The organism is Vibrio sp. 378 (assembly GCF_033339435.1).
In genome coordinates, this window is sequence record NZ_JAWOUO010000001.1 from 459227 (window position 1) to 516897 (window position 57671).

The window sequence follows — 57671 nt, forward strand, 5'->3', positions numbered from 1 at the left end:
GTTACGGTCTCATCCCAAGGAGTAGGGGAGTTTGGTGTTTCACTGACCTGAAGTTGGTTTAATAAGTGAAAAGCTTGTTCAACACGTTTCATCAACAAGTAATCAGGCTTAACTACTTCCTCTACTGCGTCTGATGCGGAGTCTGCCGCTGCCACGAGTTTCGGGTCTAGCTTTGAAATCAGAGCATTTTTTTCACCAACGGGTGAAAATTGTGTGTTGGCATAGACCTGCTTCAGTACGGTTGTCATTGGTGAAGAAGGGCCCGAGATTAAGTCTATCGCGTTCGTTAGGTCGCCGACATTGTCATAGTTCTGGACTTTTAGTTCACTCAGCGCATTGCGCCAATTACTGATGTAGTCGTCAGTATATTTTTTACGTACTTCCTCTTTGAAGGCTTCTTGTTCTTCACTAGTAGGAATAACGTGTTGTGACAGACCTAAAACCCAGTTGTCACTGATGACTTGTTGTGACATTAGGTCCACGCGTGGTCGATAAAAAGTGCTAAAACCAGTGGAGGTATAGATCTTATCTACGATCAAGCGTTCACTATCGATTGGTGTGTTGAATACATTGCTAAACTCAAAACCCACAGCTCGTTGCAGATCTAGGGTTCCTAAATCAATCGAATTTGCTTCGTTTAAAATGCCTGCATAAACGAGATCAACATTCGAATTTGCTAGCAATGAGCGACGTGTTGCGCGAACAAGATCCATATTGATATCAATTGGCTCAAACTGCGTGCGAAAGTAAGCGTCCAAATAGCGCATCGCCTGATTGACGACGTCACTTTGGTTGCTCAAGTCGTTCATCATTTGGAGAGTTTGATGACGCAAAAAACGGATATCACGCTTTGTTGGATCGTTTAGCATTAGATACCCCTTCAATAGAGGTAAAGCGCGTGTAAAAGTGTTTTGATTTTGCGTCAGTTGTAGACGGTAACCTTTCTCAATGAGAGGTATCAACTGTTGAGCAACGTCCTTAAGTAATGCTTCGTAAGCGATGCGAGTGCTTTGATCCAAACGGCTAATGTTGAGTGGTAATATCTCTTCATCCAAAGCCTTAGAACCTTTAAGCCACGCCCCATAAGAAGGCTCTATTGCTTTCGTCGCCTTCGCTAAAAGCTCATTGAATCTTGCATCTTGCTCCACTTGCGATTTGTCATCGATACTCAAGAGTTGATTCATCACATGTAAGTTACTGTCTAATGTCGTGAAAAAGAAGTAACTGCCCCCAGTAAGCAGGATAATAGAGCCGAGTATTGCCAAACGGCTTTGTCTCTGAATTAGACGAAGATACGTCTTGTTTTCGCCCGCAAAGTCGCTTTCCGGCAATATTTGTGAATCAATCAGAAAGCGAGAGAAATAAGGCGTTTCTGTTAACTGAGTATGCTCTGACGCGATAATAGGTAAGTTGAAGTAATTACTACAACTTTTTGCAAGTAAATTGTACTTGCGACCGCCTTGCAGACTCGAACTAAAGAAAATCTCACGGATGTCTAGTGAATAGACACCGTTGTTAACATCACATAGACGCTCAAGCACATAGCTGACCTCAGACTGACATAGCTCAAACTGCTTAGGAAAAGCGAGTATTGCTTGTTTCTCATCAATGTCCGTTGAATTAGCGGATGCATCTAGCGCATTACTTTCAAGCACTCTCACTAGATTTCGATAGCTATCGCGGTAGTACTCTGCAAATACACCTTTGGCTTCTTTTAGTGGGATAGAGAGGAACTCAACACGTGTCTTGAGAGAGCTAAAGTGCATGTATTCTTTAAAGCCATCTAACTTGTCTAGCTTTGACATAATCAAATAGATTGGCAATGCCGAAGACGTTTTAGAGTTGATGCTACTCAAGCGCGCCAATAACGACGAAATGGTGTACTCTTTTTGCTCTGGCTCAGAGACGATCATGAACTCGAAATCGGTGAAGAATAGACAGCCTGAAAATGGCTTTCGAGGTCGATGATGAATAACTTCTTCAATGAACGTATTCCATAAAGAAGCATCACTGCTTGATACTTCCTGGAACACTAAGCGTTGGTCTGGTTTGATGTATACAGCGCTGTCAGATTCGTACCATTCAAAAAAGTCATTCTTAGCGGTTCTAGTGCGATCCATCGGTTTGATTGCACTAGAATTAAATAAAAATTGACGTCGCCCTGACCCTTTATTACCAAGCATCAGGTAAATTGGTTTCTTGCCTGAGTTAGCAAGAAGAGGCTGGATAACCATAGAAAGTGCTTCTTCCTCGGTTTCCAAATGTTGAGCTTTAGCGTTGTTCTTTTTCTTCAACCATAATGTGAATTGAAAAATGACGTAAACAATGGCGATAGCACCAAGGGTCAGCCAAAGATAAAGTTGATCGATTTCGTCAAGAAAAAGCAGATAAATAGTGGTGATAATTGCAGCCACTAAAAACATTAATATGGTAGAAATCACCACTGGATTTCTAAACAGTTTTTGTTTGAACATAAGCCTAAAACTTCTTTAATTGTATTGTTATTTATTGTCAGTTTTTTCAGCTTGTAGCTGACTCAATTTATATAGGTAGATGTTCAGTAAAAGGGTTGCGCGGTCAATTTCCTTTTGCTGTGAATACTTTTCAGCGTATTCAATACGACCTAAAAGCGGGAATAACGAGTTACTGTATTCGTACGCCTTTTCAGAGTTCTTATCTACATTCTGTCTAGCTACGTTGGCAAACACCGTTCTTGCGTCTGAGAATCGCTTATAAACATCCATAAACTGGTCTTCTAAATGGGCGCTCTGTGTCAAAAAGTTTTGACGTAGCTGCTGTGCAGAAGACGAATCCGGATAGATCGCGATTAATTCATTGGTCAAGCTATCGAGCTCGCTGACGTTACTTACTTTTGCCGAGTCTAAAAACCAGTTATTCATCATAATATCGACACGATTAATCGCCTGCGTTTTCAATGACTGAGCATATTTTTTATTTTCGTAATCTAACGAGGCGACCAAATTTACAAGTTCATTAAGTGAAGCTTGATTAATTTTTTGTTCCAATGTTCGATAACGTTGTTGCTCGTACATGAAATGTGAACATATCGCAGTAACAATCAAACCAATAACGAAGTAGATCATAAATCGACCAGACTTTGCCGGTGATGCTTTCTCTTGGCTATTTAGGTTGGGTGATGACACCGGTACCGGAGAGGGAGACACATTCACTTTAATTTCAGGTGCCTTCTGCGTTGCTGCAGGAGCGCTAGTGTTGGCTTGTTTTTTCTCGCGTAACTCAGCCGCAATTTGTTGTTCTTTTATCTGCTCAATCCATTGATTCAAAATACGGCGAATGCGACCTAGTGACGGCGCTTCAATACCGTAATGAAGACGAAGCTCTTCCTCAATCCTCAAGCATAATTGATGTGCTGCCTCTATCAATGGAAGCTCTTCTGGTAACGCCCGATGCTTATTAATTCGTTTTTCAGTATGCTCTACCATCCATTCAATAGCGCTCATTCGTGCCTTTGACTTTGAATGCTCTGGATACGCGTTGAACCAATATACGACACATACATCAAGTATTGAGTTTAACCCTTCGACAAGGCCTCTTAAGCCGTCGTTATAGGTTGATGCAACGGTAAAGTAACAGCAACAACGTAGGTCTTTCGCTTGGGTACTCAAGATCTTTTTTGAGAGTGTTTGAACCGTTTTCCACGAGACTCTCCCTGTGACTTTATTCAGGTTGTTTATTTGACGTTTAATTTCGTCAAAATCCTCAGAACCATTAGGATTAGAGCCGCTTGGGTTATTTTCATCGATTGGTCTTCGAGCGAAGTCGGTAAAAAACATAAGGAAAGTTCCAACTGATCATATAGAAGTATTAAGTTATATAGGATTTCACTACTGTTATATTAAATTATAAGCAGTGCACATCTGCCGCAATTCTATAGACAAAATAAGCGGATTAGATAATAAAAATTCATTAAAAGAAATTAAATTACTTTTAGTGTGATCTTTGTTCATAATATTAATATCAATAGTTAAGTCTATTTATAAGAAGGAACTTATATATGAAGATGAGAACGTTGATTAAAAAGTAACTAAATTGTTATCGGAGATTACGTTTTGTTCAATTAGCAATCAAATTCTGTTACTTCTATTTAAATAGAAAGATTTACTGTCTCGTCACTTAATCTGTAGTCGGTTCTTTAGTTTTTGTTTGTAGGTAAAACAACCAACCTGATAGTTGAAATGTATTAAATTATAGGTGTTTTTTTAGGCTTATTGAAAAAGAGAATATAATTGATATCTTTCGCCTCTAAGTAGAATATCGGTTTTCCTAGAGGGACGAAATGCTAAAACCAAGTCAAATTGGGCTGATTTCAGCCATGTGTCTATTTTCTTCTGTTGCAATGGCAAAAGGGGAGCGATATGGACTCTCTACCAGTATGTTGACTATCGATAGCATTAAATACGATGAAGGTAAAAGTGGTGAGCAGGATACGCTTAGGTTCGGCTTGGTTCATACTCGTCCTATTGATGAAAACAATAACCGTTGGCGTTGGTGGTTAGGGCTAAACTATCTAGCAGAAGATATTGAAGCGCCAGCAAACGGCTTATATCAAGAAGCGACGAACTATGAACTTCGTGTTGTTCCTCAATATGCGTTGACTTCTTGGAGTGTTTTCACGCCATACGTTGGTGCGGGCTTGTCTGTCGGTTACTCGCAATATTCTAATCGCTGGCAAGTAGACCAAGAGGGCTATCGTTATGAGAGTGTTGAAGACATCGACCAGTTTGAGTTAGGTGCGGTTGTGACCCTTGGTACTGCTATAAAGTTAGGCAGTAATCCTGACGCCCATATACAAATTATCCCGCAGGCCTCTTATATCCTTCCGGTTGTAAATGATGGAATTGGTGGGCTTGAACTATCAGTTTCTTTGCTCTTTTGAGGTTCGTAAATGTACTCAAATCAGCTAGTTTTATTTATCTCAAAGTGTCCAGAGGAATACACCGGTGCAAAGCATATTGAAATGCCTGAAAGTGGTGGTTCGATAGGTCGTTCCCCAAGCTGTAGCGTGTCTTTAGCCGATCACAACCGCTTTATCTCGGGCACTCATTGTTTGCTCAGCGTGTATGGAGATACCTACTATATAAGTGACGTATCAACTAACGGCACAATGGTAAATGGGAATAAAATACTAAAAAATCAACCCGTTGCGATAGTTGATGGCGACATCATTTCTTTAGGGCAATATGAGATTGGTGTTTCTCTTGAGCACGTTACCTCAACACTAGACATCGCCGCTGATATTGCTCCTGAGCGAGTATCTAGCGATCCTCTGGTTAGTCTAGGAGATGCTGTTGTCGAAGAGGAAGAAAAAGTCGGTGCCTTAGAAGATTTGTTTATGGAGACTAAACAGGATGACATTGATTGTCATGATCCTGTTGCTCACCTTAACTTTTCGATGCAGCGAGATGACGATTACTTAATTCGTGATAATGAGCGTACAGAATCTGAACAACCTAGAACCGTGGAAAGCACGCGTCAGGTGGTCGATGACAGTTTCAGTATATATTCCGAATTTGATCAACCAAGCCTAATCCCTGAAGACTGGATGGCTGCGGAAACCAAGAGTAACGCATCAGTCAATGACGCATTAGCGCCAGAAAGCGGTAAGCCACATAGAGCCGATATTGCCTCAGCTGAGGTGATGCAACCTGGCACAGTAGCCCCAGATAGCGCGATTCAAAGACAACATCGTACGCCTAATGTAACTGAGATGGTCATAGAGCAGGCTAATACAGGGTCAAAATGGGAAGAGATGACCCAATCTTTTACGCCTTCTCCTAACACTAATCAGCAACTTCAAATACCTACGGCACAGCATGCGATAAACACCACGACGAAAGCACAAGTCGATACTGATGCGGCCGTTTGCTCTCAAGATATAGCGCAAGCGTTTTTTGATGGTTTGGGTATTCGAAATCCAGAGTTGATGACAAACGAGGCGCAGTTATTCAAGCAAATGGGCACTTGCTTGCGTTTATGTATTGATAACCTACAGAAAGAGTTGCACGAAGTGGAATCGTTAAAAGATGAGCAGAGTGCGAGTGAGGCTAACTCGAACATCGCAGAGCTAATGCTTACTTTGAATAGTCAGCAATTACTGGCTCCAAATGAACTGGTTGAACAAATGCTCGATGAGCTGAACGACCACCAAGTTATGTTTAACAAAGCACTGAATGAGCTCATTTTAGAACAGTCAGAAACGAACGATCCCGTAGCATTTGCTAACAGGGTCGCTAGCCAGTCTTTGTTCTCAACTAAGTCAAAGCTGTGGGCCGAATACCTAGATTTCTACACTAATAATCGTCGCCTGCTTAATGAAACATCCTTAAAAGGGCTGATTAAGAAAAACTATAACAAAGTGATTAAGGGAAACCATGCGTAGTATCGCCGTATTACTCGGATTTGCCATGTTGTCCGGTTGTTCCATGTGGGATCAATTTAAAGAGTCCACTGGTATCACACCAGAAACTTCGTCGATTGAATTGGTTATTGAGGCATCACCTGTACTCAATATGAGAAATGGGGGCCAGTCATCTCCAGTTATTCTCCGTCTTCACGAATTAAGTTCGCCAGTATTGTTCCGAAGCTTAGATTTCTTTGCCTTGTTTGAGAGCGATAAAGCGTCGTTGGGTGATGAGTACATCAAACGTTACGAATATCAAATACAGCCAGGTGGAAAAGTTCATGAAATGCTAACTCTAGACCCTGACACTCGTGCCGTCGGTTTTTCAGTGGCTTTTCGTGATATTGATGGTTCGTCTTGGCGAAAAGTGGAAGTTATTGAAGAGAAGAGCGAGTACTACATCAAGCTCAAGTTAGAGGGCAGTGAGTTAATTTCTGATAACACTCGCGGCATTGAACAGGTTTACTTTTAAGGGATAGAAACATGTCTTTATACAATCCAGTTGTTTGGCAAGATGGAATGTTCATGAAGCCGCAGCATTTTCAACAACTCGATCGTTCGCAAAGTAAACTATCGAGCCTACTGAGTGCCAATGCATCGCCTTTGCATTGGGGAATTAAACGTTTAGAAATCAACTCTCAGTTACTAGCACTGGGTAAAATCGGTATTACTCGTGCTGAAGGTATTTTACAAGACCGGACACCATTTGAGCTTCCGTTGCTTGCTGAGCTGCCTGAAGTGAAAGATGTAGATCCTTCGATTGCCGATAAAGTCGTTTATTTGTGCTGTCCGTTACCATCGGAACGTTCTGAGTTATTTGGTACCAAAAAAGACGGTGCGCGCTATACGATGGAATCTCAAGAAGCGGTTGACGCTTGTTATGATTCGGAAGACATGGCAAATATCGTCGTCGGTAAGCTTAACTTTTGCTTAATGTACGATCATGAAGATAAGAGTGCTTACACGTCTATTCCGATCTTAAAGATCTCAGAAGTGAAGCCTGATGGCAGCGTGATCTTAGATGATAGTTTCATTCCTACCTGCATCGATATTCATGCGTCGACAGTACTGAGTAAATTTGCGACCGAGTTTGCTTCTATGTTGAAGCATCGCGCGGAATCGATAGTTCAGCGATTAGGGGTGGTGGATCAACAAGGCGTATCATCGGTTTCTGACTTTATGCTATTGCAAGCGCTCAACCGATACGAACCCTTGTTTTGGCATTTCGCAAGCACAGAAGCTGTGCATCCTGAGTCTTTGTATCGAATTCTTCTTCAGGCAGAGGGTGAGCTTTCGACGCTGTGCTCAACGACACGCCGACCTATTGAGTTTACGAAGTACAATCATGGTGATCTTACTAGCTGTCTTTCTCGCGTCCTAGACAGTGCGAAAATGACATTGAGCGTGATGTCTGAGCAAAGAGCAATTCCACTGACCTTAAAAGATCAGAACTATGGCATCAGAACGGCAGCAATCCCTGACAATAAGATCATTGATACGACAACCTTTATCCTCGCGGTTAAAGCCGACGTGACCTTGGATGTTCTGCATACCCAGTTTGTCAGCCAAACGAAGATCGGTTCTATCGATAACATACGTGACTTGATTAACCTTCAACTGCCTGGGATTGAGATCAAACCAATGCCAGTTGTGCCACGCGCGCTGCCGTATCACGCTGGCTACACCTATTTCGAGCTCGATAAAACGGGCGAAGAGTGGATGGCATTGAAGAACACTGCTGCGATTGCGATTCACGTTGCGGGCGATTTCGCTAACTTATCATTGCAACTTTGGGCCGTTCGTCTATGAGTTACGCAGAAACCGACGTCACCGTAGTCTTATTCCAACCAGAGCCTGGCAAACCAATGGAGGTAATGCCAGCGCCTGACTTATCGAGAAACATCGCAGTACAAGATCTATCTATCGACAACATGGGTATTAACCCGCTAGTGGACCAGTTCTCATGGTTGATCGCCAGTCTGTCTTGTATGTCTTCGATCCCTTGGCTTGATGACCCGATGCCATTTCGTGAACAAGTGGCACGTGAGATTCGAAAAGGTGAACGAAAACTTAATGAAATGGAGCTCGATCGTGCTTCGGTTCTTGTTATTCGTTACTGCTTGTGTGCGGCGATTGATGAATCTGTTTGTCGACAAGAGTGGGGGGCAAATAGTCACTGGAGCCAGAACAGCTTACTGTCTGAGTTCCACAACGAAACATCTGGTGGTGACAAGTTTTTCGTTATTCTCGACCGCTTAAAAGCCGACCCTCGCAAATACCGTCACGTTATAGAGTTTCTCTATTTATTGCTTCAACTTGGTTTCCAAGGCAAGTACGGCCGTGAAGAGCGTGGCAACGAAAAGTTAGCGGAAATTGGCAGCACCATTTATCGATTAGTGCGAGATGACCGCCTAGCAGAACAAGAAAAAGTTTCTTTAATCAACCTTAAAGCTAAATATCTAAAGAAGCCGTTGAAAAGGGTAATTTCACCCAAGCTGATCTTGAGTCTTAGTGCGATGACGTTTGCGCTTATGTATGCGGCAACCTACATCGTCATAGACTTAAAATTTCAGCAACTGCTTGAAATGTATAGATAACCAGAGATCTAAAATGAGATCTTCTGCCAGTTTTAGGGCTTATTGTGAATATCACTGGTCTTTTAGTGAAATTCACTAGTTATTTAGAGAGATTGCAGTTTGCGATCTCTTTTATCATTCAATCAATAAAATTCAAATGGATTGGTTATGGGCGTAACAGTTGGTGCGAATGGACTTTCGATAGTTCATAAAGGCTCAGGTGGTGAAGCGAATGCAACGCTCCCAGATGTTTGTTTAACTAAGGTCGGCAAGCCAGTCGTCCCTATCCCTTATGGCAACAATGCTAAATCAGCAGACCTTGCTGGTGGGACTACGACAGTCTCTATGGATGGCGGTAACAGTGTCGCAATCAAGGGCAGTACGTTCTCAAAAAGTACCGGCGATGCGGGCGGTGACAGAAAAGGCGTTTCCTCTGGCACGATAGAAGCTGAAGCAAAATTCATTTCAGCCTCACCAACGGTTAAATTTGAAGGTAAGGGCGTATGTCGCCTGTCCGATCAAATGACCATGAACAAAGCCAACACCATGTGTTTGGGTGGGGCACAAAACCCATCGGTTTCTGTTACGGAAGAGCAGGAAGGGACGTATACGCTGGATATAGAATGCAAATATCCAAATGGGCTCCCTTACTCTAATGCACAATTTTCTTTAGTCGAACCTTCAGGTGCTGTCATTGGGAGTGGAGTGCTGGACTCTAGCGGAAAAGCATCTGTTAATGGTCTCGCTCTAAAAGAATGCAAGTTAGTGCTCAGCGAAACTCAAGACTCTTATACGCCGAACCAATCTTTAGCTGAAAATATTGTGACGGAAACTTACCCTGATCCGAATGATTTTTGTACGTTTGTCGCAGGCCGCCGCTCGCCATTTTGGGAAGATCGTGTTGGGGTTGCTAATGACTGGGGGATATTGATGTCCCCATCCTTCAGTGATGATGACTTTAAAGACATTGTGTTAGAGCAAAGCCGTATATCGTCTCCTTATGCGATTAGTCAAAATCACTCTAAAGATTTTTCTGATGCTTATGTTTCGGCACTTTATCACATCCAAACTGATACTACTGCGCTAGAGAAATATGAACCTTTAGTTGAACTGCTCTTGGAGCAAGTGCACGAAAATGGCGATATATTGAGAGTCTTATATCAAGCTGATGTGTTTGAGCCTCCCTATGAATTATTAGCGAAGCTTCGCTTTTTAGGGACTGGAAATACTGTGAAGTATTTGCAGTTTGTTTTATGGACGTTGATAAACAATCAAATCTGTTCATACATCGATGAGCTAAACAGTGAAATCATCGGTCGTTTAGATTTCATACAAAGCCAAGCTTCTGCAAGATCGTTGAGTTCTGTTGAAGAGGGTATAAACGGTTATAAAAAAGCACTTAACCACTTCAAAAAAGCACTTCCTGACGTCATTAGCCAAATTTTCGAAACCAAAAATGACACCCTAATTTCTATATCGGCAATGGCCCTTAGGAGTACCGTTAACATAGCGAGCCAATCTAGCTTTGCTACTAATTTAGGTAGGGTTAATGCGGTGGTGTACACGAAGTCAAACAACTTGAACCGCCCATCATTTGTCACTTTTGACGATAACTTTTCTGACTAGGACATTTAAATCATGGATGCAGTTTTTCCGATAGCGCAACGAGAAGGTGACGCTTACTACACGCTCAGTGATTTTACGAAATTGTTTGATCAAGCTAAGAGCGGTCGTTATTTAATAGGACAAGGGTACGGTTGGCATAGTGGCATTCACTTAACATCAAAAATGTTACCGTGGGGGAAAGGGCTCAGACCTATTCAAGCGATGCTTGATGGAAAAATAGTGGCATTTCGCATAAATCCTGATTACCTAACATCAACGTACCAAGAGCAAGAGTTTAAGTATAGTAATAACTTTGTGCTTATCGAGCATGAGGCTGTAAACCCCGAAGATAATGAAGATGTATTTAAGTTCTATACACTTTATATGCACCTTGCGCCACCTTCAGATATTGGCGCCAATTCATCTATAACCACGCGTTACCGTTTACAAGAAGCGAGAAATGTACGCACTTTCAAACATAGTGATGTGCCTACTAATTCTGGTGAAGAAAAACAGTCGATGTCTAAAGGAACATTACTTGAATACCTGTATGCAGAAGAGAAGGAGACCCATCCATACCAGATCGACAAAAATACCTACAAAATGATAAAGTGCCGTGTGGTAGAGAATGGTAAATCGGCAAGTGGTAGCGAAAAAGCACTGTTAAACAAGATTGTTTGGTTTGCTTCGGGTCTCAATAGTGACTTTGACATTTTAGAAGATTCCTCTGCTGTCCTATCAGAACCAGTTTCAGAACCTAAATGGATGTCGGACAAGGCGGCAATGATTAGGGACGGTAGTGTGGTTTCTTTACTCCCACTCCTATTTAGAGAGGGGATAAAGGTTTCAGCTGGGGAAGATATCGGTTACATGGGACTGCATGAGTACAGTAACGATGCAATTGGAACTAAGAAAGAAGATAATCGTGTGCATATCGAGATGTTCTCTTTTGAGGAGCCGCCCGAATTTTTCAAAAAACAGATTTCTCCCAAAAATGCGGAAGAAAATCCACTTGTTGTTCTCGATGGGGCCGATAGTAGCGGTGCCGTTGATATGAGTAATTCGTTTATTCAGCAATTACTTGAATCTGTGACAGAAGATCAAGTAACGGACTTCTCCTCGTTCACTGCTCGCGATGCCAAAGTATACTTAGACGGTAAGCGTAAACACTTTCAGCGATTTATTGTGAAACATCCTACAGATTGGCATACAGAGTCGTCACAAAGTCTTTATGAATCAATCCATCAGACCGCAAAGGAAGCTCTAGATATTAAGTGCTCCGCTGGTTTTGTGACTATAGAGGACTACCGTAACTCCCCATGGCGCGATCAAGTGATGGATAGCTTTGATCTTTTCTCGCAATTCGAACTGGAAAGAGCAGATAAGTTCTCATGGATGCAAGATTTACAAGGTGATTTGCAACTAAGCGATGATAAGAGCCTTTGGCATTATTGGCCTTTTGTTAATTCTTTTGTTTCGGGTTACTACGTGACTCAAAAGCAAATGAATCTGATGTTTCCAGATTCTTCCCTCAGTAAAAGAGAAGAAGTGCGTGACTTATTTAATAAATATGCTAGTAGCTTTGAAATAAATACCAATGAACGAGCAGCACAATTTTTTGCTCAGATAAGAGCTGAAGTTGGTTCGAAACTAGAAGGTAATGAAGAGGACTTATGGTATTCTGTCGATAGGTTAAAAGAAATGTTTAAGCGTTACTTCAATAAATACCCTGAAGAAGCAGTTAGTCTTGGCTATATACGAATTGATGAAAGTGAATACAAAGCACTTTCACAGGCGGATAAGAAAAAGTATGTGAGAAGAAGAAGCTATTATTATAGCCAGCTTCCTCAGGAAGATGAGATAGCGAAACGTGTTTATTCTTGTGACTCACCAGATGGCCATTTTGTACTCGTCAAGGGAGGGGACGTTTCTGGATTGAGGTATAAGGGGAAGGGGTTTATACAGTTAACTTGGAAATATAACTATGACGCTGTTCAAACTAGATTGGAAAATAAAATTCAAGACTTGAGTTTTAATATTTCAGATGACCCTTACTCGGTTTTGAAAACCAAAGAAGGTTTTTTAGCTGCTCTTGGCTTTTGGGATGTTAATAATTTGAATGAGAAAGTGTCCGGAACTATAGCTAGTACAAATAGTATCACTAATGTTGTTAACTCACGCCTTCCACGTTCTGACAAAGAAAAAAGAACAAAGTATTTTTTGGATATATATGAGGTTTTATGTAATGAATAAATTTTTAGTAAGGTTGATCGTATTTATATCCTCAGCTTTATTTAGCTTTAGTTCTTTTTCTCAAGTTGAAGATTTATTTCTAATAGATCTTAAAAATAAAAAAGTTGAAATTGAGGTAAATAAAATTGATGGAGATTATTACTTTTCAAAATCTGAGCAACGTTTTTTAGGTCAAGATATATTGCTTGGTGATAATCAAATATCAACGATTTCAGGCAATGAGAGTAATTATCCTGATATTTTAGAAGATGATATTAATTATAAATTGATTATATCAAATACTCTAGTAAAGAAACTGGGTTATTCAGTCGACCAAAATGTTGGAAACAATATTATATTAACAACAACACAGGAAGATAATTCTAATTATAGTTTTATTTTGGTTTATTCTTACAAAAATAATAAAATTGTTCTAACCGATGTTTTATATCTCGAAGAGAGTTTTGATAAAAGAGAAGGAAAAAAAACGATATATAAAGTCAATGTGCAATCTCCAGAGAGTATTATTAATTTGGAAAGTTATGATAGAAGAGCACTCTCTGATTTTATAGTTAACAATTTATATAAATCTGTACAAGATATGACGATCGACATTAACTTATGAACAGTATAGAAGACTAGAGTAGTTGTTGATGAATGTTTCATTTTTTGGAATGTCCGATGTATGTTCGCGTTCTCTATTTTGACAAGGCTCAGTATTGTTTTTATTTTTAAATTCAGTCGATAAACTTAAGTTTAATATGGTTTGTAAATTTATTAAGGTAGTGGGGTTTTTATTTATTTTTCCGTTACCATTTTTTGTAAATGCAGACTGCGAACAAGACCCTGTTGTATTTACATGTAATTTGGAAAATAAAGACGGTGGCTTGAAAGCTTGTTTTAATCAAGCCGAGAATTCGATGTACTTCGTTGTTGACGAAAATGGGTTGAAAACAGTTTATGCCCCACGAAAGGGGAAGAGTTTAGATAACTATAAATGGATAGATATTTCTCTTGAAGAACCTGAATTCATTCCTTTGAAATTTGAAGTAAATGAAAACAAGAATGCGTACTTTTCATTGACTAGAGGTGGTGGACGGTTGAGTGTCGTTGCTAGCTTCGTTGACATGATTGAAGATGAAAATGCTGTTGAGTACTACTGTGAATTGGGAACTGAAACAGCTCTGGATCCCAACGTTAGATTAAAAATAAAACACGTAAAGCCTAATGAGTTTGAAGCTTGGGGTTAAATAGCAATAGATTCCGGTGAGAGCCTAAATAAAATTCATTGTAATAAAAAGTTAGCTTTTCTAGAAAATCTACTCGAGACGTTTGGATAAGAAATGTTCAGATAAAAAGCGCCGAAAGGCGCTTTTTATTTTCTTTAAAATAAAGTATGGTCTCCCTCCTTTTAAAATGGTAAGTGTTGAATAATTATACAGTGGTTAGGTAAATGAATAAAATAACTAAACTCACTTTGGCTTTGTCCGTATTGACATCTGTTGTTGGGTGTCAACTGGTCTCAAATACGCCGATGCAATCGACAGCAACGAAGGAAATAATTGAAAAAGCAAAGGCAGAGTTTGATGGACAACGTTTTTATAAGTTGAATGAATATGATGAAGAAATCAACGTTTCAGATGACGGGGTCATTACCTTCAAGTCTTACTTACCACGCAGCGGCGGTTATGAATGGGTACCAATTGTTATACGCGATACTAGTTTTCGTGTTTCTTGCGATTATTTCAGTGAATATGTTGAAGCTGGAATGGTTGTTCAGGTTCAGTTTGTAGGTAAACGCGGGCGCATTGAAAATTACGACAAGCAACGTTGTGAAGAGTACGGTGAGCCAACATGGCAATAAGATCTATGGATAATTAAAGCGCCGACAGGCGCTTTTTATTTACGTTTTAGTTAACCGTTAGAAAAGATGTAGACCAATCTTCGGAAGATTAGGCAAGCAATGTGTAGTATCTGGTCACAAGTTGGTATGAACTTGCCTTTTAGAAAACGCTAATAAAATCGCTAAACAGCTACATGATAATAGAACGACACCTAAGTTTTGTACTGTTCCAGCCATCGCTAATCCCGTCCCGATCATGATGTAGTACATGAGCCCAAATAAAGCGCCTGCGCTGCCAACCTGTTGTTTATAATTAACGAGTGCATCACTGAGTATGTTGGGTATCGCAATCCCGTAAGACATGACGACTAACACCATTGGAGCAACAAACCAGATTGATTGGCTCAGAATCAACACACCGACTGATCCCAAACTAAGCAATACTGCTGAGAGCCAAAGTAGTTGGCTTTTTCGAACATTTTTAGACACTAGGGATTTGTTTAAATAACTCCCAAGCAGAGTGCCTAACCCCAGTACCATGCCACTGTATCCAAATTGTTCGGAGTTATACCCAAGTGCTGAGAAAGTAAATGCGCCAAGCTGGTAATAAGAAAATAGAGCAATGTTATACAAAGCAACCAGTAATCCTGAGCGCCAAATTCGCGCGTCTCTTGCCATTTTCCAGCTAAGTTGATGCAACCGTACTGGTGTCTGTTCCTTCTGTGTTTCTGAAAGCTTAATAACGTTATAAGCGAGCAATACTAACGCGATTAAAAACAAGGCAAAAAACACATAACGGTATCCACCAAGCGCTGTAAGCTGTCCGCCTAATAGCATGCCAACTACCGGGCTGATTGATATACCCATCCCCATTAAGCTAAAGACTTTACTCAGTTCTTGACCGTCAAACGCGTCACGAAGCATGGTCTGTGTGACAACGGATCCTACCGCGATACCAAATGCGCCTAGGGCTCGCGCGGTCATGACAACAGCAAAGCTTTCGGTTTGAGTTGCGAGTAAAGATGCGCAACCATAGATAAAGAGCCCAATAAGCATGGTGGGCCTTCTTCCCAGTTTATCTGCGAGAACTCCCCAAACTACAACGCCAATGGCAAAAGCTAGGAAGTAAATCGACAATGTTTGGGCTGCTTGTGCGTGGTTTACATCAAATGATAGAGCGATTGAGCTCAACGCTGGGCTATAGATGGTTTCTACAATTTGCGGAAACATCAACATGACCAGCATGAGCCATAAAGAGGGCTTAGTATTCATATTGTTACCCATCGTTAATGAAGTTGGCGGGCAGTATAAATGAGGCTATGATTGATCTAATAACAACATAAAAACCAAATACATCAACATTCGGACAAAATGGCGCTTATTAACGAAAAAACACAATTTGATGCAGATAAAATTTTTAATTGTGTAGTGGGAATTGCTGCGGATATTGGCAAGCACGACTCAGGTATGCATATGCACAAGAAAGGGCAGTTATTGTACGCACCTCAAGGTTGTATGAGTTTTGCTCTGGAAGACTCGATTTGTATTTTGCCACCGACAAAGGCGGTTTGGATCCCACCTAATACGCCGCATCGCGCACTAATGACGAATGTGGTGGCGTATCGATCTTTGTATTTTGATTGTGAGGAGTTTGCCTGTCCGAGTAAGATCACGATGATAGAAGTGAATAATTTACTCCAAGCTCTTATTGATAAAATGTCATTTTGGGAGTGGGATAAGCCTAGCAGCGAGATGGTAAATACGACGGCGCTTTTTTGGGAGGAGTTTTATGCTGCGAAACGTTATTCGTTTCAGTTGCCTTTGCCATCGCATCGGCGCTTAACAACGTTTCGTCGAGAGTTGGTTGAACCTTCATTTCTGGCTCCTTCGCTTACTACTCTTGCAAGCAAAGTTGGGGCAAGCACCAAGACGGTAACACGATTATTTAAGTCGGAAACGGGCATGAATTATCAAGATTGGCGGCAACAGTGGAGGCTTTTAAAAGCAGTTGAATTGTTATCAACGGGCATGCCAGTCAGCGCAGTTGCCGATTGGCTGGAGTTTTCGTCAGACAGTGCTTTTATTGCATTTTTCAAAAAGCAAACTGGACAAACACCTCTGACGTTTATGAAAACCAAGCCTTAAGCGTCAAAATGCTCACACTCTTTCTAGAACAAACCCCAGGTTCGCAGGCTCAGCCTATAAAACATACATAGACAGGTACCAACATGCAGGTTACTTGTCTTTACTCTGCAGTTTGCGAAAGTATTGCGTGGTAAAATCAACAAAGGCTCGGATGCGTTTTGGTTGATGTCGGTCGTGATGATAAAGGAGTGAAAATTCCACACTCGGAATGCTCCAGTCGGTAAACACTTCTTTTAGCTTGCCTGTCTGGAGTTCTTGTTGGCAATAAAGTGTTGGCACACGGATGATGCCATTTCCCGCCAAGGCTGCTTTTATCATTACTCTGCCGCTCTTACATCGTAACTGTCCACGTATCTGGTGTTCAGTTGACTGCTTTGTATTCGTGTTCTCAAATGCCCACCGTGTCACACTACCTGTCAAACAAACGTGTTTTTCTAAGTCCTTTGGATGCGAAGGATAGTCATATGTTTCTAAATAGTTTGGGCTTGCGTATGTCCCCATTTCCACATCGATCAGTTTGCGAGCGATAAAGTTGGAGTCGTCTAACTTTCCCATTCGAAAAGCGATATCGAATTCATCCGCGATTAAATCGACACGATGGCTACTAAAATCTAAGTTAATGCTCACTTGTGGGTGTTGGATTAGAAATTGAGCAACGATATCTGCGACAACGTCTTCTCCTAAATAGCCCCCCACACAGTTGATACGAATGTCACCTCTTAAGTCTTCTACATCATCAACCACTGCCATAACAGCTTGATCAATATTGTGAAGGGCAGTTTCACACTGTTTATACAGAACCTTGCCTGCTTCGGTGAGGTTCAGTGTTCGAGTGGTCCTTTGTAGCAAAGTGACACCAATCTGTTGCTCCAGATTTGTTATTTGACGTGAAACGTGTGAGCGAGAAACGCCAAGTTGCTCTGCTGCTTTCGTGAAGTTTCCTAGTTGAGCGATTAGGACGAAAGAGCGAATATCCGCAAGGTTGATGTGTGTTTGCATGATGACTTCTTCATAATTCAAAAAAGTATTGTTGCAGTATAACAACAGTGTTTCAACTAGGTCGGTATATATCAACAAACAAAGTTTTCTTAAACTTACCGCCACTGATGTAAACCGTTCGATTAAGGATTCAAAATGAAAAAGTTAATTGTTATTACAGGCGCTAGTTCAGGCATTGGTGAAGCGATTGCACGTCACTTCAGTGAACAGGGCCATGCTCTTCTTTTGTTAGCAAGACGTGTAGAACGTTTGGAAGCATTAAACTTACCAAATACGCTTTGTGAAAAGGTAGATGTGACCGACAAAGCTTCTTTTGAGGCTGCAATTGAGAAAGCTGAAGCGTTGTATGGTCCGGTAGATGCACTTGTAAATAACGCAGGCGTTATGCTTCTAGGTCAGATAGATACTCAGGAAGCATCGGAGTGGAAGCGCATGTTTGATGTGAACGTAATTGGCTTACTCAATGGCATGCAGTCCGTCCTAGCACCGATGAAAGCACGTAACAGTGGTACGACCATTAACATCAGCTCTATCGCGGGCAAGAAAACATTCCCTGATCATGCTGCTTATTGCGGTACCAAATTTGCGGTTCATGCTATTTCTGAAAACGTACGTGAAGAAGTTGCGTCATCGAATGTTCGCGTTACGACGATTGCACCTGGTGCAGTGGAAACGGAATTACTTTCACATACAACGTCTCAAGATATTAAAGATGGCTATGACGCTTGGAAGGTGGATATGGGCGGCGTGTTGGCCGCAGATGACATTGCACGAGCAGTGCTGTTTGCTTATCAGCAACCGCAAGGTGTATGTGTTCGTGAAATTGCTTTGGCACCGACAAAACAACAACCTTAACATTGAGTTACGGCGATTTTAGGTCACTAAAGCCGTAAAACTTTGCATATCGATTCGTGATTGAGATGGCATCTTTAAACTAAGTTGCGTGAAAATTTAGGTCATCCATTTAAATCCGGACACTAAGTGTGTTATTGCTTATACCCAAGTTACTCAAGGTGAGAAAAAACTTTGAGTAATTTGGGTTTTTATTTGGTCTCAATTTTAGGTAGCGGAATTTATTTAGGTCGAAGGCGATAGTTGTGAAGAAAGGAGAGTGTGACGTAAAACAAAATGAAGCAATATCCGTCTCTTAATGAGAATTGATTTCATCAACGTCACAAGCCGTTACAATTATCCGTTAGGTATTATACTTTGTGGATGGTTAATATTTAACCAAACAAGGAGGTGTGTATGAAACGATTCGCAAACATACTTTTTGCAACACAAGGATTGCCAGGCCATAGTGACGCCCTCGAACAAGCGATGAGGATTGCATCTAGCAACAAAGTGCCTGTCTCAGGGCTAATAGCGTGTCCTGATTTCCCAACAGACATGATCCAGTATCAGCAAAGTTATGAGCAATCGCTGCAAGACTCCCTCAAACAAAGTATTCACGAATACAGACAGAAGCTGGGACTCTCTGAAGAGGATCTCGCATTTCCTCTTACTGTGAAAAGCAGTGAAAAGCCCGCTGTCTGTATTATTCAAGAAGCATTAGCTGATAACAAAGATCTCATCATCAAAGAAGCTGAACCGCTCGGTGAAGGTGCTGAGGGTTTCAAAGCTATTGATATGACTCTGTTACGAAAATGCCCTTGTCCGCTTTGGTTGCACCGACCAATTGATAAGCCAAGAGATAAACGCCGTGTTGCTGTGGCTATCGACCCATTAACGGCAAGCGATGAACAGCACTCATTAGCCGTGCGTTTACTCGAATTATCGCGTTCGATAGCCGACACCTGCGATAGTCGTTTACACGTGATTTCTTGCTGGGAGTATTACTTAGAAAACTACCTTAATGGTAACGCTTGGATTCAAGTCGATGATGCTGAGTTGAAACATGAACTCGACAAGGCAAAAGCCGATCATAAACAAGCTCTGCAACAGCTGTTGGAGGAGTCTGGGATTACAGGTGAAATTGTGATTCACCACCTGCATGGAAAACCCGACGAAAAGATTCCAGATTACGTAGAAAGTATTGAGGTAGACGTGTTGGTCATGGGTACCTTAGCGAGGACTGGTATATCTGGTTATGTCATTGGTAATACGGCTGAAAATATTTTGCAATCGATTAACTGTAGTTTGGTCGCTCTTAAGCCCGATGGTTTTGTCTCACCGATTCAGTAATTGGGGTGTAACAAAGTTGGGTTTAAGTGATGTTTTAGGTAAAGGAGGGAGATGGATCTCTAGAACATGGAATTATCAATGTATCAATAAGTTATCAGAGGAGAGTGACATGAAAAACCTATGCCCGAAATGCCACACAGAAATGATAGAACGTTCGAATGTTTATGTTTGTCCGAGAAATGATATCGGTGACTGCACCTACGATGCATTCGAGTTAGCTGATGACGATAATCCATATACATTCAGCCAAGAACATGTAAGTAGTGACCTACGTTCTTATGCCGTAGCAGACAGCAAATAGCGGTTTGTATCGGCGTTCCTCTAAGTAGCACTCAGTGATTACTGTTTGCTACTTTTCCCTTGGTTTCATGATCGTTTTTGAAGCGCTTGGGCTAAAACAATACAGTGGAGTTTGTCATTTGCGCCGAATAGCGCGTACCTTCTTATAATAACGAATGGGCTGCGATGTTGAATAACATAACGGGTAAAGAAAACCTGCCGAAAAACCTAGATAATCAGTTGGTCTTACTGATTTTCCCTGCGCTGCCAGTTTTAATCTTCTCTTTTCTCTTCTATATCTATACTCCTGCAGGCGTGAGCTGGAATGCGGAATGGATACCAAGCCTCGATATCAACCTTAGCTTTAGATTAGATGGTCTTTCATTTCTTTTTGCGGGACTGATCAGTGGGATTGGTGCACTGATTCAAATCTACGCTTTGGCTTATTTACGAGAAAGTGATAGCCGGTTTTCCTTTCATTTGTATCTAACCCTATTCATGCTTGCCATGCTAGGGATTGTGATGAGCGATAACATTCTGTTGTTATTTGTTTTCTGGGAACTCACCACCATCACTTCTTACTTACTGATCGGGTTTAATCACGAAAATAAAACGTCTCGGAAAAACGCCTTGCAGTCGCTGATTGTTACCGGTGCTGGTGGACTAGCGTTGCTAGCTGGTCTTATCTTGCTGGGAGCAATGGCAGGGAGTTATGAGCTAAATACCATTATCGAGCAGGCAGACACTATTGCGCAGCATGAATGGTTTATCCCATCTCTAGTGCTCATACTACTCGGTGCATTTACTAAATCTGCGCAATTCCCGTTTCATTTTTGGCTACCTAACGCGATGGCAGCTCCCACTCCGGTCAGTGCGTATTTACACTCGGCAACAATGGTAAAGGCAGGCATTTACCTATTAGCACGTTTATCGCCAGTTTATGCCCACAGCGAGATCTGGTTTTATGCTTTAGTCATCACTGGGAGTATCACGGCCATTTGGTGCACATTTGTCGCATTAAAACAAACTGACTTGAAGCTGATGCTAGCCTACAGCACGAATGTTGCTTTGGGTAAATTAACATTATTACTAGGTATGGGCACAGATTTGGCCGTTAGTGCAGTATTGATGTTTATTCTCGCTCACTCTTTCTATAAAGCTGCGCTGTTTATGGTGGTGGGTAATATCGACAAAGCGACAGGAACACGAGATATTGATCAATTGTACGGTCTGAAGTCAGTTCTCGTCATCAGCATGGTTGCGGGGAGTTTGGCTGCATTGTCTAAAGCGGGGTTCCCGCCGTTGTTAGGCTTTTTGAGCAAAGAATACATGTATAAGTCCGCAGTAGAGCTCAATAGCTGGATCGCCTTTGTACTATTAATCGTGAATATACTGATGGTCGCGCTAACCATTATGCTTATTGCGAGACCATTCTTTGCTCGCCGTGGTCTCGTGCCGATTGAAACTAAGCCAGTTGAGACAAAAAAAAACCTGTGGATCTCGCCTTTGCTCTTGGCACTTGGCAGTCTCCTGGTCCCGTTATTCGGTTTAAATTGGTTAGATCGCAATATTATTTTTCCGGGCTCTGCTGACATTCTGCCCACAGCAACTCTTAAAGAGACATCACTATGGCATGGCGTGAATGTACCGTTAGTGTTAAGCGTTATTACGCTAGCGTTGGGGTATGTGGTGTACCGTGTTTATCCTACTGTGTCTGCATTTTTTCAGCGGTTACATCTATTCGTCCCCAAAGCGGAGAATATTTTTGAACGACTATTAGATGGCATGATGACAGTGGCGAAGTGGCAAACGACGCGGTTACAGCAAAAGAAATTGAGTCGCTATGTCCTATTATTTTTCACGGTACTTGCCGTTGCGTTACTGAGTCAGGTAGCGCTTATTCCTCTGCCTTTGGTTGGCGAACTTTCAAGTGTCACTTTCTATGAGATTGGTATTGCCTTATTGTTGATTGGTGCTGCGCTCGTATGTACGTTGTCCCACGCAAGACTTCTTGCGATTTCTGCGCTTGGTATGATTGGCTTCATGACTACGCTTGTTTTTATGATTTATAGCGCCCCGGACGTTGCGAAGACTTTACTGTTAGTGGAAACATTAATGGTGGTCTTTCTTGCATTGTTAATGCGTCATATGCCGCGTCTAACCACCGTGCCCAAGCATTCAATAAAACGTAAAGTAGCGAATATTTGCATAGCAGGTGTGATAGGAGTTTCGGTTACTTTACTTTTGTTAGGAATCACGTCTCAGCCGATGGACTCTTCGGTGTCAGATTTCTTTGCAGAAAACAGTGTCCCGGGTGGACATGGGCGAAACATTGTTAACGTTATTCTGGTCGACTTTCGCGCATTTGATACATTGGGAGAAGTTGTTGTCGTTGTTATTGCAGGGATTGCGGCAGTGAGTTTGCTTAAGACAAGAGCGAAAAAGCAAAATCGTATCCAATCATTAATTTTTGCAACCACGGCACACATCGTTTCGGCACTCATGCTCGTATTTTCAGTGTATCTGTTGTTACGTGGTCATAATGAACCGGGTGGTGGCTTTATTGGTGCGTTGATTGCCGTTATTGGTTTATCACTTCTCATGTTCGCGGAATCACCGAAATACGTTCGTTCTAGGTTGTATTTCAAACCGTTTCTCATTGCGTTATCTGGCATCGCATTGAGCTTAGTTTCTGGTGCTTTGAGCTTTGCGTTTGATAAACCGTTTTTGACCGGACTGTGGTGGAAAGACGTGATACCACTAGGGACGCCATTGGTTTTTGATGTTGGTGTTTACCTTGCCGTTATAGGTGGCGTGATGGGTATGCTGCTTCGTATTAATGAGGAGCTAGAGTGATGGAAATAGTCTGGAGTGTTGTCGTTGGAGTATTTGTCGCAGCAGGTGTTTATTTAATGCTTGAAAAGCATATCTTGCGCCTTTTGTTCGGCATCATGTTACTCAGTAGTGCGGTTAACCTTGCTATTTTTACCGCTGGGAGGCTGACGCCCGGAGAACCGCCATTGATTGGCGATAATGCTCTTTTACCACCAGATAGCGCGGCAAATCCTTTACCTCAAGCGCTTATCTTAACTGCGATAGTCATCGGTTTTGGACTACTTATTTTTGCTTTAATGCTGTTCTATCGAGCTTATAAAGACACTGGAACTGCAAACGTCGATGAAATGCAACGTTCTGAGGAGGGTCAATGAGTTCGATTTTGCTTACGTTACCGGTAGTTCTCTCGCTGAGTACGGCGTTGACTATCTTCTTCGTCCGTCGCTCAACAAAAAGTGTTGAGTGGTTGAGCGGTGTAAGTGCGATTTCGAACCTTTTCGTTGCGGGCTTTCTCACAGAAAACATCATAAATAATGGTATTCAAGCCGTTGCTTTTGGTCAGTGGAGTGCGCCATTTGGTATCGTGTTTGTCGCAGATTACCTCAGCGTTGCTATGGTGATGATAACGGCGGTGATTGGTGCGATATGTGTTTTCTACGCGATGGCGGACCTTCACCGAAAGCCCTCCTATAGCAATTACCATGCGCTAATGCACGTGTTGCTTGCTGGCGTTTATGGCGCTTTCCTGACTGGAGATATTTTTAATCTGTATGTTTGGTTTGAGGTCATGCTCATTTCATCATTTGGTTTAATGGTGTTAGATGCAACGAAAACTCAAGTTGATGGTGCAGTAAAGTACGTGATGTTGAACCTGATTTCGACGCTGGTATTCTTACTTGCTATCGGTTTATTGTATGGCGCAACGGGCACCTTGAACTTGGCCGATCTCTACACCAAAGTTGGGGGAAATGAATTGAGCATCAACATGATGCTGTCCGCGCTGTTTTTGTTTGCCTTCTCTATTAAAGCGGCACTCTTTCCTTTATTTGCTTGGTTGCCAGCTTCTTATCACACGTTACCAAGCGGTGTGGTGGCACTGTTTGCCGCGTTGCTTACTAAAGTCGGTGTATACGCGTTGATAAGAGTCTTTACCTTGGTATTTCCGCTCGCCGAGAGTGGTTGGCAACCGACGTTAATTTGGGTCGCAGGGCTAACCATGTTAACGGGCGTTTTAGGAGCGGCTAGCCAATTCGACATTAAGAAAATTCTTTCTTTTCATATTATTAGCCAAATAGGCTATATGATCATGGGGTTGGCTATTTACACTCCCTTAGCTTTAGCCGGTGCCATTTTCTACATTGTTCATCACATCATTGTAAAAGCGAATTTGTTCTTAATAGGTGGATTCATCGAGCGCAAATATGGCTCTAGTCAACTTGAACATTTGGGTGGGGTATACAAAGCTATGCCTTGGTTAGCGTTCTTGTTTCTTGTCCCTGCGTTTTCTCTGGCCGGTTTCCCACCGCTATCGGGTTTCTGGGGAAAGCTATTGGTCATCAAGTCGAGCATACAGGCTGAGTATTACTGGTTAGCAGGTACCGCGTTATTGGTGGGGTTGCTTACTGTCTACTCGATGACGAAAATTTGGAGTGAGGCATTTTGGAAAAAGCCATTTAGAGAGAAGCCAGAACAGACTCTGCAGGCCAAAGTACATTGGTTGTACTGCGTTCCAATTATTGTATTGACAACGTTGACGCTAATCATTGGCTTAGTGGCGGAGCCTTTTTATCAATTTTCCGTTCAAGCTGCAGAACAACTGTTAAATCCGACTGAATACATCAGAGTGGTGTTAGGAGGAAATGCATGATCTATCTATTCCTCAATTTTTTCTTAGCGTTAGCGTGGATGATGCTTAATGGCAGCTATTCGAGTCTGAATTTTGTTGTCGGATTTACGGTCGGCTTTTTTGCTTTAAGGTTGAGTCAACCATTTGGATTGAAAACGAGCTATTTTCAACGTTTTGCATCTGCATTGAAGTTATTGGTGTACTTCGCTTATGAAATGGTTATATCGGTTGCGAAAGTGGTGTGGGACGTCGTGACACCTACTCATTTGAGTCAGCCTGATATCGTTTATGTCCCTCTGGAGGTCGATTCTGACCTAGAAATCACATTACTGGCGAACATGGTTTCTTTAACACCGGGTACGCTTAGTTTGGATGTTACGGCTGATAAAAAGTATCTTATCGTTCATGCCATGTTTGCACCTGAACATGAAGAGGTTATTCGCGGAATTAAAGATGGGTTAGAGCATCGAATTTTGGAGGTGACGCGTGGATAGTTGGCTGCAAATAACGGTCACTTTTGCCTATTCTGGGCTACTACTCAGCTTTGTTATGGCTTTTGCTCGTTTAATTCTAGGACCAACGCTAGCTGATCGAGTTGTGGCGTTAGATCTGATTTCATTTATCACTATCGGATTTATTACGGTTTACACCTTAGACAGCGGTGAGGACGCTCTGTTAGACATCGCCATTACATTAGGTTTGGTCGCATTTCTCGGCACGATCGCATTTGCACGTTTGATCGTTAAAAGAAAGGAGAAAGAATAATGGACGTGTTGATTGGACTATTTTTATGCTTAGGAACATTGTTGACCTTGGTTGCAAGTCTAGGTGTCCTGAGGCTTCCTGATTTGTATACCCGAATGCATGCAGCGACCAAAGCTGGAACTGTCGGAGTGAGCTGCTTGTTATTAGCGGTCGCTTTCTCACTCCCTGAAGTTACCGTGATCTCTCGGGTTATCGGTACGATGTTGTTTATCGTTCTCACTGCGCCAGTCGCCTCCCACCTGCTCGGCAGAGCAATGCGAGAGGTCGGATATAAGATTTGGCGCAATGATTAACCATTAGCGTCGAATAGTACTACGTCCTAGTTGAAATAAACTCGAAGCTGTATTGATGAAGTCGGAAGTAATTGACGGTATATTCAAATGCACGACCATCTTCTAGGTAACCAGTGGACTCAACTTTTAGAATAGGGGAAGCTTCTGATTCATTCAGGTATGAGGCCGTCTCTGCATCTAACAAATACGGTTTGACAGACTGACTGCTTTTCGCAATTTTCAATCCTTTGCTATTTTCAATGTACTCATATTTAGAACCATTCATTATGGCTATGCTCAAGTCTGGAAATAACACTGCTGGCATATGAGTGACTTCGTAAATTTCAGGCTCATCATTAATACATCTGAGTCTATGTATTTCATATGTATCATCATTGGGCGAGAGATTTAACTGCTTAGCAACCTGTTCATTCGGTTTTTTAAGTTCGAACTTTATGACTTGAGAGCTAGGCGTTTTCCCCTGTTTACTGACTTCCTCGATAAAACCCAGCAAATGTAAGGCATCATGTTGGGCTTTTAGATCGTTTACATAAGTTCCACTACCTCTTGTCCGACTAATTAAATTATTGTCGACCAGAATTTGTAAGCTTTTTCTGATGGTTACGCGGCTTACGGAAAACTCTTCTTGCAAATCACTCTCTTTTGGAAGCATCGATTTAGGTTGTAGTTCCCCATCTTTGATCTTTTTTTCTAATCGTTCCGCAATGTCTATGTATTTGGGTTTCATAATACCTCGCTAAGTCTTGGATCATGATAGCAAGAATGTGATCTGAGATGTAGTTAATACTTTTCCTTAGAATCTTTGTGTGATTTTTATCTCGTATCTTTGTGCTTACACTTTAAATGTATCATAAAAGTATTAATACTTATTTTATACATTTTCAGGATAAACATTTGAGGTAGCGAAATGAAACGTCAAAAATTAACGATTGTTGGTGCTGGCAGTACATACACACTTGGTATGATGAACAGCCTTATTGCCGAAAAAGATAACTTTCCACTCGCAAAAGTCGTGTTTTACGACATAGATGAGAAACGCCAAGAATCGAATGCATTAACTACTGAAATTCTATTGCGAGAACACTATCCAGAAGTTGAAGAGTTTGTTTATACAACGGATAAATCTGTCGCATTCGCAGATTCGGACTTTTTCTTTATCCAGATCCGCACTGGTGGGTTGGCCATGCGCGAGCGTGATGAACAAATCCCGCTATCCAACTCTTGTGTTGGGCAAGAGACATGTGGCGCGGGAGGAATGGCATATGGACTTCGCTCTATCGGCGACATGATCCAGCTAGTGAACGAGATCCGACAAACGTGTCCAGATGCGTGGATTCTTAATTACACCAACCCGGCGGCAATTGTCGCTGAAGCTTTAAATCGTGAATTTCCGCATGATAAGCGAATTCTAAATATCTGTGATATGCCAGCAGCGATTATGGTCAGCTATGCGCAATTGTTAGGATGTGAAATTTGGGACTTCGTTCCTGAATATTTTGGGCTTAATCACTATGGCTGGTTTACCAAAATTCGTAACAAACAGGGTGAAGACTTAACGGACAAAATTAAAAATATCATCCTAAAAGAAGGGATCAGTGCGGTTGATGCGGAAATAGCGGATGACCCATCGTGGCAAGCCACATTCAAAAACATGAGAACAATGCTTGCTGATAATCCAGAGTTTTTGCCGAATACGTATCTTCAGTACTATTTGTACCCTGAAAAAATGGTGGCGAAAGAGGATATCAACAATACCCGCGCAAGGCAGGTAATTAACGGCCGTGAGAAACGAGTGTTCGAATTGAACGCAAGAATAATTGAAGCGGGCACCACGAAGCACGAAACACTGCATGCCGATATCCATGGTCGATACATGGTGAGAGTTGCGGCTTCGCTTGCCTACAACTTGAGCGATGTGTATCTCGTCATCGTACCGAATAATGGTGCTATTACAAATTTACAAAATGACGCCATGGTAGAAGTTCCAGCTGCGCTAACTAGTGATGGACCGAAAGCTTTTACTGTAGGAAAAATCCCAACCTTCCAAAAAGCCATGATTGAAAGCCAACTTGGTTACGAGAAATTAGTCGTGGATGCTTGGTACGAAGGAAGTCAGCAAAAGCTGATTAATGCACTCACACTTAACCGTACCGTGGTTAATGTGCCAAAAGCTAAAGAAATAACAAAACAATTACTAGAAGAAAATAAAGCCTACCTTCCTCAATTTTTTCAATAACAACTGGACGTTCGGGGCCTACTTGTAGGCTCCGTGAATGAAACAAGAGGTTTATATGAAAGACATTATTCAAAGGTTCGGAGCCGCGATGTTTGTTCCCGTTCTATTATTTCCAGCAGCGGGCATGTTATTGGGTTTCTCTGTTGTGCTGTTAAATCAAGAAGTGTTTCCTTGGGCACTAGAGGGGAGTGCTTGGGTTAAAGTCTCGACGATCATTTTACAGGCATCTCTCGCTGTATTTAAAAATATGGCACTTATTTTTGCCGTTGGGTTACCTATCGCTTTAGCTAAAAAAGCATCTGGTCGCGCTGTACTTGCAACACTCGTTTCCTACATTACGTTTAACTACGTTATTGGTGGAATCCTTCAATTTTGGGGACCAGAACTGGGCGTGAACTATACGGAAGGTGAGCGAGGTTTGACTGAAGTTGGTGGCATTCTAACGCTTGATACCAACTTGCTAGGTGCCATTTTAATTGCAAGTCTCTCTGTTTGGGTTCACAACCGATTCTTTGATAAAAAGCTACCGGATTGGGCGGCTGTATTTGGCGGAACGCCATTGGTTGTGATCATTAGTTTCCCCATTATGGTCGTGATGGCAATTCTAACTTGTTTGACTTGGCCAAGTATTCAGCATGGTATTAACAATCTGCAATCATTTTTGGTTTCTGCTGGATCGTTAGGGGTATGGCTATTTACGTTTTTAGAGCGAATCATGATACCAACGGGGTTGCATCATTTCGTATATGGTCCCGTTTTTTATGGGCCAGTTGCAGTCGATGGCGGAACGGTTGCCTATTGGATTCAAAATATACAGACATTCGCCCAGAGCTCGGAAAGTTTAACGACACAATTTCCTCAGGGTGGTTTGATGTTGACGGGAATGGGTAAAGTGTTTGGTTGTACGGGTATCGCACTAGCACTCTATTCAGTTGCGAAAAAAGAAAATAAAAAGATGGTGATGGGGTTAGTGCTCGGAGCCGCAATCACAGCAATTCTTACAGGGATCACCGAACCAATAGAGTTTACATTCTTATTTATCGCACCTGCGCTGTTTGCTTTGCATGCGTTGTTATCTGCGACAATGGCAACGATCGCCTTTATGTTTGGTGTTTCCGGTAACTTTCAGACTGGCTTGATAGACTTCATTTTCCAAAACTGGTTGCCTTTGGCTGGTAACCATGCAGGAACATACGTGATTCAGATTATTATTGGTCTCATGTTTACTGGTGTTTACTTTGTTACGTTTCGCGCGCTTATTTTAAAATACAACATACTTACTCCGGGACGTGAAGGTGCAGATAGTAAGTTGTATTCCAAAGCTGACTACAAAGAAGCGAAAGCGGTCCATAACAGTAGCGCAAGTCCGTCACAAGCTAGTGCCTTTATTGAAGGTCTGGGTGGAAAAGAAAACATTGAATTGTTAACTAATTGCGCGACGCGTTTGCGTGTTAAAGTTAAAGATGTCTCTCTTGTAAAGGAGAACGCATTTTTCACACAGCACGGAGCGGTGAATATTGTTAGAAATCAAGAGAGCCTTCAAATCATCGTTGGTTTAACGGTGCCACAAGTTCGCGAAGATATGAGCCAACTGATAAAAGCTTAACCCCCAAACTAATGCTCCCGCTCATATGGCTCAAAGGTGAGATATAATTATCTCACCTTTTTTGTGTACATGAAGCATATTTCGCGCAGTTTCCACGAAAGTGGGGAGGAGTTATCGAGCGAGCTAAAAATACAGTTAGGTTATACCCGTCTGTATTGTTGGAAGACTTGTTGAGTCTCTAATTGACAGTGGCGCCACTTTCTATGTTGAAAAGCGTTTTAATTTCTTCCAGCACTTCTGGGTTAGCAATAGCACCAATGTTTTTTACAGCTTGTCCGTTTACCAATTGTTTCACTGCTAGCTCAACCAATTTGCCTGAGCGCGTTTTAGGAATATCACTGATGGCAAAAATTTGTCGTGGGACATGGCGCGGTGAACATTTTGTTTTCAATGTTTGGCGAATTGAATCGGTGAGTTGTCGGGTTAACTCGACGTTGTGAGCGAGTTTTACTAGTAACCAGATTTCTTCAGACTGCTGGTTTAACTTGCCGACAGCGATGGAGTCTTCAACCTCGGGTAACGCGTTCACTTGCTGATAGATTTCAGCGGTACCGATGCGTACGCCGCCTGGATTTAAGGTTGCGTCACTACGGCCATAAAAAATAAAGCCGCCATGTTCGGTTTGCATCACATCGTCGCCATGGTGCCAGATATCGGTAAACTTGCTCCAATAAGCGTTGTGATAACGTTCGCCGTTGTCGTTCCAGAAGCCAATAGGGAAGTTAGGTAGCGAGTTATTACAAGTCAGTTCGCCGCGTTTTTGCGTAATAGTATGTCCACCATCCTCTAGAACACGTGCGTCGATTCCTAGCCCTGCGCCTTGGCATTCACCTTTGTAAACTGGTGAAATAGGGTTTCCAAGTACAAAGCATCCGCAAATATCTGTGCCGCCAGCGATAGAAGCGAGATGCAAGTCCTGCTTGATGTGCTGATAGACATAATTAAATTGTTCTGGGTAAAGCACCGAACCAGTTGAGCACAGAGTTTTGAGTGACTTCAGGTTATGTTCTAGTTTTGGAGAGCAGTTTGCCTGCTCCAGTGCCTCTAAGTATTTCGCTGAAGTACCAAACAGCGACACGTTATGTTCTTCAGCTAATCGCCATAAGACGGAGTGATCAGGGTAAACCGGACTACCGTCGTAAATCACTAAGGCTGCACCACTCGCAAGAGCGGAAACATGCCAGTTCCACATCATCCAACCACATGTTGTGTAGTAGAAAACCTTGTCTTGCGATTTGATGTCGCAATGCAGTTGATGTTCTTTGAGGTGATTGAGCAAGGTACCGCCTGCGGAATGGACAATACACTTAGGTTGACCTGTTGTACCAGAAGAATACAAAATGAATAACGGGTCATTAAACAGCGTTGGTTGATATTGAATTGATTGTGGAGAAAAGTGGTGAGTAATATCGGACCAAGAAACAAACTCAGAAGTGCTAGCACTCTCAGCGTTTTGTAAATATTCGATTTGGCATACGCTAATAGTAGTCTCTTCGGAGGCACTGCTTAACTTACTACTAAGAGTGGTGTTCTTGTCCGTCATATCGAAAGCTTTGCCTCCGAACTGGTAGCCATCACAGCAAAAAAGAACTTTCGGCTTGACCTGACCAAAACGCTCTACGACGCTATCGATACCAAAATCAGGAGAGGTTGAAGTCCAAATGGCACCAAGACTGGTGGTGGCCAGCATGGCAATAACGGTTTCAGGAAGGTAGGGCAAATAACCCGCAACGACATCGCCTTTACCGACACCACAATTGAGTAGCCATTGTTGAATGGCGGAAACTTGTTCAAGCAACTGTTTACCGGTGAGTTGTCGGTGTTCACCGCTTTCATTGCTAAAAACAATAAACTCACGCTCTGGTGATTGTTCAGCCTGAGATAGGAGGTTCTCTGCGTAGTTCAGCGTGGCGTCAGCAAACCATACTGTGTCTCTATTTACATGGTGATGATTAGAACCTGTTTGTGTCCATTTGGGACTGCCAAGGCTCTTGATTTGCGAACCCATATCTCCGATTACGTTGCAAAACTGCCAAGTATGTCGCCAAAATTCATCATTGTGCTCAATGGACCACTGGTGTAGAGACGTGTAATTGTTGATTACGGTACCTTCGGCTTTGTCTTTATTAACCTTTTCGATGAACCGTAATAAGTTGCTATTGCTGACGCGCTCAGCAGATGGTGACCAAATAGGTGCAGATTTTGGCATAGGTCCCTCTAATTTCAATTCTTTTGAATATGACCAAAACAAAATAAAGGGGCGAACATAGCAGTGTTCGCCCCTTATCTGATCGTTTAAAGTTGTTCGGCAAGCTGAGGTAGTACCTCGAATAAATCACCAACCAATCCATAGTCGGCAACTTCAAAGATAGGAGATTCTGGATCTTTGTTGATCGCGACAATCACTTTGGATTCCTTCATTCCTGCAAGATGCTGGATGGCACCGGAAATCCCAACCGCTATATAAAGCTTAGGTGCAACGATTTTACCGGTTTGACCCACTTGTAAGTCGTTGGCAACAAACCCGGCATCAACCGCCGCGCGAGAAGCGCCAATGGCAGCACCTAGTTTATCGGCAACTTGTTCGATCAACGCGAAGTTCTCTTTGCTACCGACCCCGCGTCCACCTGACACAACCACCTCTGCCGCGCTTAATTCAGGACGTTCTGACACGGTTTTATCGACAGAAACCAATTCAATCATTGGAGCTGAGATAGTGACCTGCTGATGCTTAATATCAGCTTGGTTGTGACAAGTAACCGGCTCAAACGCAGACGCGCGCACGGTGATGACGCGAACCTTGTCGCTGGTGGTCACTTTGGCAAATGCGTTTCCTGCGTAAATAGGGCGGATAAAAGTGTTTTCATCGATAACTTGGACAATATCGGAAATTTGCCCAACGCCGAACTTCGCTGCTACTCGCGGTGCAAGATCTTTCCCTTTTGATGATGAGCTAGCCCAGATTGCGTCAAAACCTTCAGCAATACTCACTACAGTAGGTGCGATACTCTCGGCAAATTGATGCTTAAGTTGCTCATCATCGACACAAATTACGTTTGATATACCATCAACGCGACAAGCTTGCTGAGCGACTTCTTCACACTGGTGGCCCACTACGATCAAAACATTGTCTTGGCTGACTTGTTTTGCTGCATTAACCACTTTGAGTGTGTCCGCATGCAATTGGTTATTGTCATGCTCTGCTATGATTAAGTTCTTCATGAAATCACCTTCGCTTCGTTACGCAGCTTATCGAGAAGCTCTGAGACAGATTCAACCTTGATGCCACCTTTTCTTTGCGCTGGCGGTGTGACTTCTTGAATGGTTTGGCTAAATACCACTTCAACACCCAGACTGTCAGGTGTGATGGTATCTAACGGCTTGCGCTTAGCTTTCATGATATTAGGCAAAGAGGCAAAACGCGGTTCATTCAGGCGTAAGTCAGTACTGATCACCGCAGGTAAGTTCATCGCGACCGTCATCAAGCCGCCGTCCACTTCTCTCACGACCTGAACTTTTTGATCTTCAATCTTCACGTCGGAAGCGAAAGTTGCTTGAGGCCAGTCAAGTAGGGCGGCCAGCATCTGAGCCACTTGGTTGTTGTCAGTATCAATGGATTGTTTACCCGTAATCACAAGCTGTGCTTGTTCTTGCTCAACTAGAGCTTTGAGCAGCTTAGCGACGACCAATGGCTCTATTTTGTCTTCAGTATCGACATGAATAGCGCGATCGGCGCCTAATGCAAGCGCGGTACGTAGTTGCTCCTGACACTGGCTACCGCCGGCACTGACAACGATGACTTCATCTGCAATACCTTGCTCCTTTAGTCGTACGGCTTCTTCAACGGCTATTTCGCAAAATGGATTAATCGTCATCTTGACGTTATTGGTTTCAACATCGCTATGGTCCGCTTTCACGCGAACTTTAACGTAGGGATCAATGACCCTTTTGATTGGCACTAGTATTTTCACGTTAGATTCCTTTTACAGTGAAGACTATGTGTTAACAGTGAAGACGATGTGATGACGTCTTTAAAATGATGTTAATTTACCTTTACGTTTGCGTCAACTTTAAATATATTGTTGATTAACAAGTTGGCAACATGCAAAGAAAAAGGAATGCAATCATGGAAAGAGACTGCATGGAATTTGATGTTCTGATTGTAGGCGCAGGTCCCGCAGGCTTGTCTGCGGCATGCCGAATCAAACAATTAGCAGCAGAAAAAGAACAAGACCTCTCTGTTTGCGTGGTAGAAAAAGGCTCTGAAGTTGGAGCGCATATTTTATCGGGCGCGGTATTTGAAACGCGAAGTTTGGATGAGCTTTTTCCCGACTGGGAAGAGAAAGGCGCTCCGCTCAATACCAAAGTAAACCAAGATAAAACCTACTATCTAGGCAATGAAATCAATGGTCATGAACTGCCTTCTTGGGCGATGCCTAATACGTTACATAACAAAGGTAATTACATCATAAGTTTGGGCAGTCTATGCCGATGGATGGCGTTGCAGGCTGAGAACTTGGGGGTGGAGGTCTACCCAGGTTTTACCGCCAGTCAAGCGATCATCGATGAAGATAGTCGTGTTTGTGGCGTGATCACGGGCGATATGGGATTAGATAAAAATGGTGAACAAAAAGGAAATTTCGAACCTGGTATTGAACTGCGAGCGAAGTTTACTTTATTTGCTGAAGGCGCACGGGGGCATATTGGTAAGCAGTTGATTAACCGATTTAATCTTGCTGAAGAGAAAACTCCTCAACATTACGCTATCGGTTTTAAAGAGCTGTGGGAAATCCCATCAGAGCAGCATCAGCAAGGTTTAGTAGTGCACGGATTAGGCTGGCCGTTATCAAACGAAGCCACAGGTGGCAGTTATCTCTACCATTTAGAGGGAAACCAAGTTGCCGTCGGGTTGATTGTTGACTTGAATTATAAGAATCCGCACTTGAGTCCATTTGATGAGTTTCAACGTTTTAAACACCACCCGTTGATTGAGCAATACCTCAAAAATGGGAAGCGTATTAGCTATGGCGCGAGAGCGATCACCAAGGGCGGCTTTCATTCGCTTCCCACGCAGCAGTTTGCTGGTGGCTTGTTAATTGGCTGTGATGCAGGAACACTTAACGGCGCTAAAATCAAAGGCACACACACCGCAATGAAATCTGGCATGCTTGCCGCTGAAGCAGTATGTGAAGCCCTTGAGAGTCAGTCAGTTACTGCTGATTATCAAAAGCATTTCAAACAGTCTTGGCTGTATGAAGAGCTTTATCAAGCACGTAACTTCTCAAGTGGTATTCACCGCTTTGGATCGTGGCTGGGCGGTGGTTTAGCGCTGCTGGAACATAACGTATTAAAAGGCAAAGCTAAGTGGCATATCCGCTGTGATAAGCCTGATCATCAGTCTCTGTTATTGGCGGAAAACAGCAATGAAATTGTCTATCCGAAGCCTGATGGCGTGTTAAGTTTCGATCGCCTCTCTTCTGTTTATCTATCCAATATCTTCCATGAGGAAGATCAACCATGCCACTTACGACTGGAGAACCAGCGGATTCCTATTGAGCAGAACCTTGAATTATATGCAGAGCCAGCACAGCGCTATTGTCCGGCTGGCGTGTATGAAATCGTACAGGGGGAGCAGCAGCCAGAGCTTCAAATAAATGCGGCCAACTGTATCCACTGTAAGACCTGCGACATCAAAGATCCAAGTCAAAATATTACCTGGACTCCACCAGAAGGTGGTGGTGGTCCGAACTATCCAAATATGTAAGCGTTTGAGAATAATTTTTATTAACAATTTATTTACTTAAAGTTTGCGTTAGTTCAAATCTTTCTCGATGAACTCGATTGCAACTTAATCTTTCAGGCACTATTCTGATTTTAAATTGACGTTTACGTAAACTGAATACAAAGTTGATGCATAGGTGTAAAAGCGGTTACCAGTATCAAAGTTAGGTTTGATCAAATAGTGCTCAATGGAACGCACTTAAAATAACGAAAGGGAGATCAACTATGGTATCGGAATCGCCTCTGTTGCAGGTAAACGATATTTCATTGGCTTTTGGTGGGGTGAAAGCTTTAACTGACGTGAGCTTCCATGTGAATGAAAAGGAAATTTTTTCAATCATTGGCCCAAACGGTGCAGGTAAAACCTCAATGCTCAATTGCATCTCTGGTCGATACACACCAAACAAAGGCTCTGTAATCTTCGCTGGAGATGATGTAACTAAACGGACACCTAGCCAACGAGCTGAGTTAGGGTTGGGAAGAACCTTCCAAAACTTAGCGCTCTTTTCTCACATGTCGGTACTGGACAACATCATGGTTGGCCGACACCACCTACTAAAAAACAACTTCGTCACGGGGCCACTCTATTGGTTCTCTAATGCGCAGAAAGAAGAGATGGCGCACCGCAAATATGTGGAAGACGTGATCGATTTTCTAGAAATCCAGCACATCCGAAAAGCGACTGCAGGCACGCTATCTTACGGATTACGTAAACGTGTAGAGCTTGCTCGTGCCATTGCCTTAAAACCTAAGTTATTGCTGCTTGATGAACCAATGGCAGGAATGAACTTGGAAGAAAAGGAAGACATGGCACGTTACATCATGGATCTGAATGAAGAATTAGATATCACGATCATCATGATTGAGCACGACATGGGCGTGGTCATGGACATCTCTAATCGCGTTTTGGTTTTGGATTTCGGTAAACACATTGCTACGGGTGAGCCTGAAGAAGTGATGGCCAACCCACATGTGAAACAAGCGTACTTAGGCGAAGAGTTACCGACATTAGAGGAGAGTGCATAATGGCACAGCAACATAATGATTGGGCAGATATAACCCGCTTAGATACCTTTCCAAAAGTGTTGCAACACAATGCCAAGAACTGGCCCGAACAAGTCGCAATGCGTGAAAAGGAGTTTGGTATATGGCGAGAGTTCACTTGGAAGGATTATGAAAACCGCGTCAAGTGGATGGCACTGGCACTACGAGATTTGGGTATTGGTGAGCAAGATGTCGTTGGTTTGCTAGGTGATAACCGCCCTGAATGGGTATGGGGCGAGTTAGCGGCACATGCGATCAAAGGTTTCTCGCTGGGCATCTATCAAGATTCTATGCACGAAGAGGTGGCGTACCTTATCAACTATGCAAAAGCAAAAGTCGTGATTGCCGAAGATGAAGAGCAATGCGACAAGCTGCTTGAGCTTGGTGATGAAATTCCTAGCGTTGAATACATTATTTACTGCGATCCTCGTGGAATGCGTAAATACGATGATCCAAGATTAATTGATGTTGAACAGGTCTACAAAAAAGGTCAGCTGATTGATAAAGCGGACCCAGACAAATATCTCAATATGGTTGTTGAAACCAAAGGCAGCGATCTTTCAATTCTTTGTACTACGTCGGGTACGACTTCTAAACCAAAATTGGCTCAGCTACACAGTGGCACGTTCTTGGATCACTGTGCGGCTTACTTGCGTGCAGACCCTCGTTCCCCAGGCGACAACTATGTTTCTGTTCTGCCTTTGCCTTGGATTATGGAGCAGGTTTACGTGGTTGGTCAGGCGTTGATTTCTCGTCAAATCGTTAACTTTGTGGAAGAACAAGAAACCATGATGTCCGACTTGCGTGAAATCGGTCCAAACTTTGTGCTGTTAGCGCCACGTGTGTGGGAAAACATTGTGGCAGACGTGTCTGCACGAATGATGGATTCGACACCGTTTAAGCAAAAGATGTACAAACTGGGCATGAGCTTAGCCAACAAAGCGCTGGAGCAGGGCAAACGCTCTAAGTTGGCTGAATGGATTCTTCTGCGTGCTCTGCGTGACCGTTTAGGGTTTTCGAACCTGACATCTGCGGCAACCGGCGGTGCGGCGATGGGACCGGATACTTTCCGTTACCTACAAGCTATTGGTGTGCCACTTAAGCAGCTTTATGGTCAGACCGAAATGTGTGGCGCATACACCGTGCACCAAGCGGATGATGTGGATTACGATTCCGTTGGTGTTGCGTTTGATAATGCAGAAGTGAAAGTCATCAACCCGGACAGCAATGGCGTTGGTGAAATCATCGCGAAAAGTACAGGCATGTTTACTGGCTACTTAAACAACCAAGCAGCATATGATGAAGATGTTCAAGATGGTTGGATGCACACAGGCGATGCGGGCTATTTTAAAGATTCCGGTCACTTGGTGGTGATTGATCGTCTGAAAGATATGTCGGAAACCAGCCATGGCGACCGTTATTCGCCACAGTTTATCGAAAACAAACTCAAGTTCTCGCCGTTTATTGCAGAAGCCGTGGTGGTAGGTAAAGGTCGACCTTGGCTGTCTGCCATCATCTGTATTCGCTATGCGATCGTCGCGAAGTGGGCAGAGCAACGCGGCTTGGCATTTACCAACTACACCAACTTATCTGCTCAACCAGAAGTGTACCAAGCGATTCGTGAAGAAGTTCAAAAAGTGAACGAATCCCTACCGGATGCACAGAAGATCAGCAAATTCATTCTACTTTACAAAGAGTTGGATGCCGACGATGGAGAGCTAACTCGCACACGTAAAGTACGCCGTGGTGTGGTTGCAGAGAAATACGGAGACATCATCGAAACCATCTACAGCGACGATCCAAAAGTCGATGTCGATACGGTGATCACTTATCAAGATGGCACTAAAACACGCATTCAAACGTCGCTAGTTATTGAAACGCTTATTGAGCATGAGCCAACACTAGTGGATAGCGAACAACGGAGGATCGCATAGTGAATACGGATTTATTACTGCAACTCGTCATTAATGGCGTGATCGTTGGCATGTTGTATGGCGTTGTCGCCATGTGCTTTGTATTGATCTACAAATCGACCCAGGTGGTCAACTTTGCTCAGGGGGAGTTCTTGTTGATTGGCGCATGGGTATGTTGGGCGGCATTGGTACACCTACAGTTACCGTTTTTTATTGGCTTTTTACTCACGCTCGCGTTCATGATGATTTTTGGTATCGCCGTGCAAACCATTGTGCTCAGACCGTTGATTGGTGAACCGATTATCTCTGTGATCATGGTGACCATTGGTCTATCGATGTTTTTCCAAGCACTGATGAAGTGGATATTCGGCGTCTCTGCTGTGTCGTACCCGCAAGTGTTCGAAACCAACGTGGTGAATATCGGAGGTTTGAATGTTGAGTTTGCTTACATTCTGAGCTTGATCTTCTCAATGCTCATCATGGGCGCGTTCTACTGGTTCTTCAAATTCAGCAAAATGGGTCTGGCAATGCGCGCAACGGCATTCAACCAGCAAGTAGCCCAGAGTCTTGGCATTTCCATCAAGAAAGTGTTCGCCATCAGTTGGGCCATTTCGGCAATGGTATCTGCAACAGCAGGGATTGTTATCGGTATCGTTAACGGCGTATCTGACGCGCTATCCATTATTGGTATCAAAGTTTTCCCAGCCGTTATTTTAGGTGGCTTAGATTCGGTAGTCGGCGCAATTGTCGGTGGTATTACCATCGGGGTGCTAGAAAACTTGGCTGAGTTTTTTGATAGCCAATACCTGCAAGTGGGTAACCTGTACAACATCGCACCATTCTATGTGCTGTTAATCATTCTTGCCTTCAAGCCATATGGCCTGTTTGGTACCAAAGATATTGAGCGTATTTAAGGAGAAATAACATGGCTCAACTTAGCATGCGCCCATGTGGGGATTTTCGAACCACATACAAAAGCGATACGCCAATTTTTGAAACCAAAACCATCAGAAGCCTTGCGATTGCAGGTGTCATCGCCATGCTGGCAGCACCGCTGGTCTTGGATATTTACTTCCTAAACCTGTTTATTCAGATTGCATACCTCGGTATCGCGGCATTGGGCTTAAACATTTTGGTTGGTTTTACCGGACAAATCTCGCTAGGTCACGGTGCGTTCTTTGGCTTTGGCGCCTTTGCATCGGCTTGGCTAAATAACCAGTTTAACATTCCAGTCGTGTTTGCGATTCCGCTCGCGGGTTACTTAACCATGATTGTGGGGATGCTGTTTGGTCTGCCAGCGGCTCGAATTAAAGGTTTATATCTAGCTATCGCAACGTTGGCGGCGCAGTTTATTCTAGAGGACTTCTTTGCTCGCGCAGATTGGTTCAGTGGCGGCTCATACGGTGCAAGCGCGAACCCAATTAATTTGTTTGGCTTTGAGTTTACGACTGACGAAAGCTTCTTCTACATCGCTCTGTTTGCGCTGATCTTCATGTATATGTGGGCATCAAACTTAATCCGTTCTCGTGACGGTCGCGCGTTTGTCTCAGTACGAGATCACTATCTGTCAGCAGAGATCATGGGCATCAACCTAACCAAGTATCGTCTGCTCTCATTTGGAGTGTGTGCATTCTATGCGGGCATCGGGGGTGCACTCTACGGACATTATCTAGGGTTTGTATCAGCAGAAGGCTTCACTATCATGATGTCTATCCAGTTCTTGGCAATGATCATCATTGGTGGCTTAGGCTCAGTCAAAGGCACATTGATGGGGACGATATTTATCGTACTTCTGCCTGAAGTTTTAGAGTTTGGTGTAACGGGGCTTTCAGCGTTTGGTGATACCACCGCTTTCACTGATGGTCTGGCTTACTTCAAAGAGATGGCGATTGGTTTAGTCATCATGCTGTTCCTCATTTTCGAACCTCAAGGATTATCGCATCGCTGGCAACAGATTCGAGCATATTGGAAACACTATCCGTTCTCATATTAACGTGGAATTAAGTGGAATATACCTCAATAACAAGGACAACGAGTTATGAACAAAGGACATTTAGCGACAACGTTGGTGCTGTCATCTGCACTGTTTACTACCGCAACTTGGGCAAAAGATTCTGTGTTTGTCGGGCAATTAGTCGACTTTTCTGGACCAACTGCCTATGTAAGCAAGCCTTATGGTTCTGGCGTGCGAGACGCATTGCGTTGGATTAACCAAAACGGTGGCATTAACGGTACCGAGCTCGAATTTGAAACAGTAGACATGGCGTACAAAGTACCAGTGGCGATTTCCAACTATAAACGTTGGGTGGCGCGTAAAGACATGGTTGCGCTGCAAGGTTGGGGTACGGCGGATACCGAAGCACTTATTTCGTTTGTTACCAAAGACAAAGTGCCGGTGTTCTCTGCTTCTTACTCTGGTCACTTAACTGACCCAACTGGCAAAAACCCAAAAACCGCGAAACCAGCGCCTTATAATTTCTTTTATGGTGCGTCGTACTCAGATGCGTGCCGTGCGCTAGTTAAGTGGGCGAAAGAAGATTGGGAATCTAAGGGCAATCAAGGTGCGCCGAAATTTACGCACATTGGCGATAACCATCCATTCCCGAATGCGCCAAAAGAAGCGTGTGCAGAGTACGCCAAAGAGCTTGGTTTTGATGTGCAAAACCCAGTCGTTGTGTCACTAAAACCAGGGGACTTCAAAGCGCAATGTTTGTCGCTGAAAGAGTCAGGCACCAACTACGGTTACATTGCTAATATCGGTAGCTCGGTTATCTCACTAGTGAAGTCTTGTAACACGGTTGGGACAGAGTTCCAGTACATGGCAAACATTTGGGGCGGCGATAAGCCAGTGCTTGAAGCAGCAGGCGATGGCCTTAAAGATTACGTTTTCCCAGGTATGACAGCGTTTTGGGGAGATGATAATGAAGGCATGAAACTGGTCCGTGAGATTTCTAAGCAGTCTGAATCAGAGCCGGGCGAATTCAGAACTCACCATTACATTCGCGGTATTTGTTCTGCGTTCTATATGAAAGAAGCAATGGAGTGGGCGAAAGACAACGGTGGCATCACAGGTGAAAACATCAAGAAGGGCATGTATGTCCATGACAACTGGGTACCACAAGGCTTAGAAGGTGTTTGTGTCCCTGCGAACTGGAAACCGGAAGATCACCGAGGCACAACAACCGTGAACGTCTTTATGGGCAACAACGATGGCGGCGCAGTTGATATTAAGAAAGTATCTCAGGTGACATTGTCACGTCGTGACGATTGGCTAGGTTACTAATCTACGACTTATTAATAACAAAGCTTACTGAAAATAAGGATGGGTGAGAGAACACTCTCACCCTAGCAAGGAGTAGTTTGATGGCTGAATTAGCAACGAATATCGAACCGGCAGAAATACTGCTTTCAGTGAACAACATTGAAGTCGTCTACGACGAAGTAATACTAGTACTTCGCGGTGTGAGTTTAGAAGTTCCAAAAGGGCAGATTGTGACCTTACTGGGCGCCAACGGTGCGGGTAAATCCACAACGTTGAAAGCCATTTCTGGTTTATTGAAAACCGAAGATGGTGAAGTGACGCGCGGCGAAATCAACTTCATGGGCGAGCGTATAGACAACAAAAGCCCGGAAGAGATCGTCCGTTCGGGCATCTTCCAAGTTATGGAAGGGCGCCGAATTGTTGAAGATATGACGGTAATAGAAAATCTTCGCTTAGGCGCTTATACACGCTCTGACAACGAAGTTGAACAAGACATCGAAATGGTGTTTGACTATTTCCCGCGACTCAAAGAGCGCACTGGCCTGGCGGGCTATTTGTCTGGCGGTGAGCAACAAATGTTAGCGATTGGCCGAGCGTTAATGGCTCGACCGAAGATGATTTTGTTGGACGAACCGTCTATGGGGCTTTCTCCACTGCTAGTTAAAGAAGTATTCAGCATTATTAACAAGATCAACAAAGAGCAAGGTATTACCATGCTTTTGGTTGAACAGAATGCCAACTTCGCTCTTCAAGCGGCCGATTACGGTTACATCATGGAATCAGGCAAAATCGTACTAGATGGCAGCAAGCACGAATTGCTAAACAATGAAGACGTAAAAGAATTCTACCTTGGCGGCGGCGATGAAGATCGCAAGAGCTTTAAGAATCTGAAATCTTACAAACGTCGTAAGCGTTGGTTGTAAGGAGCAAGGATGAACGAACTATTTGATGCGAAAGAATCGTTGTCTCTACAGGCGCGAGAAGAGTCGCTGTTTCAACGTTTGCCAGCACTGATTGAGAATTCGAAAGCCAATAGCGAACATTACGCAGCGCATTTTTCTGAGTTAGATCCTACATTGGCAAACAATCGTGAAGGGCTTGCTCAGTTCCCGATTACACGTAAGTTCAATGTACCTAATCAGCAGCAACTTAAACCGCCGTTTGGTGGCTTAAATAGCGTTGCCATTGGTCAAATGGCGCGCGTATTCCAATCTCCTGGGCCGTTGTATGAGGCTCAAACGGATGAGGCCGATTTCTGGCGTATGGGGCGCGCGTTTCACGCTGCTGGGTTCTGTGCGGGTGATTTAGTGCATAACACGCTCTCTTACCATTTCTCTCCTGGCGGATTTATTATGGATGGTGGCGCAAGGGCTTGTGGCTGTGCGGTATTTCCGGCTGGAGTAGGCAATACCGAAGCGCAAATAGAGGCAATTAAACAGCTTCAACCTAATGGTTACACTGGTACACCTTCGTATTTGCTGACGTTGCTACAAAAGTACCAAGAGAAATACAATGAGCTGCCTAGCTTTGAGAAAGCTCTGGTCTCTGGTGAAGCGGTTACAGCAGACATGGAACAGATGTTTGAGGAAAAAGGCATTGCAGTCTTTCAAGCCTACGCAAGTGCAGAGCTTGGTTTGATTGCTTATCAAGTGTCTGGTGAACAAGGATTAGTGATTGCCGAAGATATTATTGTTGAAATCGTTGATCCTGATGGTGTTCCTGTACAACCGGGAGAAGTCGGTGAAGTCGTTGTAACCTCGCTTGATGAGAAGTTCCCGCTGATTCGCTACGCAACGGGAGATTTATCGGCATATCTAGAGACAAGTTCTGATTCTTCACGCACGAATGCACGAATTAAGGGCTGGATGGGACGAGCAGACTCCGCGGTGAAAGTAAAAGGGCTGTTTGTTTATCCGCATCAGATCCAAGAAGTCTGTCGTCGCCACGATATTAAAGGCTCCTTGAAAATTGAGCGCGATGGCTTCAACGATGCCATTACTTTCTGTTGTCATGATGTGCATGTATCAGCAGAGGACATTCAAGCAACACTCCAGTCTGTCACTAAACTGAAAGGCAATGTCCAGTTTGTACCGAACCAAGCGGAGCAGCCGTTAATCAATGATCTTCGCAGTTAACTCATTGGTGGCATAAGTGCAGTAGAAAGTGGTTGTCATAAAAAACTAACAACTTCAGACAAAAGGCTAGAAAAGGGATACCACATTGCGCTGCGTATCCCTTTATTTTTTACTACCGCAATCAGGGAGCGGGTAAATGAAACAGGCACCAATGATTAACACACAATTCTGGGATGATTTGTTTATCCGAGGCACTATGCCTTGGGATGCCCAATCGACACCTCAAGAACTCAAGGACTATCTCGACAATTCACTTCATGTAGGCCATTCAGTGTTTATTCCTGGGTGTGGTGCCGCTTATGAACTGAGCACTTTTATTCAATATGGGCATGACGTGATCGCGATGGATTACAGCCAAGAAGCGGTAAAAATGGCGCAATCAACGTTAGGTAACTACAAAGATAAAGTCGTATTGGGTGATGTATTTAATGCCGATTTTTCTCAATCGTTTGATGTCATTTACGAGCGGGCCTTTCTCGCAGCACTACCGAGAGACATGTGGTCAGAATATTTCTCTATGGTGGATAAATTGCTGCCAAGAGACGGTTTGTTAATTGGTTATTTCGTTATAGATGATGATTACCACTCTCGCTTCCCTCCATTTTGTTTGCGAAGTGGGGAACTGGCATCTTTTCTAGAGCCCACGTTTGAACTTGTGAAGTCCTCAGTGGTGGCAAACAGTGTTGAGGTTTTTAAAGGCAGAGAGCAATGGATGGTGTGGCAGAAGTGTTAGTCGTCACTGAGACTTCTTTAGAAAGTATTCGCGGAAACTGTCTGGTTCTTTTTTAATCGCTGAAAAGTAAGTCACAAATGTATGATATTTGGTCGATGCCATGAGCCAGAGAGCGATAATAGGAAAAAGTACAAAACTAACAAAAAAAAGTTTATGTTCATCTTCAAGAAGGAATAGGCCAAGAGCGTAAACAAGGAACTGAAAGTAAATATTGATTAAGTTGATTTCTGCCGCTTTAGGTTTGCCTCTAACAATCATCATGTTTGGGATAACAAGCAGTAGAGTCATGACCCCAGCAAAAGAAAAGTTTAGAGCCAAGAAAGTATCAGTAGTTAAGTGCTCAGACGACTGGTCAATCAATATTGCCAGCAACGTTACTGCCATGCCGCCTCCCATCATAATCAAGGTAATGACTGCCACGCCAACAAGAAAAACCCAAATAGAAAGGTAATGGTTGTCAAAAAACTCTTCTGCCTTCAATCTTTTAAACCTCATCGATACATACTGTGAAATAACAGAGGTTACTTCACTCTATTCCTGTTGAGGGGATACTCACACAGAAAGAATACGTATGTAAAATATCAATAAGCGTTAGTTTTAAAGGCGGGAGTTACCCCCATAATAGGTCGAAAGGTATTTCAGAATGGCTTCGCGATTATCACCCGGCAGTTCATCCATCCCTTGCTCTTCAATCATCCAGTCTAAGGTTTCATCTCATCGTTGGCGGCTTAGTCATTGTTGTGTGACCATGTGTAACGAATGACAGGCTGAGCAGACTGCCGCGACGAGTTCCATATTCTCTCCTGGCGCTAATATCCCATCACCAGCTGATTTGACCTCCATTTCAGATGAAGCAGTATTCCAATCTGGTGGCGTGTAGGGTTTTGGGTTGCTAGCCATGCAATGATTGCGGCTCGCGCACCCGGGTCTTTTACGCCGGGAAAGACCATGTTTGTGCCCGGAGCAAACTCCGGTGGTGACGCCAAAAAAAGCATCCAGTTTTTCTGCGTCCCATTGACCTTGATGCTGTTTGATGGCTTCGCTGTAATTGAAGCCTGTAAAGCCGGCAATATCACGCTCTGCTAAGCCCCAAAGAGGCAGCCCCACAAGCACTTCCTCCATTTTTCAAACTGGTGACAAGCTTTACACACCATCGCTTGCTGTTCGCCTGCGGCTATCAACTCGTCATTGTTTGCTAAGGCTGAGTAACTTAACAGCGCGAGAAAAGTAAACGAGAGCGGGAAAACCCGCTTATTTAAGGATGTTGCTTTCACTGTTATTCCCCCTTCATGTTTAACCCTTAACAATCAGCGCGATTCGGTGGAAGGTGTTGTTGAGGTAACCTTTCGGGTTCCATGTGATAGCAAAAGGTTGGCCCACCTCTTGGTCATCAGTCGCCTTTGCCCCAACTTCGTAGTAGCCCGCTTGGGGGAATGTCACTTTGGCGTTGAACGTCTGCCAAGCGCTGTCATTGGCTGGGGCTGCGAGTTCGGCATCCATTCATGTTGCGCCAAAATCAATCCTTTCTCGCTGCACTACCGAGAGACCAGTGGCCAGATTACTTTGCTATGGTGGATAAATTGCTGACAAGAGACGGTTTGTTAATTGGTTGTTTCGTTATAGATGATGATTACCACTCTCGCTTCCCTCCATTTTGTTTGCGAAGTGGGGAGTTGGAGGGTTATCTAGAACCGACGTTTAAGCTTGTGGAATCCTCAGTGGTGGCAAACAGTGTTGAGGTTTTTAAAGGTAGGAGCGCTGGATGGTGTGGCAGAAAAGTTGCCGTATTTAAACGCTATGGCATCAAATAATGAATACAAAATCAGCGTCACATAATGCATCTTTTAAAGACAATTATTCTTGTGGTAACGATAAGTGTTGTGAATTGGCGAAGTTGTGAGAAGTGTAGATCATGTCCTTTGAAAACATAAGGATATATAATATGGACAAATCATTTTCTCTCATCGATAAGCCTACCTTCTTAGGCTCACTCTTTCTTTTACTCAGCGTCGTTATACCCTTAATTTTATTTCCCGCACAAGGTGCGGATTGGATAGCTTCGGCCAAATTTTTCATGACCGATAAGCTTGGTGTGTTATACCTCGCACTGGGTATCGCAGCAATGTGTTTTATGATTTACACCGTGTTCAGCGATCTTGGCCAAATCAAACTTGGTGAAGCCGACGAGCAACCAGAATTTGGTAACGCCTCATGGGCTGCAATGCTATTTTGTGGAGGTATTGGCGCAAGTATTCTGTATTGGGGGTGTATCGAGTGGGCATACTACTATCAATCACCACCATTTCAGTTGGAAGCAGGCAGTGAAGAAGCCATTCGCTGGGCCGCGACTTATGGTCTGTTTCACTGGGGACCGATTGCTTGGTCAATTTACCTTATTCCTGCTCTGCCTATCGCTTACTTCTTTTATGTACGCAAACAACCTGTTTTGAAAATCTCTAGTGCGTTAATGCCTGTATTAGGAGAAAAGCGTGCAAACGGTGGTATTGGCAAGTTTATTGATGTGTTGTTTATTTTTGGTATGTTGGGTGGCGCGGCGACTACGCTTGGCTTAGCAGCGCCTCTTATCAATGGTGGTCTACATCATATCTTCGGTCTTCCAAACAATACCTTCAGCCAAGTGGCTGTATTACTTCTCTGTACTGCTATTTTTGGTTACTCCGCGTATGCAGGGCTTGAGAAGGGGATCAAATTCCTTAGTAACATTAACTTCTGGGGTGCGATGGGCTTGTTACTCTTTATACTTGCCGTTGGGCCAACCGTGTTCATGTTAGAAACGGGCTTAGATTCAATTGGTCGTATGTTGTCTAACTTCTTTGTTATGGCTACCTGGGCGGAGCCGTTTGGTGGTTATGGTGAGTTTACAGATACACACTTCCCGCAAGACTGGACTATTTTCTACTGGGCATGGTGGTTGGTCTTTGCTCCTTGTATGGGATTGTTTGTTGCGCGTATCTCGCGTGGAAGAACGATCAAACAGATGGTCGTAGGTTCTATATTTTACGGTTCTTTAGGTTGTTTCTTATTCTTCATTGTTTTAGGTAACTATGGTTTATCGTTGCAATTGACGGGTGAGCTTGATGTCATTGCAATCCTCAACGAATCAGGCGCGCCAGCGGCTATTTTTGCAACGTTAGACACATTACCGTTAGGGCCAATCGTTATTGGTGTTTTTACACTATTGTGTATCATTTTTACGGCGACTTCGTTTGACTCTATCTCGTACATTCTTGCGTCTGTGGTTCAAAATGATGTGACGGAAGAACCGATGCGCTGGAACCGTTTGTTCTGGGCGTTTACTTTGTCTTTTCTGCCAACCGTCCTAATGTTCATGGGAGGTTTATCGACATTACAAACCGCTGCGATCGTGGGAGGTTTACCGTTGTTAGTTATCTCGGTGATGTTGATGGTGTCCTTTGTCCGCGCGGCGAGCCTAGATATTAAACATCAAGCAGAATACGAAGAGCCAACCATTAACATTGAAGAACTGCCGGAAATTGACCCTTGGTCAACAGAGGGAATGGCTTTGGCGAAATTTGAGCGCTTTAAAGACTTAGCTCAACAGGCGGCTGAAGAAGAGCGCGAAGCAATGGCGGCCCTGATGAGCATGCGTAAGAGAATTCGCGCATTTGCCTTAGAACACAGCTGTGAATCTGGGGTTTCGGACCATCATTTACCAGAAGATATGCAAACAGAGCTACAGCAACTAACCGAAGCGCTTGAGTTGGCTCAACAGAAGAAACAAGAACTGTCTGCGCAAGCCCAAGAATCTCGAATGGAATTTAATCATGTGTTATTAGGCGGCGCGTCGGCAGGTTTAGCAACGTCGCAGGCTTAAGAATAGACACACAAGAGCCGAGTACAAACTCGGCTCTTTTTTTTGCGTGGATACCTTACAGTTAAAAATTCTGCTCAGTCAGTGTTAATGCTTATACTATTTTAGGTTGACCATCTGATGCGGTGGCACCGCCGTCTACGGGTAGGTTTACGCCATTAATGAAAGATGCGTCATCACTTGCCAAGAAAGTCACGACAGACGCAATTTCTTCAGGTTCGGCTGCTCGGCCAAGCGCAATGCGCTCATTGAATTTATCGCGGATGTCCTGCGGCCAGCCGTTTGTCATGTTGGTTTTTACTAAACTTGGGCATACGGCGTTAATTCTTACCCCATCCGCACCATGGTCCAATGCCATCGCTCTAGTCAGGTTGACCACAGCGCCTTTACTCGCACAATAGAATGCGGCACCCCAGTCACCACCCAAACCGGAAACGGACGCGGTATTTACCATACAACCTTTCGTTTTTAAGAGTTCAGGCAAAGCAAACTTCGCGCAATAAACAACACCATCAATGTTTACACCAGAGATCTTCTTCCAGTCTTCCACACTACCTTCAATCACGGAACCAGGGACATGTACGCCAGCATTGTTTACTAAAATATCCAGTTTACCGAAACGGGTAACAACATCAGAAATCAGTGCTGCGACTTTTTCTGGGTCAGAAACATCAATAGAATGCGCAGACACACGCTGTTTATCAAAGCCCTCAACGGCGTTTGCCAACTGCTCTTCATTCCAATCGGCAAGAGCGACGTTTGCGCCTTCTTCATACAAACGTTTTGCGATGGCCAAACCAATGCCATTGGCAGAGCCAGTCACGAGTGCGACTTTATTTTTTAATCCTCTCATGCGATTTCTCCTTCGAAACTTACAAAAACGGGATCTTGATTTTTCTCTGTGCGCGGCAACATCAGTTTGTCGTTGTCGCTGTAATCTACGGGGATAGCCACCACTGCTGGCCCTTCAACATCCATGGCTTTATTCAATGTCGGTAGTAATTCGTGTTGACTAGTCACTGCGAAGCCTTTCGCGCCAAATGATTCGGCGTAGACCTTGAAATCAATTGGTCCAAATTTCACACCAGAGCAGCGCTGATATTTGTTGACCTCTTGCATTTCTACCATGTTGTAGGCGTTATCAACCCACACAATATGGACGATATTGCAGTTCAGTCTAACCGCGGTTTCTAACTCCATGCTCGATTGCATAAAACCGCCGTCTCCTGATATCGATACCACTTTGCTACCAGGTTTTAGTAGGCTGGCACCAATGGCCCATGGGAGTGCAACGCCCATTGTTTGTTGGCCGTTAGACACCAGCATTTGGCGAGCTCGAAAACAGCTCAAGTAACGAGCGATCCAGATGTGGAAGCTCCCCATATCAAGGCATAGCGTGGTATCCGGTGTGATGATAGATTGCATAGCTTTTATTAGCGCCAGTGGATGAAATCCTTGCTTGTTATAGACATTGGGATAGGTTTTGATCACTTGCCGTTGCAGTGCTACCTCTTCCAGTACTGAAAGTGCCGTTGGGGAAAGGCGAGCATATTCAGAGATATAGCTGCCCATCTTGTCTAATGACTGCGCAATGTTTCCGACGATTTCAACACAAGGCTGATAATTAAGTTGGTATTCTGCTGGTTCAATATCGAGGTGAATCACTGGGTTGCGGTGGCTGTTCCAAAGCTCAGGGTCATACTCTATTGGGCTAAAGCCGATGGTGAGAATTAAATCGGCGTCCCGCAGTAAAACATCGCCAGGTTGGTTATTAAACAAACCGACACGCCCAGCAAAGTGATGATAGTAATTGATGTCTACCGTGCCGGCGGCCTGGTAAGTGCCGACAACGGGTAGCTGCGTATTTTGAAGAAACCGAGCGATAGCAGCAGCGTTTTGACTGCGGCTCGCGTGAAGGCCAAGTAAAACCACACAGCGCTTTGCTTTACTGATTCGACTGACCGCTTCTTCGATTGCTGCGATGTCTGCGCAACCAGGCTGTGTGTAAGGCGAGGGGACAATAATGTCCGTTTGGGTTTGCTCGGATAAAACATCTTGGGGGAGACTCAAAAAGCAAGCCCCAGGACGACCTGACTCTGCGATACGAAATGCGTTCGCCATGATCTCGCTTGCGGCGTCCACATGCTGCACTTCAGCACTGAACTTAGTTATAGAGCGAAAAATACTGACGGTATCCATGCTCTGGTGTGTTTGTTTTTGCTGGTCAGTTCGTTTCACCGCACCACCGATAGCAATCAGCGGATCGCCTTCGGAGTTTGCTGTTGCAACCCCCGTAACTAGATTTCCACAGCCAGGGCCTGACGTAACCATTGTGACACCTGCTTTGCCGGTTAGTCTTCCCATAACGCCCGCCATAAATGCGCCGTTAGCCTCGTGACGTACCGGAATCATTTGGATGTTAGTGTCTTCAATCGCATCGAACAGTCGATCGATTTTTGCACCGGGAATACCGAAAATGTACTTAATGCCGAGAGACTCTAGCTGTTGAGCGATCAACTGAGCTCCATTTTTATTTGAAGGTTTGGATTGCATTTGTTGTCCTTATTATTTGCCTGACTTTGTTACTTTTCCGCCTTTTCTATGGCGGTATTTATATCTTCCGGAGCCAAATTGGCGCTGAGAAAGTCTGTCGATACCGGGGTATCAATCACTAGCCGCGAGACTTTGCCAATCTGGAGGAACCCTGACGAAATGCTGTAATCCTGAATATGACCACCTCCTTGGCGGTCATCGGTAATAAAGTGTTCGTGATAGCCGGGCACATTGATGCCAGTCGTATATTTAGGACTGCGAAAGCCGGCGACCACGCCTTGCTTATGCGTGAAGCGGAACGTTGGTTGTTCTTTGACCACTTCAAGCATTGGCCGATAAGGGCGTGTTTGTTTAGGTACGGTGCGAGTACGAACTGAATCGAAAACGCCATCAATGCGCACTGCGCAAAATAGGTTATCGCTTGGAACCAGGTCGTCTATGAGGCTATGGACTTCATGACGTGACATGCGCGATGTCAGTGGCAGCTCGATATCAGGCTTAAAAAAAGTCATGACAGCAAAGGGCGTTTTTTGCGCCAGGTCTGCCGGGTTTGCGGAGCCATCCGACTTTAGTTGAAAAACTTCCTTATCAAACGCAATCAACTCACCATCCAATTCATTGAACGTACCTAAACCAAAATCCCCATGTTTCAGCAGTTCTTCTATGGTTGTTGAGCCTTCGTAAACACCAGCGATCAAAGCACTCATTAACGAAGTCTGATAAATCTCACCATCTCCGGTAACATGATGGTATTCAGAAAATTCTTTCGCTACTTCAAGCGAACAAGCGCATAGAGGGTTATAAAATCCACGCATGAGTAAGACCAGTTATGCAATGAAGAGTATATTTAGATTGACTTCTACACGGTGCTAAATCCAATATAAAAAAGATTTATTTTGATATGGAAAATATATGGAATTTCGCTACCTGAAGTATTTTGTCGCGGTCGCCGAGACTCATCACTTTACCCGAGCAGCTGAACAGTTAGGGATTGCGCAACCTCCTTTGAGTCAGCAAATCAAAAAGCTAGAGCACGAGCTTGGCGTAGACCTATTTAAGCGCTTGTCTAGAGGAGTAGAGCTGACCCATGCAGGGCAAGTCTTTTATACGGATGCGGTAAATATTCTTGCTGATGTGGAACGCGCTAAAGCAAAAGCTCGACAGATTGCCCGTGGTGAAAATACGCAGGTTAAAATCGGGTTCGCAACGTCAACATCAACTTGCATTAAGGTATTAGAGAGGGTGGGGCGAATTCAAGAGGATGGGGTTCACTTCCAGACGGCGGAACTATCAATGCCAGAGCTTGCCACTCAGTTAAAAAGCAAACAACTTGATCTCGCAATCATGCGGCTACCCTGTTACGCCAGTGAGCCTTTTGAGCACAAGGTGTTGTTTAACGACCCGTTTGTCGCGGTGATTCCGGCGGGGCACGAACTGGCAAAATATCCCTGTATCCAGATGAAACAGTTGAGAGGCCATAAAATTTTACTGTTTCCACGAGAGACTGGACCCGCACTGTTTGATGGCATGAGTACACTTTTTGCCGACGCAGGAGTAAGGCTCGAACCACAGTTCGCAGCACCGCAACTTCGTACGACGATTGCCATGGCGCAGGCTGGGTTAGGTATTGCTCTCGTTCCGCGCTCACTGGCTGAACATCTCGATGATTCCGCGACAGTCGCCGAGATTGATGATATCCCCCTAACCAGTCGTGTTGTCGTTGCTTGGGAGGCGTCTAATCTCAATAAACAAGCGTTAAAAGTAGCCATGCACATCGGTCATGTTGAGGTTTAAAGATGAGTCATCGAACTGGCTCTGATAGCCACAGGCAAATGTGATACTCTCCCTCGTTATATGCAAAGCTATGCTTTGGTTGAATAGACAAATCTTACTCAACGAATAGAACTTACTGAGGATGTACCAATGATATACGCTGCGGTCTTTGATATGGACGGGTTGCTGATTGATTCAGAACCTTTGTGGAAGGAAGCGGAAAAGCAGGTGTTTTCATCAGTTGGTGTCCAAGTGACCGAAGTGCTGTCAAAGCAGACTGCAACTATGACGACAGGTGAAGTAACAAGGTTTTGGTATGAACGTAATCCTTGGCAAGAAAAGAGCCTAGAGGAAGTAGAGAATGCTGTTGTGGATAAAGTGGAGGCATTAATAATTGAAAAAGGATGCGAATTAGAGGGTGTTACAGAAACACTCAAATTGCTTAAGGAAAAAGGGTTTAAGATAGGGTTGTCTACTAATTCACCTTATCAACTCATTCCCATCATTTTGAACAAACTCGGTATTGCCAGTTACTTTGACGCGATATCATCGTCAGACGATGTAGAGCAGGGTAAGCCAGAGCCAGATGTCTACCTTTCAACAATCAATAAACTAGGTGTAGATTCAAGTAACTGTATTGCCTTTGAAGACTCTTATTCGGGTATGCTTGCGGCAACACGAGCAAACATAAAAACAGTCGTGATACCTCAACCTGATAAGTTCTACCAAGAGTTTAATGAAGCCAGTCTAAAGCTGCAAAAGCTATCAGAGTTTAATGAAAGCCATTTGGCGAGTTTAATGGACTTGAATTTGAAAGCAACAATTGCACCAACACCGCATGAAAGTTTTTTAGAAGAAGGACTTGATTGTGAATAGTCGGTCGCTGAAAAAATACCTACTGCCAATGTTCTTATTGGTTTTACCTATAGAATCATTCGCAAAAGATACGACTATGTTGGACGAGCTCAATAATCGATTTGTTACATTTGAAAGGCGATTTGATGATTGTATCAACTCTGCTTCTCAAAATGATATGAGTGAAAACATTGTCGGTCAGATTCAAGCGCTTAATATTGATTTTGAAATTTCGGTTGGCTATTTATACAAACAATCACTTTATTTATGCTCTGATGATGAATTCAGTGATTTAGCAAGAATTATCATGATAATTGAAACCTCCGATAATGATGGATTGCAATTATCAAAGGCAAAAGCTAGTCAAATTAGAAAGCTACTTTTTAGCAAAGTGGATTTACGTTTAGAGTCGAAGTTTCAAAGTTTACCGCAAGATAAAAAGGAAGCATTACTGAGCATTGCGAAAAAGCTTGAACCTTTTGATCTCGTAAGCATGCATGAACGACTTCAGGCAATGTAGACTTATGAAAGAATGTTTTGAGTAGATTCTTAACGCTTGGCTTTTTCATTAAGATTGAGTATTAGGTTCAACGCCTCTAGCTCTTACACAAGATCTAGAGGCATCCATTTTTTATTGACTTAAAAATGCCGAGCTAAGATTTTAACCCTGCAGCGGTCATCATGACGCGAAACAACATAGACACTAACCCTAATGCAGCGACGCTAACGACCCAAATTCCAACCATCCAAGCCCATTGGCGGCACCAATTTTTGATTTTCATACTCACTCCTTATCAACTCGTTAATGGTACGCTTCGCCTTCTTTTACTTTTCCGGAGAAGACGTAGTAACTCCAAAAGGTGTAAGCCAGAATGATCGGGATGATGATCACTGCTCCGACGAGCATAAAGCGCTGACTGCTTGCAGGAGCCGCTGCTTCCCATATTGATATGCTAGGAGAAATGATATTTGGCCAGATACTGATGCCAAGCCCTGCGAACCCGAGAATCACGATCACTAGCGCCATCACGAAAGGGCTGCGCTCTTTACGCTTTTTAACGGAGTCAGCAATCTTCAAACATACCAGTCCAGTAATGACTGGTACGGGCAGTAAGTAGAACAAATTCGGCAGAGAAAACCATCTTTCCGCAATGGTAGGGTAAGCAAGTGGAGTCCAAGCGCTCACAATGACTAATGCGGAGATCATCGCCAGTAGTGTTTTATTAGTGAAGCGGTACATCGTGTTTTGCAGTGCACCTTCCGTCTTCATGATGAGCCATGTGCTACCGAGCAGCGCGTACGTTGCGACTAAACCCAAACCGCAAAAGATGGGAAAAGGGGTAAGCCAGTCTAGTTGGCTACCTACGAAGACGCGGTTTTCCACCGCAAAGCCTTGAATTACCGCGCCAACAACGATGCCTTGGAAAAACGTGGTTAAAATCGATCCGACCATAAAAGAGCGATCCCAGAACTTTAAGTGGCTTTCCAATGCTTTAAAGCGAAACTCAAATGCGACTCCACGAAAGATCAAAGCAATCAACATCAACGTTAAAGGGATGGTTAGCGCTTCAATAATCACCGCGTAAGCCATCGGAAAAGCGCCAAATAGAGATGCGCCTCCAAGCACAATCCAAGTTTCGTTGCCATCCCAAACTGGCGCGACACTGTTGACCATGACGTCTTTTTGTTTTTCATCCTTGATGAAGGGCATCAGTATTCCAATACCCAAATCGAAGCCATCCATGATGATGTACATCAAAGTGGCAAAAACGATGATCGCGAACCAAATCACGGATAAATCAAAATGCATATTTTCTACCTTCACTTTGTGACAAATTCTAGATGCGGCCTGAAACGGTCGTCATGTCGTGCTCATCGTGTTCGATTGCATCGGGGCCTTTCTTGATTTGGTGGATCATGTAGTAATAACCAAAACCAAATACCAAGCTGTATACAACCAGGAAACACAGCAGGCTGATGCTCATTTGTAGGTCTCCGTGTGCAGAAACCGCATCACGCGTTTTTTGTACGCCATAAACGACCCAAGGTTGCCGACCAACCTCTGTCGTAAACCAGCCAGCGAGTATTGCGATAAGACCAGATGGCCCCATAAACAATGAAAACTTGAGGAACCAACGCGAGGTATAAAGCGTGTTCTTTTTTCGTAACCATATGCTGTAGAAGCTCTGTAAAATCATCAGAAGTCCTAGCCCGACCATGATTCGAAATGACCAAAAGACGATAGGTGAGTTCGGTCGTTCCTCTTTCGGGAAGTCTTTCAGCGCCGGGATTGGCTCAGTTAAACTGTGGCGTAGGATCAAACTTCCTAAAACAGGAATTTCTAAGGCATAGTCTGTGCGTTCTTGTTCCATGTTTGGCATGCCGAACAAAATCAATGGGGTTGGTTTGCCATCACTGTTATCCCAATGTCCTTCGATGGCAGCGATTTTGGCGGGCTGGTGTTCCAGAGTGTTTAGCCCGTGCACATCGCCAATCACGGCTTGGAGTGGCGCAAGGAACACTAAGATCCCGAGCGACATCGAAAACATGGTTTTTACCGCAGTCGATTGATTGCCTCTCAATAAATGCCAAGCGGCTGACGCGCCTACAAAGAGTGCTGAACTGACGAAAGCCGCGACGCTCATGTGCGCCAAACGATAAGGAAATGAAGGATTGAAAACGATAGCAAACCAGTCGGTTGGCACCACACGTCCGTCGACAATTTCATAGCCTTGTGGCGTTTGCATCCAACTGTTGGAGGCGAGAATCCAGAACGTCGAAATGATCGTTCCTAACGCCACCATCGAGGTTGCAAAAAAGTGCAGCTTTTCGCCGACGCGACGCCACCCAAACAGCATTACGCCAAGAAATCCGGCTTCGAGAAAGAAAGCCGTTAACACTTCATAAGTCAGTAATGGGCCAGTGATAGAACCAGCGAAGTCGGAGAAACCACTCCAGTTGGTGCCGAATTGATAGGCCATGACAAGACCAGATACAACACCCATTCCAAAGTTAACCGCAAAAATTTTCGACCAGAAGTGATAGAGATTTTGGTAATCGGGATTACGTGTTTTTAGCCATAAGCCTTCCAGCACAGCGAGATAGGTGGCCAAACCTATGGTGATAGCGGGGAAAATAATATGAAAGGATACGGTAAAGGCGAACTGTATCCGTGCAAGCATAAATGCGTCGAGGCCAAACATTAAACTTCCTTTGATCTTTTAAGTTTTATGAGAGAGCTATTTTAAAAGGAGCGGAATGAGGGAAGTAGGTACAGACAGTGACTATAAACCTATAACAGATTAAATATTGAAGTGTTATTATTTTGAATTCGGTTTTATGGAAGGGGATTTGCGTTTGGCGAAGTATCAAGAGTTAGTGGAACAGCTTAAAAGGCAGATAAAATCGGGGATATGGCATCCGGGTGACAAGCTGCCTTCGCTGCGTCGCCAATCTGAACACTCGGGTTTGAGCTTGATGACGGTGTTGCACGCGTATCAAATTCTGGAATCTCAAGGCTGGGTCACGTCACAGCCGCGATCTGGTTATCGAGTCGCGCCCAATATTAAGAGCTCAAATGAACCCCAAGCGCCAGCCGCGGTTTCGTGGACTGAGCAGGTAGGCATCAATGAGTTTATCTTTGATGTTCTGCAGGCGAGTAAAAATCCATCCATGATCAATTTTGGCTTTGCCTATCCAGACCCAAGTTTGTACCCACGATATCACGTGAATCGGGCGATGAGCGCAGCCGCTCGCAATATGCCGATTTCCACCACCTTTGATAACTTACCGCCGGGAAACGAACAATTACGCACCATCATCGCGAAGCGTTATGCTGCGAAAGGCATTGAAATTTCACCCGATGAAATTGTCATTACGGCAG

The 57671-nt window shown here is 43.6% G+C and carries 51 protein-coding genes and 3 pseudogenes (2 of these 54 running past the window's edge); 37 read left to right on the forward strand and 17 right to left on the reverse strand.

The window, feature by feature from the left end:
* Positions 1 to 2474, reverse strand: partial view of a type VI secretion system membrane subunit TssM gene (gene tssM / locus R7Q48_RS01995; protein ID WP_053304694.1) — the 5' portion only. Its footprint begins 916 nt before the window's first position; 2474 of the gene's 3390 nt are visible here — the first part of the coding sequence; the start codon lies at positions 2472 to 2474; the stop codon falls past the left edge of the window.
* A gap of 27 nt (positions 2475 to 2501) precedes the next feature.
* A complete protein-coding gene (locus tag R7Q48_RS02000; RefSeq protein ID WP_053304695.1) occupies positions 2502 to 3815 on the reverse strand; it encodes a type VI secretion system ImpA family N-terminal domain-containing protein in 1314 nt (437 codons plus the stop codon).
* A 503-nt stretch (positions 3816 to 4318) separates the two neighbouring features.
* Between R7Q48_RS02000 and R7Q48_RS02005 the strand changes: the two genes are divergently transcribed.
* The 10 genes and pseudogenes from R7Q48_RS02005 to R7Q48_RS02050 all read left to right on the forward strand — a co-directional run bounded on the left by R7Q48_RS02005 (position 4319) and on the right by R7Q48_RS02050 (position 14719).
* Positions 4319 to 4918 carry a hypothetical protein gene (locus R7Q48_RS02005; protein WP_017633753.1) on the forward strand — a complete coding sequence of 200 codons (600 nt, stop codon included), beginning with the start codon at positions 4319 to 4321 and terminating at the stop codon, positions 4916 to 4918.
* 9 nt (positions 4919 to 4927) lie between these two features.
* Complete coding sequence (locus R7Q48_RS02010) at positions 4928 to 6421, forward strand: type VI secretion system-associated FHA domain protein (RefSeq protein ID WP_170890159.1); 1494 nt, start codon at positions 4928 to 4930, stop codon at positions 6419 to 6421.
* Entirely contained in the window at positions 6414 to 6914 is a 501-nt protein-coding gene (tssJ, locus tag R7Q48_RS02015; RefSeq protein WP_318132127.1) for a type VI secretion system lipoprotein TssJ, read from the forward strand. The genes R7Q48_RS02010 and tssJ overlap by 8 nt, the downstream gene beginning before the upstream one ends.
* A gap of 11 nt (positions 6915 to 6925) precedes the next feature.
* Positions 6926 to 8251, forward strand: a complete 1326-nt coding sequence (gene tssK, locus R7Q48_RS02020) for a type VI secretion system baseplate subunit TssK (protein ID WP_005373357.1) — start codon at positions 6926 to 6928, stop codon at positions 8249 to 8251.
* Positions 8248 to 9039 carry a type IVB secretion system protein IcmH/DotU gene (icmH, locus tag R7Q48_RS02025; protein WP_005373354.1) on the forward strand — a complete coding sequence of 264 codons (792 nt, stop codon included), beginning with the start codon at positions 8248 to 8250 and terminating at the stop codon, positions 9037 to 9039. The genes tssK and icmH overlap by 4 nt, the downstream gene beginning before the upstream one ends.
* Positions 9040 to 9186: 147 nt before the next feature.
* Positions 9187 to 9754: pseudogene (locus R7Q48_RS31705) on the forward strand (DUF4150 domain-containing protein); the annotation flags it as partial.
* A gap of 902 nt (positions 9755 to 10656) precedes the next feature.
* Positions 10657 to 12876 carry a hypothetical protein gene (locus R7Q48_RS02035; protein WP_238952720.1) on the forward strand — a complete coding sequence of 740 codons (2220 nt, stop codon included), beginning with the start codon at positions 10657 to 10659 and terminating at the stop codon, positions 12874 to 12876.
* Positions 12869 to 13480: a hypothetical protein gene (locus R7Q48_RS02040; RefSeq protein WP_053307572.1), complete on the forward strand. Its 612-nt coding sequence runs from the start codon at positions 12869 to 12871 to the stop codon at positions 13478 to 13480. Before R7Q48_RS02035 ends, R7Q48_RS02040 begins: the two co-directional genes overlap by 8 nt.
* A gap of 94 nt (positions 13481 to 13574) precedes the next feature.
* A complete protein-coding gene (locus R7Q48_RS02045; protein ID WP_225477451.1) occupies positions 13575 to 14105 on the forward strand; it encodes a hypothetical protein in 531 nt (176 codons plus the stop codon).
* 203 nt (positions 14106 to 14308) lie between these two features.
* The gene (locus R7Q48_RS02050; protein WP_182039770.1) at positions 14309 to 14719 is read left to right on the forward strand and encodes a hypothetical protein; all 411 of its coding nucleotides are present in this window, start codon (positions 14309 to 14311) and stop codon (positions 14717 to 14719) included.
* A gap of 114 nt (positions 14720 to 14833) precedes the next feature.
* Here R7Q48_RS02050 and R7Q48_RS02055 read toward each other — a convergent pair whose 3' ends face one another.
* A complete protein-coding gene (locus R7Q48_RS02055; protein ID WP_318132129.1) occupies positions 14834 to 15970 on the reverse strand; it encodes a multidrug effflux MFS transporter in 1137 nt (378 codons plus the stop codon).
* Positions 15971 to 16069: 99 nt separating this feature from the next.
* Between R7Q48_RS02055 and R7Q48_RS02060 the strand changes: the two genes are divergently transcribed.
* Positions 16070 to 16843 (forward strand): AraC family transcriptional regulator, encoded by a 774-nt coding sequence (locus R7Q48_RS02060; RefSeq protein ID WP_213866782.1) that lies wholly within the window; start codon positions 16070 to 16072, stop codon positions 16841 to 16843.
* 90 nt (positions 16844 to 16933) lie between these two features.
* Here the strand turns inward: R7Q48_RS02060 and R7Q48_RS02065 are convergent, their stop codons facing one another.
* The gene (locus R7Q48_RS02065; protein ID WP_262595970.1) at positions 16934 to 17842 is read right to left on the reverse strand and encodes a LysR family transcriptional regulator; all 909 of its coding nucleotides are present in this window, start codon (positions 17840 to 17842) and stop codon (positions 16934 to 16936) included.
* 135 nt (positions 17843 to 17977) lie between these two features.
* On the opposite strand from R7Q48_RS02065, the gene R7Q48_RS02070 reads away from it, so the two are divergent.
* The 9 genes from R7Q48_RS02070 to mnhG all read left to right on the forward strand — a co-directional run bounded on the left by R7Q48_RS02070 (position 17978) and on the right by mnhG (position 26044).
* Positions 17978 to 18697, forward strand: a complete 720-nt coding sequence (locus R7Q48_RS02070) for an SDR family oxidoreductase (RefSeq protein ID WP_318132130.1) — start codon at positions 17978 to 17980, stop codon at positions 18695 to 18697.
* 393 nt (positions 18698 to 19090) lie between these two features.
* The gene (locus R7Q48_RS02075) at positions 19091 to 20026 is read left to right on the forward strand and encodes a universal stress protein (RefSeq protein WP_005373330.1); all 936 of its coding nucleotides are present in this window, start codon (positions 19091 to 19093) and stop codon (positions 20024 to 20026) included.
* Positions 20027 to 20135: 109 nt separating this feature from the next.
* Positions 20136 to 20327 (forward strand): hypothetical protein, encoded by a 192-nt coding sequence (locus R7Q48_RS02080; protein ID WP_005373328.1) that lies wholly within the window; start codon positions 20136 to 20138, stop codon positions 20325 to 20327.
* Positions 20328 to 20491: 164 nt separating this feature from the next.
* Positions 20492 to 23161 (forward strand): hydrogen gas-evolving membrane-bound hydrogenase subunit E, encoded by a 2670-nt coding sequence (mbhE, locus tag R7Q48_RS02085; RefSeq protein ID WP_318132131.1) that lies wholly within the window; start codon positions 20492 to 20494, stop codon positions 23159 to 23161.
* Positions 23161 to 23514 (forward strand): Na+/H+ antiporter subunit C, encoded by a 354-nt coding sequence (locus tag R7Q48_RS02090; protein WP_017633704.1) that lies wholly within the window; start codon positions 23161 to 23163, stop codon positions 23512 to 23514. Before mbhE ends, R7Q48_RS02090 begins: the two co-directional genes overlap by 1 nt.
* Entirely contained in the window at positions 23511 to 25007 is a 1497-nt protein-coding gene (locus R7Q48_RS02095) for a proton-conducting transporter membrane subunit (protein WP_054577798.1), read from the forward strand. The genes R7Q48_RS02090 and R7Q48_RS02095 overlap by 4 nt, the downstream gene beginning before the upstream one ends.
* Positions 25004 to 25480 carry a Na+/H+ antiporter subunit E gene (locus tag R7Q48_RS02100; RefSeq protein ID WP_005373320.1) on the forward strand — a complete coding sequence of 159 codons (477 nt, stop codon included), beginning with the start codon at positions 25004 to 25006 and terminating at the stop codon, positions 25478 to 25480. Before R7Q48_RS02095 ends, R7Q48_RS02100 begins: the two co-directional genes overlap by 4 nt.
* A complete protein-coding gene (locus R7Q48_RS02105) occupies positions 25473 to 25751 on the forward strand; it encodes a cation:proton antiporter (RefSeq protein WP_005373317.1) in 279 nt (92 codons plus the stop codon). Before R7Q48_RS02100 ends, R7Q48_RS02105 begins: the two co-directional genes overlap by 8 nt.
* Positions 25751 to 26044, forward strand: a complete 294-nt coding sequence (gene mnhG, locus R7Q48_RS02110; RefSeq protein ID WP_005373314.1) for a monovalent cation/H(+) antiporter subunit G — start codon at positions 25751 to 25753, stop codon at positions 26042 to 26044. The genes R7Q48_RS02105 and mnhG overlap by 1 nt, the downstream gene beginning before the upstream one ends.
* A 19-nt stretch (positions 26045 to 26063) precedes the next feature.
* Here the strand turns inward: mnhG and R7Q48_RS02115 are convergent, their stop codons facing one another.
* The gene (locus R7Q48_RS02115; protein ID WP_005373312.1) at positions 26064 to 26771 is read right to left on the reverse strand and encodes a GntR family transcriptional regulator; all 708 of its coding nucleotides are present in this window, start codon (positions 26769 to 26771) and stop codon (positions 26064 to 26066) included.
* Between the two features lie 180 nt (positions 26772 to 26951).
* Here R7Q48_RS02115 and R7Q48_RS02120 point away from each other — a divergent pair, with 180 nt between their 5' ends.
* Together R7Q48_RS02120 and R7Q48_RS02125 are read left to right on the forward strand one after the other, a co-directional pair.
* Positions 26952 to 28280: a 6-phospho-alpha-glucosidase gene (locus R7Q48_RS02120; protein ID WP_318132132.1), complete on the forward strand. Its 1329-nt coding sequence runs from the start codon at positions 26952 to 26954 to the stop codon at positions 28278 to 28280.
* Positions 28281 to 28335: 55 nt separating this feature from the next.
* Complete coding sequence (locus tag R7Q48_RS02125) at positions 28336 to 29886, forward strand: alpha-glucoside-specific PTS transporter subunit IIBC (RefSeq protein WP_017633701.1); 1551 nt, start codon at positions 28336 to 28338, stop codon at positions 29884 to 29886.
* Between the two features lie 178 nt (positions 29887 to 30064).
* Here the strand turns inward: R7Q48_RS02125 and R7Q48_RS02130 are convergent, their stop codons facing one another.
* From R7Q48_RS02130 to R7Q48_RS02140, 3 genes are all read right to left on the reverse strand, one after another.
* Positions 30065 to 32095 (reverse strand): acetoacetate--CoA ligase, encoded by a 2031-nt coding sequence (locus R7Q48_RS02130; RefSeq protein ID WP_256902750.1) that lies wholly within the window; start codon positions 32093 to 32095, stop codon positions 30065 to 30067.
* 86 nt (positions 32096 to 32181) lie between these two features.
* Positions 32182 to 33108, reverse strand: a complete 927-nt coding sequence (locus tag R7Q48_RS02135; protein ID WP_137282726.1) for an electron transfer flavoprotein subunit alpha/FixB family protein — start codon at positions 33106 to 33108, stop codon at positions 32182 to 32184.
* Positions 33105 to 33857 (reverse strand): electron transfer flavoprotein subunit beta/FixA family protein, encoded by a 753-nt coding sequence (locus R7Q48_RS02140; protein WP_005386149.1) that lies wholly within the window; start codon positions 33855 to 33857, stop codon positions 33105 to 33107. Before R7Q48_RS02140 ends, R7Q48_RS02135 begins: the two co-directional genes overlap by 4 nt.
* 155 nt (positions 33858 to 34012) lie before the next feature.
* Between R7Q48_RS02140 and R7Q48_RS02145 the strand changes: the two genes are divergently transcribed.
* The 9 genes from R7Q48_RS02145 to R7Q48_RS02185 all read left to right on the forward strand — a co-directional run bounded on the left by R7Q48_RS02145 (position 34013) and on the right by R7Q48_RS02185 (position 44754).
* Positions 34013 to 35650 carry an electron transfer flavoprotein-ubiquinone oxidoreductase gene (locus R7Q48_RS02145; RefSeq protein WP_137282725.1) on the forward strand — a complete coding sequence of 546 codons (1638 nt, stop codon included), beginning with the start codon at positions 34013 to 34015 and terminating at the stop codon, positions 35648 to 35650.
* A gap of 242 nt (positions 35651 to 35892) precedes the next feature.
* Complete coding sequence (locus R7Q48_RS02150; RefSeq protein ID WP_005373297.1) at positions 35893 to 36693, forward strand: ABC transporter ATP-binding protein; 801 nt, start codon at positions 35893 to 35895, stop codon at positions 36691 to 36693.
* A complete protein-coding gene (locus tag R7Q48_RS02155) occupies positions 36693 to 38645 on the forward strand; it encodes a long-chain fatty acid--CoA ligase (protein WP_005373296.1) in 1953 nt (650 codons plus the stop codon). Before R7Q48_RS02150 ends, R7Q48_RS02155 begins: the two co-directional genes overlap by 1 nt.
* Positions 38645 to 39538: a branched-chain amino acid ABC transporter permease gene (locus tag R7Q48_RS02160; RefSeq protein WP_005373295.1), complete on the forward strand. Its 894-nt coding sequence runs from the start codon at positions 38645 to 38647 to the stop codon at positions 39536 to 39538. Before R7Q48_RS02155 ends, R7Q48_RS02160 begins: the two co-directional genes overlap by 1 nt.
* A gap of 11 nt (positions 39539 to 39549) precedes the next feature.
* Positions 39550 to 40617 carry a branched-chain amino acid ABC transporter permease gene (locus tag R7Q48_RS02165; protein WP_005382737.1) on the forward strand — a complete coding sequence of 356 codons (1068 nt, stop codon included), beginning with the start codon at positions 39550 to 39552 and terminating at the stop codon, positions 40615 to 40617.
* Positions 40618 to 40662: 45 nt separating this feature from the next.
* Positions 40663 to 41907: an ABC transporter substrate-binding protein gene (locus R7Q48_RS02170; protein WP_005373285.1), complete on the forward strand. Its 1245-nt coding sequence runs from the start codon at positions 40663 to 40665 to the stop codon at positions 41905 to 41907.
* 80 nt (positions 41908 to 41987) lie between these two features.
* Positions 41988 to 42809: an ABC transporter ATP-binding protein gene (locus R7Q48_RS02175; RefSeq protein WP_017633695.1), complete on the forward strand. Its 822-nt coding sequence runs from the start codon at positions 41988 to 41990 to the stop codon at positions 42807 to 42809.
* Positions 42810 to 42818: 9 nt separating this feature from the next.
* On the forward strand, positions 42819 to 44021 hold the full coding sequence (locus R7Q48_RS02180; RefSeq protein ID WP_033906431.1) for a phenylacetate--CoA ligase family protein: 1203 nt from the start codon (positions 42819 to 42821) through the stop codon (positions 44019 to 44021).
* Between the two features lie 136 nt (positions 44022 to 44157).
* Entirely contained in the window at positions 44158 to 44754 is a 597-nt protein-coding gene (locus R7Q48_RS02185) for a methyltransferase domain-containing protein (RefSeq protein ID WP_256902749.1), read from the forward strand.
* A 3-nt stretch (positions 44755 to 44757) separates the two neighbouring features.
* Here R7Q48_RS02185 and R7Q48_RS02190 read toward each other — a convergent pair whose 3' ends face one another.
* The 3 genes and pseudogenes from R7Q48_RS02190 to R7Q48_RS02200 form a co-directional block, all read right to left on the reverse strand.
* Positions 44758 to 45234 carry a hypothetical protein gene (locus R7Q48_RS02190; RefSeq protein WP_151515674.1) on the reverse strand — a complete coding sequence of 159 codons (477 nt, stop codon included), beginning with the start codon at positions 45232 to 45234 and terminating at the stop codon, positions 44758 to 44760.
* Between the two features lie 117 nt (positions 45235 to 45351).
* Positions 45352 to 45971: pseudogene (locus R7Q48_RS02195) on the reverse strand (c-type cytochrome).
* Positions 45972 to 46047: 76 nt separating this feature from the next.
* Positions 46048 to 46272 (reverse strand): annotated as a pseudogene (locus R7Q48_RS02200) (molybdopterin containing oxidoreductase); the annotation flags it as partial.
* On the opposite strand from R7Q48_RS02200, the gene R7Q48_RS02205 reads away from it, so the two are divergent.
* A complete protein-coding gene (locus R7Q48_RS02205; protein WP_226083206.1) occupies positions 46257 to 46565 on the forward strand; it encodes a TPMT family class I SAM-dependent methyltransferase in 309 nt (102 codons plus the stop codon). The pseudogene R7Q48_RS02200 and the gene R7Q48_RS02205 overlap by 16 nt on opposite strands.
* Positions 46566 to 46696: 131 nt before the next feature.
* Complete coding sequence (locus R7Q48_RS02210; protein WP_256902748.1) at positions 46697 to 48610, forward strand: BCCT family transporter; 1914 nt, start codon at positions 46697 to 46699, stop codon at positions 48608 to 48610.
* Between the two features lie 91 nt (positions 48611 to 48701).
* On the opposite strand, the gene R7Q48_RS02215 is transcribed toward R7Q48_RS02210, so the two are convergent.
* From R7Q48_RS02215 to budA, 3 genes are read right to left on the reverse strand one after another with little or no spacing between them, the layout of a single operon-like run.
* A complete protein-coding gene (locus tag R7Q48_RS02215; protein ID WP_017820351.1) occupies positions 48702 to 49460 on the reverse strand; it encodes an SDR family NAD(P)-dependent oxidoreductase in 759 nt (252 codons plus the stop codon).
* On the reverse strand, positions 49457 to 51160 hold the full coding sequence (alsS, locus tag R7Q48_RS02220) for an acetolactate synthase AlsS (RefSeq protein ID WP_262638377.1): 1704 nt from the start codon (positions 51158 to 51160) through the stop codon (positions 49457 to 49459). The genes R7Q48_RS02215 and alsS overlap by 4 nt, the downstream gene beginning before the upstream one ends.
* Before the next feature lie 29 nt (positions 51161 to 51189).
* Positions 51190 to 51975, reverse strand: coding sequence for an acetolactate decarboxylase (gene budA, locus R7Q48_RS02225; RefSeq protein ID WP_137282721.1), 786 nt, complete (start codon positions 51973 to 51975; stop codon positions 51190 to 51192).
* A gap of 97 nt (positions 51976 to 52072) precedes the next feature.
* Here budA and R7Q48_RS02230 point away from each other — a divergent pair, with 97 nt between their 5' ends.
* The 3 genes from R7Q48_RS02230 (at position 52073) to R7Q48_RS02240 (ending at position 54308) form a co-directional block, all read left to right on the forward strand.
* The gene (locus tag R7Q48_RS02230; RefSeq protein ID WP_308387401.1) at positions 52073 to 52954 is read left to right on the forward strand and encodes a LysR family transcriptional regulator; all 882 of its coding nucleotides are present in this window, start codon (positions 52073 to 52075) and stop codon (positions 52952 to 52954) included.
* A gap of 129 nt (positions 52955 to 53083) precedes the next feature.
* The gene (gene hxpB, locus R7Q48_RS02235) at positions 53084 to 53809 is read left to right on the forward strand and encodes a hexitol phosphatase HxpB (protein ID WP_308387400.1); all 726 of its coding nucleotides are present in this window, start codon (positions 53084 to 53086) and stop codon (positions 53807 to 53809) included.
* The gene (locus R7Q48_RS02240) at positions 53802 to 54308 is read left to right on the forward strand and encodes a hypothetical protein (RefSeq protein WP_020480907.1); all 507 of its coding nucleotides are present in this window, start codon (positions 53802 to 53804) and stop codon (positions 54306 to 54308) included. The genes hxpB and R7Q48_RS02240 overlap by 8 nt, the downstream gene beginning before the upstream one ends.
* Positions 54309 to 54441: 133 nt before the next feature.
* On the opposite strand, the gene R7Q48_RS02245 is transcribed toward R7Q48_RS02240, so the two are convergent.
* From R7Q48_RS02245 to R7Q48_RS02255, 3 genes are read right to left on the reverse strand one after another with little or no spacing between them, the layout of a single operon-like run.
* Positions 54442 to 54570: a DUF2474 domain-containing protein gene (locus R7Q48_RS02245; protein WP_005373267.1), complete on the reverse strand. Its 129-nt coding sequence runs from the start codon at positions 54568 to 54570 to the stop codon at positions 54442 to 54444.
* A gap of 20 nt (positions 54571 to 54590) precedes the next feature.
* Positions 54591 to 55598: a cytochrome d ubiquinol oxidase subunit II gene (gene cydB, locus R7Q48_RS02250; RefSeq protein ID WP_308387399.1), complete on the reverse strand. Its 1008-nt coding sequence runs from the start codon at positions 55596 to 55598 to the stop codon at positions 54591 to 54593.
* A gap of 28 nt (positions 55599 to 55626) precedes the next feature.
* Positions 55627 to 56991 (reverse strand): cytochrome ubiquinol oxidase subunit I, encoded by a 1365-nt coding sequence (locus tag R7Q48_RS02255; protein WP_248486422.1) that lies wholly within the window; start codon positions 56989 to 56991, stop codon positions 55627 to 55629.
* 136 nt (positions 56992 to 57127) lie between these two features.
* On the opposite strand from R7Q48_RS02255, the gene R7Q48_RS02260 reads away from it, so the two are divergent.
* Positions 57128 to 57671, forward strand: partial view of a PLP-dependent aminotransferase family protein gene (locus tag R7Q48_RS02260; protein WP_318132168.1) — the beginning only. 890 nt of this gene lie beyond the right edge of the window; 544 of the gene's 1434 nt are visible here — the first part of the coding sequence; the start codon lies at positions 57128 to 57130; its stop codon lies beyond the right edge, outside the window.

What these genes read in the sequence shown, in the direction of transcription:
- R7Q48_RS02100 (WP_005373320.1), top strand. Translation starts at nt 25,004, where the DNA reads ATGATCTATCTATTCCTCAATTTTTTCTTAGCGTTAGCGTGGATGATG.
- R7Q48_RS02230 (WP_308387401.1), top strand. Translation starts at nt 52,073, where the DNA reads ATGGAATTTCGCTACCTGAAGTATTTTGTCGCGGTCGCCGAGACTCAT.
- R7Q48_RS02150 (WP_005373297.1), top strand. Translation starts at nt 35,893, where the DNA reads ATGGTATCGGAATCGCCTCTGTTGCAGGTAAACGATATTTCATTGGCT.
- R7Q48_RS02245 (WP_005373267.1), bottom strand. Translation starts at nt 54,570, where the DNA reads ATGAAAATCAAAAATTGGTGCCGCCAATGGGCTTGGATGGTTGGAATT.
- icmH (WP_005373354.1), top strand. Translation starts at nt 8,248, where the DNA reads ATGAGTTACGCAGAAACCGACGTCACCGTAGTCTTATTCCAACCAGAG.
- R7Q48_RS02095 (WP_054577798.1), top strand. Translation starts at nt 23,511, where the DNA reads ATGAGTTCGATTTTGCTTACGTTACCGGTAGTTCTCTCGCTGAGTACG.
- mbhE (WP_318132131.1), top strand. Translation starts at nt 20,492, where the DNA reads ATGTTGAATAACATAACGGGTAAAGAAAACCTGCCGAAAAACCTAGAT.
- R7Q48_RS02125 (WP_017633701.1), top strand. Translation starts at nt 28,336, where the DNA reads ATGAAAGACATTATTCAAAGGTTCGGAGCCGCGATGTTTGTTCCCGTT.
- R7Q48_RS02070 (WP_318132130.1), top strand. Translation starts at nt 17,978, where the DNA reads ATGAAAAAGTTAATTGTTATTACAGGCGCTAGTTCAGGCATTGGTGAA.
- R7Q48_RS02005 (WP_017633753.1), top strand. Translation starts at nt 4,319, where the DNA reads ATGCTAAAACCAAGTCAAATTGGGCTGATTTCAGCCATGTGTCTATTT.
- R7Q48_RS02130 (WP_256902750.1), bottom strand. Translation starts at nt 32,095, where the DNA reads ATGCCAAAATCTGCACCTATTTGGTCACCATCTGCTGAGCGCGTCAGC.
- R7Q48_RS02170 (WP_005373285.1), top strand. Translation starts at nt 40,663, where the DNA reads ATGAACAAAGGACATTTAGCGACAACGTTGGTGCTGTCATCTGCACTG.
- mnhG (WP_005373314.1), top strand. Translation starts at nt 25,751, where the DNA reads ATGGACGTGTTGATTGGACTATTTTTATGCTTAGGAACATTGTTGACC.
- R7Q48_RS02065 (WP_262595970.1), bottom strand. Translation starts at nt 17,842, where the DNA reads ATGCAAACACACATCAACCTTGCGGATATTCGCTCTTTCGTCCTAATC.
- R7Q48_RS02145 (WP_137282725.1), top strand. Translation starts at nt 34,013, where the DNA reads ATGGAAAGAGACTGCATGGAATTTGATGTTCTGATTGTAGGCGCAGGT.
- R7Q48_RS02050 (WP_182039770.1), top strand. Translation starts at nt 14,309, where the DNA reads ATGAATAAAATAACTAAACTCACTTTGGCTTTGTCCGTATTGACATCT.
- R7Q48_RS02040 (WP_053307572.1), top strand. Translation starts at nt 12,869, where the DNA reads ATGAATAAATTTTTAGTAAGGTTGATCGTATTTATATCCTCAGCTTTA.
- R7Q48_RS02080 (WP_005373328.1), top strand. Translation starts at nt 20,136, where the DNA reads ATGAAAAACCTATGCCCGAAATGCCACACAGAAATGATAGAACGTTCG.
- hxpB (WP_308387400.1), top strand. Translation starts at nt 53,084, where the DNA reads ATGATATACGCTGCGGTCTTTGATATGGACGGGTTGCTGATTGATTCA.
- R7Q48_RS02155 (WP_005373296.1), top strand. Translation starts at nt 36,693, where the DNA reads ATGGCACAGCAACATAATGATTGGGCAGATATAACCCGCTTAGATACC.
- R7Q48_RS02175 (WP_017633695.1), top strand. Translation starts at nt 41,988, where the DNA reads ATGGCTGAATTAGCAACGAATATCGAACCGGCAGAAATACTGCTTTCA.
- R7Q48_RS02210 (WP_256902748.1), top strand. Translation starts at nt 46,697, where the DNA reads ATGGACAAATCATTTTCTCTCATCGATAAGCCTACCTTCTTAGGCTCA.
- budA (WP_137282721.1), bottom strand. Translation starts at nt 51,975, where the DNA reads ATGCGTGGATTTTATAACCCTCTATGCGCTTGTTCGCTTGAAGTAGCG.
- R7Q48_RS02255 (WP_248486422.1), bottom strand. Translation starts at nt 56,991, where the DNA reads ATGTTTGGCCTCGACGCATTTATGCTTGCACGGATACAGTTCGCCTTT.
- R7Q48_RS02205 (WP_226083206.1), top strand. Translation starts at nt 46,257, where the DNA reads ATGTTGCGCCAAAATCAATCCTTTCTCGCTGCACTACCGAGAGACCAG.
- R7Q48_RS02165 (WP_005382737.1), top strand. Translation starts at nt 39,550, where the DNA reads ATGGCTCAACTTAGCATGCGCCCATGTGGGGATTTTCGAACCACATAC.
- R7Q48_RS02120 (WP_318132132.1), top strand. Translation starts at nt 26,952, where the DNA reads ATGAAACGTCAAAAATTAACGATTGTTGGTGCTGGCAGTACATACACA.
- R7Q48_RS02115 (WP_005373312.1), bottom strand. Translation starts at nt 26,771, where the DNA reads ATGAAACCCAAATACATAGACATTGCGGAACGATTAGAAAAAAAGATC.
- R7Q48_RS02000 (WP_053304695.1), bottom strand. Translation starts at nt 3,815, where the DNA reads ATGTTTTTTACCGACTTCGCTCGAAGACCAATCGATGAAAATAACCCA.
- tssJ (WP_318132127.1), top strand. Translation starts at nt 6,414, where the DNA reads ATGCGTAGTATCGCCGTATTACTCGGATTTGCCATGTTGTCCGGTTGT.
- cydB (WP_308387399.1), bottom strand. Translation starts at nt 55,598, where the DNA reads ATGCATTTTGATTTATCCGTGATTTGGTTCGCGATCATCGTTTTTGCC.
- R7Q48_RS02135 (WP_137282726.1), bottom strand. Translation starts at nt 33,108, where the DNA reads ATGAAGAACTTAATCATAGCAGAGCATGACAATAACCAATTGCATGCG.
- R7Q48_RS02035 (WP_238952720.1), top strand. Translation starts at nt 10,657, where the DNA reads ATGGATGCAGTTTTTCCGATAGCGCAACGAGAAGGTGACGCTTACTAC.
- R7Q48_RS02075 (WP_005373330.1), top strand. Translation starts at nt 19,091, where the DNA reads ATGAAACGATTCGCAAACATACTTTTTGCAACACAAGGATTGCCAGGC.
- R7Q48_RS02010 (WP_170890159.1), top strand. Translation starts at nt 4,928, where the DNA reads ATGTACTCAAATCAGCTAGTTTTATTTATCTCAAAGTGTCCAGAGGAA.
- R7Q48_RS02180 (WP_033906431.1), top strand. Translation starts at nt 42,819, where the DNA reads ATGAACGAACTATTTGATGCGAAAGAATCGTTGTCTCTACAGGCGCGA.
- R7Q48_RS02060 (WP_213866782.1), top strand. Translation starts at nt 16,070, where the DNA reads ATGGCGCTTATTAACGAAAAAACACAATTTGATGCAGATAAAATTTTT.
- R7Q48_RS02185 (WP_256902749.1), top strand. Translation starts at nt 44,158, where the DNA reads ATGAAACAGGCACCAATGATTAACACACAATTCTGGGATGATTTGTTT.
- R7Q48_RS02215 (WP_017820351.1), bottom strand. Translation starts at nt 49,460, where the DNA reads ATGAGAGGATTAAAAAATAAAGTCGCACTCGTGACTGGCTCTGCCAAT.
- R7Q48_RS02055 (WP_318132129.1), bottom strand. Translation starts at nt 15,970, where the DNA reads ATGAATACTAAGCCCTCTTTATGGCTCATGCTGGTCATGTTGATGTTT.
- tssK (WP_005373357.1), top strand. Translation starts at nt 6,926, where the DNA reads ATGTCTTTATACAATCCAGTTGTTTGGCAAGATGGAATGTTCATGAAG.
- alsS (WP_262638377.1), bottom strand. Translation starts at nt 51,160, where the DNA reads ATGCAATCCAAACCTTCAAATAAAAATGGAGCTCAGTTGATCGCTCAA.
- R7Q48_RS02090 (WP_017633704.1), top strand. Translation starts at nt 23,161, where the DNA reads ATGGAAATAGTCTGGAGTGTTGTCGTTGGAGTATTTGTCGCAGCAGGT.